The sequence below is a fragment of the Psychrobacter sp. SCQQ22 genome (assembly GCF_015864605.1).
Lineage (GTDB): Bacteria > Pseudomonadota > Gammaproteobacteria > Pseudomonadales > Moraxellaceae > Psychrobacter > Psychrobacter fozii.
Map to the genome: position 1 here is coordinate 57,672 of NZ_JADYWZ010000005.1, position 57,671 is coordinate 115,342.

Annotated in this window: 56 protein-coding genes and 1 pseudogene (2 of these 57 cut by a window edge); 27 read left to right on the forward strand and 30 right to left on the reverse strand. The window is 42.1% G+C overall.

The annotated features are described in order from the left end of the window. The 4 genes from I6E84_RS08145 to I6E84_RS08160 form a co-directional block, all read left to right on the forward strand. On the forward strand, positions 1 to 16 hold the 3' end of the coding sequence (locus tag I6E84_RS08145) for a site-specific recombinase (protein WP_197217389.1). Its footprint begins 2,438 nt before the window's first position; 16 of the gene's 2,454 nt are visible here — the last part of the coding sequence; its start codon lies beyond the left edge, outside the window; it ends in the stop codon at positions 14 to 16. Positions 17 to 264: 248 nt separating this feature from the next. Further along, the gene (locus tag I6E84_RS08150; protein ID WP_227681382.1) at positions 265 to 1,338 is read left to right on the forward strand and encodes a glycosyltransferase family 4 protein; all 1,074 of its coding nucleotides are present in this window, start codon (positions 265 to 267) and stop codon (positions 1,336 to 1,338) included. A gap of 424 nt (positions 1,339 to 1,762) precedes the next feature. After that, entirely contained in the window at positions 1,763 to 2,014 is a 252-nt protein-coding gene (locus I6E84_RS08155) for a PH domain-containing protein (RefSeq protein WP_265090857.1), read from the forward strand. A 44-nt stretch (positions 2,015 to 2,058) separates the two neighbouring features. Next, the gene (locus tag I6E84_RS08160; RefSeq protein WP_197217393.1) at positions 2,059 to 2,439 is read left to right on the forward strand and encodes a hypothetical protein; all 381 of its coding nucleotides are present in this window, start codon (positions 2,059 to 2,061) and stop codon (positions 2,437 to 2,439) included. A gap of 330 nt (positions 2,440 to 2,769) precedes the next feature. Here I6E84_RS08160 and I6E84_RS08165 read toward each other — a convergent pair whose 3' ends face one another. From I6E84_RS08165 to pdxA, 3 genes are all read right to left on the reverse strand, one after another. Beyond that, positions 2,770 to 3,606: a symmetrical bis(5'-nucleosyl)-tetraphosphatase gene (locus I6E84_RS08165; protein ID WP_197217395.1), complete on the reverse strand. Its 837-nt coding sequence runs from the start codon at positions 3,604 to 3,606 to the stop codon at positions 2,770 to 2,772. Between the two features lie 131 nt (positions 3,607 to 3,737). After that, entirely contained in the window at positions 3,738 to 4,601 is an 864-nt protein-coding gene (rsmA, locus tag I6E84_RS08170; RefSeq protein ID WP_110923808.1) for a 16S rRNA (adenine(1518)-N(6)/adenine(1519)-N(6))-dimethyltransferase RsmA, read from the reverse strand. A 1,552-nt stretch (positions 4,602 to 6,153) separates the two neighbouring features. After that, the gene (gene pdxA / locus I6E84_RS08175) at positions 6,154 to 7,239 is read right to left on the reverse strand and encodes a 4-hydroxythreonine-4-phosphate dehydrogenase PdxA (protein ID WP_197217568.1); all 1,086 of its coding nucleotides are present in this window, start codon (positions 7,237 to 7,239) and stop codon (positions 6,154 to 6,156) included. Between the two features lie 337 nt (positions 7,240 to 7,576). Between pdxA and dnaB the strand changes: the two genes are divergently transcribed. The 3 genes from dnaB to argF all read left to right on the forward strand — a co-directional run bounded on the left by dnaB (position 7,577) and on the right by argF (position 11,333). Further along, positions 7,577 to 8,980 (forward strand): replicative DNA helicase, encoded by a 1,404-nt coding sequence (dnaB, locus tag I6E84_RS08180; RefSeq protein ID WP_110923805.1) that lies wholly within the window; start codon positions 7,577 to 7,579, stop codon positions 8,978 to 8,980. 142 nt (positions 8,981 to 9,122) lie between these two features. Then, complete coding sequence (gene alr / locus I6E84_RS08185; protein WP_197217397.1) at positions 9,123 to 10,229, forward strand: alanine racemase; 1,107 nt, start codon at positions 9,123 to 9,125, stop codon at positions 10,227 to 10,229. 186 nt (positions 10,230 to 10,415) lie between these two features. Beyond that, on the forward strand, positions 10,416 to 11,333 hold the full coding sequence (gene argF / locus I6E84_RS08190; protein WP_110923803.1) for an ornithine carbamoyltransferase: 918 nt from the start codon (positions 10,416 to 10,418) through the stop codon (positions 11,331 to 11,333). A 144-nt stretch (positions 11,334 to 11,477) separates the two neighbouring features. Here argF and rpiA read toward each other — a convergent pair whose 3' ends face one another. The 5 genes from rpiA to I6E84_RS08215 form a co-directional block, all read right to left on the reverse strand. Next, a complete protein-coding gene (gene rpiA / locus I6E84_RS08195; protein WP_197217398.1) occupies positions 11,478 to 12,137 on the reverse strand; it encodes a ribose-5-phosphate isomerase RpiA in 660 nt (219 codons plus the stop codon). Positions 12,138 to 12,260: 123 nt separating this feature from the next. Next, positions 12,261 to 13,571, reverse strand: a complete 1,311-nt coding sequence (locus I6E84_RS08200) for an arsenic transporter (protein ID WP_197217399.1) — start codon at positions 13,569 to 13,571, stop codon at positions 12,261 to 12,263. A 67-nt stretch (positions 13,572 to 13,638) separates the two neighbouring features. Next, positions 13,639 to 14,397 (reverse strand): arsenical resistance protein ArsH, encoded by a 759-nt coding sequence (gene arsH / locus I6E84_RS08205; RefSeq protein ID WP_197217400.1) that lies wholly within the window; start codon positions 14,395 to 14,397, stop codon positions 13,639 to 13,641. Then, positions 14,384 to 14,791, reverse strand: a complete 408-nt coding sequence (gene arsC, locus I6E84_RS08210) for an arsenate reductase (glutaredoxin) (protein WP_197217401.1) — start codon at positions 14,789 to 14,791, stop codon at positions 14,384 to 14,386. Before arsC ends, arsH begins: the two co-directional genes overlap by 14 nt. Positions 14,792 to 14,956: 165 nt before the next feature. Beyond that, positions 14,957 to 15,319: an ArsR/SmtB family transcription factor gene (locus I6E84_RS08215; RefSeq protein WP_197217402.1), complete on the reverse strand. Its 363-nt coding sequence runs from the start codon at positions 15,317 to 15,319 to the stop codon at positions 14,957 to 14,959. A 194-nt stretch (positions 15,320 to 15,513) separates the two neighbouring features. Here I6E84_RS08215 and ilvA point away from each other — a divergent pair, with 194 nt between their 5' ends. From ilvA to I6E84_RS08255, 8 genes and pseudogenes are all read left to right on the forward strand, one after another. Continuing rightward, on the forward strand, positions 15,514 to 17,067 hold the full coding sequence (gene ilvA / locus I6E84_RS08220; protein ID WP_197101379.1) for a threonine ammonia-lyase, biosynthetic: 1,554 nt from the start codon (positions 15,514 to 15,516) through the stop codon (positions 17,065 to 17,067). Positions 17,068 to 17,422: 355 nt separating this feature from the next. Then, positions 17,423 to 17,569, forward strand: a pseudogene (locus tag I6E84_RS08225) (excalibur calcium-binding domain-containing protein); the annotation flags it as partial. 141 nt (positions 17,570 to 17,710) lie between these two features. After that, positions 17,711 to 18,133, forward strand: a complete 423-nt coding sequence (locus I6E84_RS08230) for an RNA-binding S4 domain-containing protein (RefSeq protein ID WP_110923797.1) — start codon at positions 17,711 to 17,713, stop codon at positions 18,131 to 18,133. Positions 18,134 to 18,337: 204 nt separating this feature from the next. After that, entirely contained in the window at positions 18,338 to 18,835 is a 498-nt protein-coding gene (locus I6E84_RS08235; RefSeq protein ID WP_413786946.1) for a low molecular weight protein-tyrosine-phosphatase, read from the forward strand. Positions 18,836 to 18,928: 93 nt separating this feature from the next. Beyond that, entirely contained in the window at positions 18,929 to 20,077 is a 1,149-nt protein-coding gene (gene murB, locus I6E84_RS08240; protein ID WP_197217403.1) for a UDP-N-acetylmuramate dehydrogenase, read from the forward strand. A gap of 67 nt (positions 20,078 to 20,144) precedes the next feature. Then, entirely contained in the window at positions 20,145 to 20,855 is a 711-nt protein-coding gene (locus I6E84_RS08245; RefSeq protein ID WP_227681383.1) for a YdcF family protein, read from the forward strand. A 139-nt stretch (positions 20,856 to 20,994) separates the two neighbouring features. After that, positions 20,995 to 21,288 carry a cbb3-type cytochrome oxidase assembly protein CcoS gene (gene ccoS / locus I6E84_RS08250; protein ID WP_197217405.1) on the forward strand — a complete coding sequence of 98 codons (294 nt, stop codon included), beginning with the start codon at positions 20,995 to 20,997 and terminating at the stop codon, positions 21,286 to 21,288. A gap of 206 nt (positions 21,289 to 21,494) precedes the next feature. Continuing rightward, on the forward strand, positions 21,495 to 22,397 hold the full coding sequence (locus I6E84_RS08255; RefSeq protein WP_197217406.1) for a sulfite exporter TauE/SafE family protein: 903 nt from the start codon (positions 21,495 to 21,497) through the stop codon (positions 22,395 to 22,397). A gap of 358 nt (positions 22,398 to 22,755) precedes the next feature. Here I6E84_RS08255 and I6E84_RS08260 read toward each other — a convergent pair whose 3' ends face one another. Then, on the reverse strand, positions 22,756 to 23,910 hold the full coding sequence (locus I6E84_RS08260) for a DEAD/DEAH box helicase (RefSeq protein ID WP_110923793.1): 1,155 nt from the start codon (positions 23,908 to 23,910) through the stop codon (positions 22,756 to 22,758). 280 nt (positions 23,911 to 24,190) lie between these two features. Beyond that, a complete protein-coding gene (locus I6E84_RS08265) occupies positions 24,191 to 24,406 on the reverse strand; it encodes a cold-shock protein (protein ID WP_110923792.1) in 216 nt (71 codons plus the stop codon). A gap of 464 nt (positions 24,407 to 24,870) precedes the next feature. Here I6E84_RS08265 and aroQ point away from each other — a divergent pair, with 464 nt between their 5' ends. Together aroQ and I6E84_RS08275 are read left to right on the forward strand one after the other, a co-directional pair. Further along, the gene (gene aroQ, locus I6E84_RS08270) at positions 24,871 to 25,407 is read left to right on the forward strand and encodes a type II 3-dehydroquinate dehydratase (protein ID WP_197217407.1); all 537 of its coding nucleotides are present in this window, start codon (positions 24,871 to 24,873) and stop codon (positions 25,405 to 25,407) included. A gap of 144 nt (positions 25,408 to 25,551) precedes the next feature. After that, positions 25,552 to 26,853 (forward strand): ABC1 kinase family protein, encoded by a 1,302-nt coding sequence (locus tag I6E84_RS08275; protein WP_110923790.1) that lies wholly within the window; start codon positions 25,552 to 25,554, stop codon positions 26,851 to 26,853. 43 nt (positions 26,854 to 26,896) lie between these two features. On the opposite strand, the gene I6E84_RS08280 is transcribed toward I6E84_RS08275, so the two are convergent. Beyond that, positions 26,897 to 27,727: an ion transporter gene (locus tag I6E84_RS08280; RefSeq protein ID WP_110923789.1), complete on the reverse strand. Its 831-nt coding sequence runs from the start codon at positions 27,725 to 27,727 to the stop codon at positions 26,897 to 26,899. A gap of 318 nt (positions 27,728 to 28,045) precedes the next feature. Between I6E84_RS08280 and I6E84_RS08285 the strand changes: the two genes are divergently transcribed. From I6E84_RS08285 to feoB, 3 genes are all read left to right on the forward strand, one after another. Continuing rightward, entirely contained in the window at positions 28,046 to 28,795 is a 750-nt protein-coding gene (locus I6E84_RS08285; RefSeq protein ID WP_197217408.1) for a YebC/PmpR family DNA-binding transcriptional regulator, read from the forward strand. Positions 28,796 to 29,026: 231 nt separating this feature from the next. After that, positions 29,027 to 29,365, forward strand: coding sequence for a FeoA family protein (locus I6E84_RS08290; RefSeq protein ID WP_197217409.1), 339 nt, complete (start codon positions 29,027 to 29,029; stop codon positions 29,363 to 29,365). Between the two features lie 200 nt (positions 29,366 to 29,565). Further along, positions 29,566 to 31,485 (forward strand): ferrous iron transport protein B, encoded by a 1,920-nt coding sequence (gene feoB, locus I6E84_RS08295; RefSeq protein WP_197217411.1) that lies wholly within the window; start codon positions 29,566 to 29,568, stop codon positions 31,483 to 31,485. Positions 31,486 to 31,683: 198 nt separating this feature from the next. Here feoB and I6E84_RS08300 read toward each other — a convergent pair whose 3' ends face one another. Continuing rightward, positions 31,684 to 32,256 carry a methylated-DNA--[protein]-cysteine S-methyltransferase gene (locus I6E84_RS08300; RefSeq protein ID WP_197217413.1) on the reverse strand — a complete coding sequence of 191 codons (573 nt, stop codon included), beginning with the start codon at positions 32,254 to 32,256 and terminating at the stop codon, positions 31,684 to 31,686. 92 nt (positions 32,257 to 32,348) lie between these two features. After that, entirely contained in the window at positions 32,349 to 33,260 is a 912-nt protein-coding gene (gene ftsY / locus I6E84_RS08305; protein ID WP_227680899.1) for a signal recognition particle-docking protein FtsY, read from the reverse strand. Between the two features lie 813 nt (positions 33,261 to 34,073). Between ftsY and I6E84_RS08310 the strand changes: the two genes are divergently transcribed. From I6E84_RS08310 to I6E84_RS08320, 3 genes are all read left to right on the forward strand, one after another. Continuing rightward, positions 34,074 to 34,238 (forward strand): hypothetical protein, encoded by a 165-nt coding sequence (locus I6E84_RS08310; RefSeq protein WP_197101362.1) that lies wholly within the window; start codon positions 34,074 to 34,076, stop codon positions 34,236 to 34,238. 205 nt (positions 34,239 to 34,443) lie between these two features. Continuing rightward, the gene (locus tag I6E84_RS08315) at positions 34,444 to 35,943 is read left to right on the forward strand and encodes a M16 family metallopeptidase (protein ID WP_413786947.1); all 1,500 of its coding nucleotides are present in this window, start codon (positions 34,444 to 34,446) and stop codon (positions 35,941 to 35,943) included. A gap of 54 nt (positions 35,944 to 35,997) precedes the next feature. Then, positions 35,998 to 37,566 carry a M16 family metallopeptidase gene (locus tag I6E84_RS08320; protein WP_197217416.1) on the forward strand — a complete coding sequence of 523 codons (1,569 nt, stop codon included), beginning with the start codon at positions 35,998 to 36,000 and terminating at the stop codon, positions 37,564 to 37,566. Between the two features lie 80 nt (positions 37,567 to 37,646). Here the strand turns inward: I6E84_RS08320 and I6E84_RS08325 are convergent, their stop codons facing one another. Together I6E84_RS08325 and I6E84_RS08330 are read right to left on the reverse strand one after the other, a co-directional pair. Then, a complete protein-coding gene (locus I6E84_RS08325) occupies positions 37,647 to 38,216 on the reverse strand; it encodes a hypothetical protein (protein WP_110923783.1) in 570 nt (189 codons plus the stop codon). Positions 38,217 to 38,448: 232 nt separating this feature from the next. Then, entirely contained in the window at positions 38,449 to 39,348 is a 900-nt protein-coding gene (locus tag I6E84_RS08330) for a D-Ala-D-Ala carboxypeptidase family metallohydrolase (RefSeq protein ID WP_227681388.1), read from the reverse strand. A gap of 483 nt (positions 39,349 to 39,831) precedes the next feature. Between I6E84_RS08330 and rodA the strand changes: the two genes are divergently transcribed. Both rodA and I6E84_RS08340 read left to right on the forward strand, forming a co-directional pair. Further along, positions 39,832 to 40,974 (forward strand): rod shape-determining protein RodA, encoded by a 1,143-nt coding sequence (gene rodA / locus I6E84_RS08335; RefSeq protein WP_197101499.1) that lies wholly within the window; start codon positions 39,832 to 39,834, stop codon positions 40,972 to 40,974. An 853-nt stretch (positions 40,975 to 41,827) separates the two neighbouring features. Beyond that, positions 41,828 to 42,442: a septal ring lytic transglycosylase RlpA family protein gene (locus tag I6E84_RS08340; protein WP_110923780.1), complete on the forward strand. Its 615-nt coding sequence runs from the start codon at positions 41,828 to 41,830 to the stop codon at positions 42,440 to 42,442. A gap of 151 nt (positions 42,443 to 42,593) precedes the next feature. Here I6E84_RS08340 and radA read toward each other — a convergent pair whose 3' ends face one another. From radA to I6E84_RS08395, 11 genes are all read right to left on the reverse strand, one after another. Next, positions 42,594 to 44,030 carry a DNA repair protein RadA gene (gene radA / locus I6E84_RS08345; RefSeq protein WP_197217417.1) on the reverse strand — a complete coding sequence of 479 codons (1,437 nt, stop codon included), beginning with the start codon at positions 44,028 to 44,030 and terminating at the stop codon, positions 42,594 to 42,596. 320 nt (positions 44,031 to 44,350) lie between these two features. Further along, on the reverse strand, positions 44,351 to 45,130 hold the full coding sequence (gene lptB / locus I6E84_RS08350) for an LPS export ABC transporter ATP-binding protein (protein ID WP_197217419.1): 780 nt from the start codon (positions 45,128 to 45,130) through the stop codon (positions 44,351 to 44,353). 77 nt (positions 45,131 to 45,207) lie between these two features. Then, positions 45,208 to 45,696 (reverse strand): lipopolysaccharide transport periplasmic protein LptA, encoded by a 489-nt coding sequence (lptA, locus tag I6E84_RS08355; protein ID WP_227681408.1) that lies wholly within the window; start codon positions 45,694 to 45,696, stop codon positions 45,208 to 45,210. 163 nt (positions 45,697 to 45,859) lie between these two features. Next, positions 45,860 to 46,444, reverse strand: a complete 585-nt coding sequence (gene lptC / locus I6E84_RS08360) for an LPS export ABC transporter periplasmic protein LptC (protein WP_197217423.1) — start codon at positions 46,442 to 46,444, stop codon at positions 45,860 to 45,862. Continuing rightward, positions 46,441 to 47,007: a KdsC family phosphatase gene (locus I6E84_RS08365; protein WP_197217572.1), complete on the reverse strand. Its 567-nt coding sequence runs from the start codon at positions 47,005 to 47,007 to the stop codon at positions 46,441 to 46,443. The genes lptC and I6E84_RS08365 overlap by 4 nt, the downstream gene beginning before the upstream one ends. Before the next feature lie 65 nt (positions 47,008 to 47,072). Then, entirely contained in the window at positions 47,073 to 48,065 is a 993-nt protein-coding gene (locus I6E84_RS08370; RefSeq protein ID WP_197217424.1) for a KpsF/GutQ family sugar-phosphate isomerase, read from the reverse strand. Between the two features lie 249 nt (positions 48,066 to 48,314). Beyond that, positions 48,315 to 48,848: an RNA chaperone Hfq gene (hfq, locus tag I6E84_RS08375; RefSeq protein ID WP_110923773.1), complete on the reverse strand. Its 534-nt coding sequence runs from the start codon at positions 48,846 to 48,848 to the stop codon at positions 48,315 to 48,317. 429 nt (positions 48,849 to 49,277) lie between these two features. Continuing rightward, positions 49,278 to 50,456, reverse strand: a complete 1,179-nt coding sequence (miaA, locus tag I6E84_RS08380) for a tRNA (adenosine(37)-N6)-dimethylallyltransferase MiaA (protein WP_197217425.1) — start codon at positions 50,454 to 50,456, stop codon at positions 49,278 to 49,280. 67 nt (positions 50,457 to 50,523) lie between these two features. Further along, positions 50,524 to 52,431 (reverse strand): DNA mismatch repair endonuclease MutL, encoded by a 1,908-nt coding sequence (mutL, locus tag I6E84_RS08385; protein WP_197217426.1) that lies wholly within the window; start codon positions 52,429 to 52,431, stop codon positions 50,524 to 50,526. Between the two features lie 44 nt (positions 52,432 to 52,475). Next, positions 52,476 to 53,006 (reverse strand): tRNA (adenosine(37)-N6)-threonylcarbamoyltransferase complex ATPase subunit type 1 TsaE, encoded by a 531-nt coding sequence (gene tsaE, locus I6E84_RS08390; protein ID WP_197217427.1) that lies wholly within the window; start codon positions 53,004 to 53,006, stop codon positions 52,476 to 52,478. Further along, positions 52,996 to 53,616, reverse strand: coding sequence for a 6-pyruvoyl trahydropterin synthase family protein (locus I6E84_RS08395; RefSeq protein ID WP_197217428.1), 621 nt, complete (start codon positions 53,614 to 53,616; stop codon positions 52,996 to 52,998). The genes tsaE and I6E84_RS08395 overlap by 11 nt, the downstream gene beginning before the upstream one ends. 347 nt (positions 53,617 to 53,963) lie before the next feature. Between I6E84_RS08395 and I6E84_RS14195 the strand changes: the two genes are divergently transcribed. Next, entirely contained in the window at positions 53,964 to 54,086 is a 123-nt protein-coding gene (locus I6E84_RS14195) for a hypothetical protein (RefSeq protein WP_265090119.1), read from the forward strand. 247 nt (positions 54,087 to 54,333) lie between these two features. On the opposite strand, the gene I6E84_RS08400 is transcribed toward I6E84_RS14195, so the two are convergent. From I6E84_RS08400 to I6E84_RS08410, 3 genes are read right to left on the reverse strand one after another with little or no spacing between them, the layout of a single operon-like run. Next, positions 54,334 to 54,666 carry a YnfA family protein gene (locus I6E84_RS08400; RefSeq protein WP_197217429.1) on the reverse strand — a complete coding sequence of 111 codons (333 nt, stop codon included), beginning with the start codon at positions 54,664 to 54,666 and terminating at the stop codon, positions 54,334 to 54,336. A gap of 20 nt (positions 54,667 to 54,686) precedes the next feature. Further along, a complete protein-coding gene (locus tag I6E84_RS08405; protein ID WP_197217431.1) occupies positions 54,687 to 55,508 on the reverse strand; it encodes a PhzF family phenazine biosynthesis protein in 822 nt (273 codons plus the stop codon). Positions 55,509 to 55,540: 32 nt separating this feature from the next. After that, the gene (locus I6E84_RS08410; protein WP_197217433.1) at positions 55,541 to 56,176 is read right to left on the reverse strand and encodes a hypothetical protein; all 636 of its coding nucleotides are present in this window, start codon (positions 56,174 to 56,176) and stop codon (positions 55,541 to 55,543) included. A 235-nt stretch (positions 56,177 to 56,411) separates the two neighbouring features. On the opposite strand from I6E84_RS08410, the gene htpX reads away from it, so the two are divergent. After that, positions 56,412 to 57,326, forward strand: a complete 915-nt coding sequence (gene htpX / locus I6E84_RS08415) for a protease HtpX (protein WP_197217435.1) — start codon at positions 56,412 to 56,414, stop codon at positions 57,324 to 57,326. A 43-nt stretch (positions 57,327 to 57,369) separates the two neighbouring features. Here the strand turns inward: htpX and I6E84_RS08420 are convergent, their stop codons facing one another. Beyond that, positions 57,370 to 57,671: the 3' end of a DUF3644 domain-containing protein gene (locus tag I6E84_RS08420; RefSeq protein WP_110923764.1), read on the reverse strand. The gene runs 691 nt beyond the window's last position; 302 of the gene's 993 nt are visible here — the last part of the coding sequence; its start codon lies off the right edge, out of view; the stop codon is at positions 57,370 to 57,372.

Genomic DNA, 57,671 nt, shown 5'->3' on the forward strand with positions numbered 1-57,671 from the left:
AAAACTGCCTAATTAATAGGATGGTTTAGGTGGCTTTATACTTGGTTAACTACTGATCTTATGGCTAATGAGATGGCTAACCATGTTTTTTGATACGTCATTGCTCTCACCACCTAAATCTTATCAAGTCACCAGAGTTAGCCACTTCGTATGAAATGATGGCATATCTCTGTCAGCTTTGACAACAGGAGTCAGCCGAACCAGAACCATCAGTAGCCCGAATATGTACATGTTCAACAGACCCTAACAAGCAAGGCAATCGATTTGAAAATTTTAATGGTGTTGTTTTATGGCCTTAATAAGGGCGCTGGTGTTGAACGCGTAGGTTCTATGATTGCTAACGGTCTATCTGAGGTGGGCCATGAAATAATATTAGCTAGTCTTGGACCTTGTGATACACCTTTCTTTCCTCTAAATGAAGATATTAAAATAATTTCACTATCGGGTTCTCCCCGCGTCAAGTTAGGTCATACGCCTAATGCTATTTATAGAATAAGAAAGCTGTTAAAAGCAGAGCGTGCTGACATAATAATGGCAGTAGACACAAAGTCTATTCCATATACTTTACCCGCGACTTTAGGCTTGAAAGTAAAGCATATAGGCTGGGAGCATTTTAACTTTGATCCTAATGAAGGTATCAGTAGAAGCTCTGTCGTCAGACATTTAGCGGCACGATATTGTGACTCAGTGGTTACTTTAACCGAAAGAGATAAGGAGTATTGGCTAAAAAATACTCGTCATAAATCACAAATAATCGCTATAGCCAATCCTTGTCCGTTTCCTATTCAAGAATATATTGAGGAAAATAAAAAAATAGTATTGGCGGTTGGTCGTCTACATAGAGAAAAAGGGTTTGACTTATTACTTGAAGCTTGGCTTCAGGTAACTGCAATGATGCCAGAGTGGACATTAAAAATAGTTGGTGAGGGTGAAGAAAGAGCAAAGCTAACTGAGTTTATTGAAGCAAACCAAATAACTGAGAGTGTGGAACTGGTCGGTGCGACTGATAATGTGGGTCACTATTATAGGGAGGCAGAGCTATTTTGCTTGAGCTCTCGCGCAGAAGGGTTTGGTATGGTTTTGACTGAGGCTTTAGCTTTTGGCCTACCTATTGTTAGTTTTGATTGTGGACCGGGGCCCGCAGAAGTTTTAAAAGGTACAGGCTCTATTTTAGTTCCTAAAAATGATATTGGCCAACTTGCTTTAGCGTTGATTGGTTTGATGAAGAATGATGAGCAGAGAAAAACTATCAGCTTAAGAGGTAAAGAGAAAGTCGAAATTTATCAACCCGATAATATAATAAGTGAGTGGTTAGATCTACTTAAAAGTTTTGAATAACTCAGAATATCACCTTAATCGGCTGTATGACTGGTTTATATCTATGGTGAACCAATCAGTTACCTTTACTGGTTCTGTCCGCTAATGAGGATTTGAACTTTTGGCTGTAGGCTACTGGTATCAGCGTTTTAACTCACTGAAACAGTCTAAGTGTACTTCGCAGTGTACATGAAATGAGCTATTCGAACATAAATATTAACTAAAGGCTTTCTGCTAACAAATTATGATAAGTACTATATTTACATCAAAGATTGATTTTTGGTTGGCGTTTTTAATATTGGGTTCTAGCTTACTACTCGTTTTGGTGCCTGTATGGGAATGGATGTATAACAATAGTTCTATTAAAAGAATAATATTTATTAGCCTTTTTACCATACCAACTGCGTTACTGTTATTGGTACTGTTTTTTAATATAAAGTACACTTTGACAGCTGACACATTGTCAGTGAAAAATGGTTTTTCTACTCAGAGCATCTCATTGAAAGACATTACCAATATCACTCCTACCAGCAGTACTTTATCTGCTCCAGCACTGTCTTTAGATAGGATTGAGATAAGATATGAAGGTGGTAGCATAGTGATATCACCAAAAGACAAAGATAGGTTCTATCATGCAATACAAGAACGTGTACCAGCATTAAAAACTGATGATAATAATGGGCTGATAAAGAGTTAGCCGATAGTTCTAAATATGAACTTAATGACTAAAAAATTGAAAGCATGGCTCAATTCAACACATGGGTAGAATTTAAAATCATGATTAGAGCACTGAGTAAGAATGATAGTGACTTCATATACATATATAGTGTTTATGAAAGTAAAAATTATAGTGAGAATAAAGTTGAAACTTATTATTTAGCAAGCTGTAGTAATTACCAAGGCTTAATGGCGTATAGGGAAAGTGAGGTCTATAACATAGAGATTTTAGCAGACAATTACGTAAGCTTAACAACGGTTGATTTATCAGCAGGTCTAAATGATAGGATGCATCCTATACTTTATGATTTTCTAAAAAATGATTGGGATGCTTATGAAGGTATCGTCGAAGGACAGCTTAAACCTTGGCTTGAATTTCAAAAAGAATTGGGTCATAGACCCTGATTAAGTTAGTTTGCAATAAATAAGACTAAATACTATTTATTTTAAATATAAATTAGCACGTAGGTTAGGCTGAGCTTTCGATACTCAAAAATCAAATGGATCCAACTAAAAAGCTACGATGCTCAATCTATCGTAGCTTTTTTTATTTATCATGGGTAATAATGGCAATATCAAAATGTAATAATCAAATTACTTAGTAAAATTAATCAGAATTTTTAATTAGGGTATCCCCCAATCAAACCAGTTATTTCACCCTTTAAACCTATTAACAGACTACTTAAAACAGACCGCTTATCTAGCCTCTTATATCAAGCTCAGCTATAGCCCTCGTTATAAACTCGGGCACTGCTCGCTTGACGTTATTACATGACCGTCACTGAGACGATAAGCCAATAGACAATTGCCCCACACGCAGCCGCCGTCGAGTGCACGTGCATGTGGCAAATCAACCTCACCTTTTAGTGCAGCCCAATGTCCAAATAGTATCTTACGCGAGCGTGGTACTTGCCATTCAAACCATGGCAAGAAGCCCTCAGGCATCAACTCATCTAAACCTGATGAAAAACCAAACTCAAGCGTGCCATCCTGTTTACATAGACGCATACGCGTAAAATAGTTAGTGATAGCACGCATTTTAGTAAAGCCATTGATATCTGGCTGCCAATCATCAGCTGACTTGCTATACAAATTCGGTAATAAGCGATCGAGCTGCCATAAGCTGCTTTGTAATTGCGCTTCTACTTGTTGTGCATAGCCTGCTGCTTCATCGATACTCCAATGCGGTGGAATACCAGCATGCACCAGTACGGTCTGTTCATCAGGGTAAGCCAATAGCGGCTGATGACGTAACCACTCAAGCAACTCATCACAATCATCAGCGGCAAAAATCGGCGCTGTTTTGTCTTTCTTTTTGAGCTTCGCTGCGCCGCGCCAGACAGCAATCAAATTGATATCATGATTACCAAGGACTGTTGCTGCCGCTCCTTGCTCACATAGCGCCTTGATATGACGCAACGTACTCAATGAGTCTTCACCACGTGCTACCAAGTCACCGGCAAACCATAGCTTGTCTTGGGCTGGATCAAAATTCAAGGTTTCAAGTAATTTAAGATAAGCAGCATAGCAACCCTGCAGGTCTCCAATGACATACTGGTGGCGAAAACTCATAGTACCTCTATGCTTTTTAGATATAAATTTATATAAGAGCACTCTTAAGTGAGTACTCTTATATAAATAGTTTTAGGTGAATAATTATATGTGAATATTTTGAGAGGTGTTCAATATTAAGTTGGATTAAACTAACCTTCTACTTTGCGTGCCTGATTGCTCAAATTGACAAAATCTTTCACACTTAAGACTTCAGGACGCGCTTGTGGGTCGATGGCGCAAGCCGCGAAATCTTCTTCGCTCAACGTTGGCAATAGCGTAGATTTCTTAAAAATCGCACGTAGTGTCTTACGACGATGGTTAAAGGTTTCGCGTACGACAATCGCAAAATATTCTTCATCTTCTGCCACGACTGGTTTAGTGATATGCGGCGTCAAACGAAATACAGCACTGGTTACTTTCGGCGGTGGATTAAAAGCACCGCGTGGTACGGTCAATAGATAATCTGTACCGCAGTGATATTGCATAATAACGGATAAGCGACCATAAGTTTTGCTACCAACATCAGCAGTGATACGCTCAACCACTTCCTTTTGCAACATAAAGTGCATGTCTTGAATCACGTCGGCATAACTGAGTAAATGAAAAAGTATCGGGGTAGAGATGTTATATGGCAGGTTACCTACCACACGTAGCTTGCCGCGCTCAGGACTATACAGCTCGCGATAGTCCACATGCATCGCGTTATCTTTGATAATCTCAAAATTCGGATGACTGTTGGCACCAATACGGATACGCAAACTGTCTGCCAAATCACGATCCAACTCTACTACGGTCATCGCATCGACTTCTGCCAATAGTGGCTCAGTCAACGCACCCATTCCCGGCCCAATCTCGATTAGATTGTCATCGCGCTCGAGACGAATGCTTTCAACGATTTCGCGAATGACGCTGCCATCATGCAAGAAGTTTTGACCAAAGCGCTTACGCGGTTGGTGTTTAACAGCACGTAGGCTGTTGGAAATAGATTGAGCATCAAACGGAGTTTTGGACATAGAAGAGTCTTAATGTGTAAAAGATAAATGGGCGATAATGGCAGCAATATGCCAATTATATAATGATGAATTATACCACAGCTCAGAATTAGGCTGTATTGTTGAAACATGATTATCGATAAGCTACCCATACTTTATCGCAATAGATACCGTGACGTCTTCTACCCAACATCATTTGTCATAACGTCTCTTATGGGAACAATGACAGCCTGTATCAGGCTAACAACGCTACATTTTGTAGGAACAGGGATGATAAAAAATAATATAAATACCGTCATAACCCCTGAGGAAATTAATTAGTTATGAAAATAATGAGAGTAATTTCGTCTGTTCTAGCTTTAATTATAGTTATATCTACTGCTATCTATTACTTGTATCCAATACAAATATTAGATGACTTAAAACTAAAAAGAACTATAGGTGGTGAGCATCGTCTAATTTTTGACAATCAGAAGCTAGGCTATATTAGTGGCTTAGATTCATGGTACGTCGAAGGATCACAAATCTACGGTTCAATGAGCTCCAACAGAAATCGAACAAATACATCACTATTTTATTTTTATGTCGATGTCTGTACTGGTGAGAATCTTCTGATAAGTAGCTATTCTAAATTTGAAGATTTTTTAGATGATAAAGATATATCAAAAGAGAGACGCAACTATATGAGTGGCAATAATCTTATAAATATGAAAAAGTTTGATTATTCATCATCTGTAGATTGCTCATAATATTTTGAATAGACTTCTGGCAAAAGTACCAGTTCATTGACTTCCACTGACGGAGTCACAAGGGCTAGCAATGACTTATGCAAGAGGTCTATTAAACTGTCTAATGCAAAATATCCCAAGTTTGCTTGTACGGATTTAATAGCAGAGGTTGGTATTTAGAATACTACCCTTTAATAAAAAGCTAAAAGTATTGGAGCACGCAGTAAAATGATAATTAACAAAGCATTAAAAGACTATGTTTATCTATTATGTTTGTACTGGCCTCATATTGAGCAGTTAATATGTACGGATTCCATAGGCTCCTTTAAAGATGATTGGCTACAAGCAAATTGGGAGATAATTGTAGAAAGACAGTTAATGAGTGCTGATATGTATTTAGAAGCATATGGAGACGGTGTAGACTGTAACGGTGAAAGCTCCCGAGTTCTATTCCCTGAGAAAACAGCTACTCACAGTATAATTCTGAACTCTAATAGTTAACACAAAATTTATGATATTTTGGGAGAACGTTATATTGAGAATAAAGATGATGACATTATTTTTCAAAAGTTCGTAACTATAAAAAAAGATGGTTGGTACTATGAAGAACCTCCTTTCAATAAAATAGAAGCCTTATATAGAGATGAAACTCTAATAGTAGACTTTAGTATTGTCGAGGCTAAATTGAAAGCCATTTAAGGTATACCTCAGCGTAACCAGCTACTTCACCCTTAAAACCTATTAATAGACCACTTAAAATAGGTCCTATTTAATGGTTCATAAATAGGACCTATTGACGGTAACCTTATCCAATACTGCGTAAAAAATTTTGTTAAGGCACCGACTTATGCAAGAGGTTTTTCAATAAGTGATTTATCCGCCATCTCATTGGCCATATTTAACGCTTGATATAAGCTAGTCGCACTCGCACCACCACGGCCTGCCAAGTCAAGTGCTGTACCGTGATCAACCGATGTGCGAATATAAGGCAATCCTAAGGTTAGATTAACCGTATCACCAAATCCGTGTGATTTGAGGACTGGTAAGCCTTGGTCATGATACATAGCAATCACCGCATCACAGTTTGCTAAATGCCTTGGGGTAAATAACGTATCCGCTGGCATCGCCTCTGATATATCGACCCCTGCTTCGATAAACTCATGCAACACCGGATTGATAACCTCAATCTCTTCCATACCTAGATGGCCGCCCTCGCCTGCATGTGGATTAAGCCCACAAACTAAGATACGGGGCTGCGTTAAGCCAAATTTCTCTCGCATATCATCAATGACAATCTGTACCGTTTGGCGCACATTCTCTGCCGTAATAGCTGCCGGTATGTCTTTTAATGCTAAATGAGTCGTAACAAGCGCCACTTTCATGGCTTGATTGGCGAGCATCATCACGACTTTTTCACAGCCACTTTGCTGCATAAAAAACTCAGTGTGGCCGCTAAACATATTGCCATCTAATAACTTAATGTCTGCGTCAATGAGTGCGGACTTTTGCAATGGGCCGGTAACGATGGCGGCGACTGTTTTATTGAATGCTAGCTTATGCGCAATGTCCAATTGTTTGGCCACCATTGCTGAATTGCTAGTATTGATTTGCCCAGAGATGACTGGTGCTGCACAAGATGTATGAAGCAGGATAAAAGCATCGTCACTACGATTCATATTCGTTGACATCTGCTCTAAGAAATCATCTGCCTCTATATTTGCGTCTACCGTCTGCCATGATGGGCAAAATTTTAAGACACCAGCAGTGGTAAGCTCTTTGGCACGCTCTGTCATTGCGTCTGCATCCGCAGTTACCCAAATTGGCCGCGAAAAGTCTTGCAACTTATTTTCTGACGCTAGTAGCAGTACGACGTCCATACCAATGCCAGCAGGTTCGCCTGTCGTGATTAACAACGGTAATTTATTTTGCATCATAAAAATAGCCCCATATCTTAATTAAACATCTGATTTTATTGTTTTTATGGTTAAATATAATGGTTTTTATATCTAAAAACCGCAATCCATCTCTTCACTGATCAACCCTAATAGCTTCAGATTTAGTTACTGTATGCGTCTAAAAAAAGCCCATAATGTGTTAAACTTTCGCATCTGATTGTAGCATTTACTGGCAAGCGTGAGACTGCATTTTGTGTTGTATCGTAGCAGTACACCGCATTTGCTTTGCTGTATTATTGCCAATCATCAAACACTTATATTAAATATCTATTTACACCCTCTTTCATACCGACTCTTGATACATTAGGCACTCATGGCAGATACCGAAAAAAACGACGACTTGCTCAATCAAACACCGCCGCACAATATCGATATTGAAAAGGCGTTGCTTGCCTCTTTGATGAGCATCGAAGAAGCGTATGACAAGATTGCCGATATCGTTACCAAAGACGATTTTTATGCTGGGCGACATCAATACATCTTTGATGCGATTGCCCATTTGGCAGCGGTCAATGAGCCTTATGACACGGTCATGGTGCATGACTGGTTGGAAGCACAGAAACTACTCAAAGGTGCGGGCGGTGACAGTTACTTGGCAGATATTTTGAGCCAAAGCCCTGCCACCTTATTTAACCTCACGGCCTACGCCCAGCGCGTACGTGAACTATCAACACTACGTCAGCTGATTACCACTGGCAATGACATGTTGACACTGGCTTATAACCCGAAAGACCAAAGCGTTAGTGACATCTTAGACAGTGTCGAAGGCAAGATATTTAGTATTAATGAGCAGCATAATAAACGCGCTGAACAGCGTGGCCCTGTCGGCATTACCTCGGTGTTGACCAATGTCATTGATAAAATCCAAGAGCTAAAATCCAATCCAGATGGCATGATTGGTTTGCAAACGCCATTCGCTGAGCTGAATAATAAAACACAAGGTTTGCAGGCAGGCGATTTAATTATCGTCGCCGCGCGTCCGTCGATGGGTAAAACAACCTTTGCGATGAACTTGGCAGAAGGCATCTTATTTAACGAAGACTTACCAGTCGTGGTGTTTTCGATGGAGATGCCTGCGGAGTCTATCGTGATGCGCTTGCTATCATCATGGGGCGCGATTAATCAGACGCATCTGCGTTCTGGGCAAATGAATGAAGATGAATGGGCAAAAATGATGAATGCCATTCAGCATTTGCAATCTAAGCACCTGTATATCGATGATAGTACTGCCCTGCCACCATCTGAGATGCGTTCACGCTGTCGCCGTATCGCCAAAAATCATGATGGCAAGCTTGGGGCTATCGTAGTCGATTATCTCCAGTTGATGAAAGTGCCAAACCTAGATGGCAACCGTGTTGGGGAAATCTCTGAGATTTCTCGTAGTCTAAAAGCCTTAGCACGGGAACTTGAGTGTCCAGTAATTGCGCTATCGCAGCTTAACCGTAGTCTAGAGAACCGTCCTAACAAGCGTCCAATTATGTCAGATTTGCGTGAATCAGGTGCGATTGAGCAGGATGCCGATTTGATTATGTTCATCTACCGTGATGAGGTTTATAATGAGAACTCAGATCACAAAGGCGTGGCTGAAATTATCATTGGTAAACAGCGTAATGGCCCTATCGGTACCATACGTTTGGGCTTTGAAGGACAATTTACTCGCTTTATCAATCTGACGCCAGAATACTATCAAAATGTCAGTTTCGAGAATGATGAATAGTCATAGTTTTACCGATTATGCTTGCTTAACCTTAAACACTTAATACAAACAGCTCTCAGTAACCATAGCCAGTGCCACATCAATCCAATTGATGCAGCATTGGCTTTATCACTTCATAACTTTGCTAATAAAGAAGCCAATTATGCGTACTATCACTATCAAACCAAAAGCCATTACTCATAACCTCACCCAAGTTAAAAAAATGGCGCCACACTCTAAAGTTCTGGCCATGGTGAAATCCAACGCTTACGGACACGGGATAGCGGCAGTTTTGCCAGCATTACAGCAAGCAGACGGTATTGGAGTCGCCACCTTAACTGAAGCACTAGAAGCACGACAATTAGGTTGGAATAAAACGATTGGTTTGATCGAAGGTGCGTTTACCGCTGATGAGTGGCAGCAAGCCATTGATAGTGATATTAGCTGCGTCATTCATCATGAGCCACAGTTGCAATGGGCATTGGAAAATATCCCACCAGCTAGTAGTGCTACTAGAGTGGTGTGGATTAAATACAATACAGGTATGAATCGCCTAGGTTTCGATGCCGAGGGTGTGATTGCTGCCGCTAAACAGCTTCATGCTGCTGGATACCAACTGATTCTCACCACGCATTTTGCCAATGCAGACAACAGCACTCATCCATTAAATGCGATGCAAATACAGCGTTTTTCAGACGTTTTAAACATTTTACAAGAGACTGTTAGCGCTGAGATTAAGGGTTCATTGTGTAATTCAGCTGGTATCGTCAATTTTTCAGAGCATCATTATGATTGGATACGTCCAGGTATTATTTTATATGGTAGCTCACCTGTCGTTGATCAAAGCGCACAGGAATTAGATTTACAGCCAGCGATGGATTTTAGCGCGCAAATTATCGCTCTACAGACAGTCAATGCAGACCATGCTATTGGTTATGGCAGTCGTTGGATCGCACAAAAAGACACCAGAACAGCTCTAGTCAGTATCGGCTACGGAGATGGCTACCCTCGTGTCGTCAACGATGACGCTTATGTCTCTGTCATTGACACGAGCAATAATCAAAGCTATCGATGCGCGGTCATTGGACGCGTGGCAATGGATATGATTGTCATTGATGTCAGTACTGCGCCAGAAGACATTGCTTTAGACAGTAAGGTAATGTTATGGGGCGATGCACCGCACGTTGATGAGGTCGCTGCACATGCAGGTACCATTAGCTATGAACTGCTATGCCGCCTGAGCATACGTCCAAAGCGTGTGCAAGCCTAATAATCATAATACGACGGTGAAGTTGCCGAGTACTGGAGTGACTGAGCAATCAGACTAAATTGGGCGTTTACATTAGAAGTAATTGCGCTATACTAAAAGTTTGTTGTCACCCCAGTATGCGCACTGATGCGATGCTATTGAAGACTGATAACGTTTCACTGACTGCGATCGACTGCTAGGATTACTATGAGTTTGCGCCATTTTTTGACCCTATCTGATTTAACCAAACAAGAACTAGAAACCCTTATCAAACGCGCAAGCGAATTACGTAAGATGCAACATGCTGGCGAGATATATCAGCCTTTTGTTGGTCGTACGCTGGGTATGATTTTTGAAAAATCCTCAACCCGCACGCGTATTTCTTTTGAAACAGGTATGGGCCAGTTTGGTGGTAGTGCTATCTTCTTGTCGCCAAATGACACACAGCTTGGACGTGGTGAGCCGCTAGAGGACTCTGCTCGTGTAATCTCTAGTATGGTTGATATCATCATGATTCGTACCTTTGGTCACGAAAATGTCGAGACATTTGCTGAATACTCAAGTGTACCGATTATCAATGCACTTACTGATGAGTACCACCCTTGCCAGTTGCTTGCTGATATGCAGACCTATTATGAGCATCGCGGCAGTATCGAAAACAAAATCGTGACGTGGGTCGGTGATGGCAATAATATGTGTTCATCATTTATGCAAGCGGCCAATCAGTTTGGTTTTGAGCTACGTGTGGCAGCGCCTTATGGCTTTGAGCCAGACCCTAAATTGATGGAACGCTTCTCTCATTGCGTCAGCCTCGTCGAAAATGTACAAGATGCGGCAAAAGACTCAAACCTAATCGTCACCGATGTATGGGCAAGCATGGGACAAGAGTCAGAGCAAAACACCCGCGCCCGTCGTTTTGCGCCTTATCAGGTAACACCATCACTGCTAGACAAAGCTGATCCTGAAGTCGTGTTTATGCATTGCTTGCCTGCGCATCGTGGTGAGGAAATCTCTCATGATATGCTAGATGATCCACGTTCAGTGGTGTGGGATGAAGCAGAGAACCGCTTGCATGCACAAAAAGCATTAATGGAATTTTTGTTAAAAGACAAAATCAAAATCTAAAAAATATAGCTATAAGTTATTTATCAAAGAATAAACATAAAAAAGGCAGACCACATTGATTGCGGTCTGCCTTTTTATTGCTACTACATAACAAGCTACTATAGCGTTTTTAACGGATGAGTGTCTTGTAACGAGTAAAAAATTTTAACGAGTTAGTGTTGTCACCCCATTACTACCAGCTTTTAACAATACATCGGCTTGATTGGCAGCAAATATACCATTGCATACCACACCTACGATATTATTTAGCGTTTGCTCAAGCTCTATTGGATTGCTCACATCCAGATCATAGGTGTCTAAAATCACGTTTCCATAATCGGTCACGAAATCTTCACGGTAAACTGGCTCACCGCCTAGACTCACCAATTGGCGTGCAACATAAGAGCGTGCTTGTGGTAATACTTCAATCGGTACTGGAAACTCACGTCCAAGCATCTCGACACTTTTACTCTCATCAACCATGCATATAAATTTATTAGAAGCCGCTGCCACGATTTTCTCACGAGTAAGCGCGCCGCCACCGCCCTTAATGAGCTGCAAATGCTCATTTACTTCGTCCGCACCATCGATATAAATATCAAGCGTACCAGCAAAGTTTAAATCAACGATCTCAATACCAAGGGCACGAAGTTTGTCTTCAGTGACCTGTGAGCTAGCAACTGCGCCAGCAAGCTTTACTGTCGGCAATAATTCAATCAAGCAATTAACTGTACTACCTGTGCCTACGCCCAGTATCATGCCATCTTCGACATAGTTTAGAGCAGCTTTGGCTGCGGCTTGCTTTTGTGCTTGCTGATCACTCATCATAAATCCTTGGAAAATAAACGTATCATTATAAAAGAGGTAAAATGCGCCGCTATTATACCCGATGAGTTTGATCGATGTCAGCGTAATAACCACGCTAATCACAAGAGATTTACTCAACCTTTAAAATGTAGACAGATAAGGCAACCACAAGACTAAGGCCAATAGCGTGACCAATAATACGGGCGGCGTAATAATCAGCCCAATTTTCATGTACTGTCCCCAACTGATTTTATAGTCTTTTTCTGCCAATACATGGAGCCACAATAATGTCGCAAGGCTACCGATAGGCGTAAATTTCGGCCCCAAGTCATTACCAATCACGTTGGCATAAATCATGAGCTCACGAGTGGCGTCTGGTACTTGCGCACTATCGATAGCCAGTGCACCAACTAAGGTAGACGGCATATTATTCATGATAGATGCCACAATAGCAGAGAGGAATCCCGTTCCTAATGTTGCGATGACCGTACCCTGCTGCCCTAGCCAATTTAAAATTTGAGCACCATAGGCCGTCAAGCCTGCATTACCCAAACCATAAACCACCAAATACATACCGATTGAAAACAAGACAATTTGCCAAGGAGCCTTTCGCAAAACATCAGATACTGAAACCACTGCACCGCGTCCACCTTGCCACCACCGTCCTGCGATTGCCATTAGCACCAGCGCAGCGACGCCTGTCACAAACGAAATAGCAATGCCCAATGATTCAGTCGTAAAGTACGCGACGAGTAGTAAGGCTAAAAGCGGAAAAGCCGCCTTAAAAACGAGCGGATCTTCAATCGCGGACTCTGGCGCACGCAGTTCAGCAACAGAGTAGTGTTTTGGAATATGCCGCGCATAGACGACCCATAACACGGCGAGTGTCGCTAACACAGAGACGATGTTGACTGGCACCATGACTGCCGCATAACGTCCAAAGCCAATATCAAAGTAATTGGCACTGACGATATTAACTAGATTGGATGTCACTAACGGTAGGCTCGCGGTATCAGCAATAAAGCCTGTCGCGATGATAAAAGCCAAAGCAGATGGCGGTGAGAACTTAAGACGCAGCAAGATAGCGATGACAATCGGGGTCAATAGCAATGCTGCTCCATCGTTGGCGAAGAAGGCTGAAATGAATGCGCCTAAAATCACAATCATAGGAAATAGTAATCTTCCTTGCCCATTGCCCAATCGAGCCACATGCAAAGCTGCCCAACCAAAAAATCCAGCTCTATCTAAGATAAGAGAGATAATAATCAGAGCGACAAAGGTAAAAGTCGCATCCCAAACAATATCCCACACAACTCCAATATCGGAGAACTGTACCACGCCAAATACTAAGGCGATCGATGCACCACCCATTGCGCTCCAGCCGATACCCAGTCCTTTAGGTTGCCAAATCACTAAAATTAACGTGACGATAAATATAGTCAATGCGATCATCGAGTAACCTTTCTAAGCTCAATTATTATAAGAAGCCGTATTAAAAAATACATGATGAGAGAGTGAATTAGAGTGATTTTTGATTGACGCGCTTGGATAGTTCTTCAGTGCTTTCTACCCGTTCAGAGTAGCGATCGGTCAGATAGGCTGAGCGCCCACGAGTCAGCCAAGTAAATTTCACCAACTCCTCACAGACATCAACAAGACGCAGATATAAAGGTGACTTATCCATGCGATCGTCATCGTTAAATTCCAAAAATGCCTTGGGGATAGACGATTGATTCGGGATAGTAATCATGCGCATCCAACGACCAAGGATACGTAGCTGATTAACGGTATTGAAGCTTTGACTACCGCCACTGACTTGCATCACTGCCAATGTTTTACCTTGGGTCGGACGCACGCCTCCCAATGATAGTGGAATCCAATCGATTTGTGCTTTCATGATACTGGTCATGCTGCCATGCCGTTCTGGACTTACCCAGAGCATACCCTCTGACCACTGTGCCAGCTCTCGCAGCTCTTGCACTTTGGGATGATCTGCATCGGCAGCATCAGGCAGTGGCAAGCCCGTCGGATCAAATGTCCGAACGTCACAACCATACCAACGCAATAATCGACTTGCCTCCTCGCTTGCCAGCCTAGAAAATGAGCGGGCACGCAAAGAGCCATATAGCACCAATATTTTGGGTGGATGGCGCGAATCATTTGGAGCAATCAACGCTTCAATATCAATCGCTTGAATTTCACTTGCAGCAATATTAGGTAATTCATCTAAATTCGGTACATTGTCTAAGCCAGACTGTTCTGTGTTAGCGTTTGCCATGATGAATGACTTCCCCATCTTCTTTAGTAAAACGACTCACTGGATGCTCTAGCAACTCAAACACTCGCTCTGATGGACGGCATAACGCGGCGCCTTTATTTGTGAGCACTATAGGTCGGTTGATTAAAATAGGATGGGCAATCATCGCATCGATGATCTGATCATCAGATAATTCAGGATTGTCTAATCCTAATTCATCGTTAATGGACTCTTTGCTTCGTAATAGCTCTCTTGGCGCGATATTCATTTTTGCCAATAGTTCTACCAAGTATTCACGGGCTGGTGGGGTTTTCAAGTATTCCACTACTTCAGGATGCTCACCTGAAGCATGCATAATGGCTAAGGTATTACGAGAGGTTCCGCATTTGGGATTATGAAAAATTAATGATGTCATAGTGATTTCACTTATTGTCTGAATATGTTGTTTGAATTCTGAATATATTATTTGAATATAATCAATAAAATTGATTTTGACGTTATGTTTGTCTTACAGATTCGCTCAATAATGGCATTAGATACTGTCTTAAGCTTTATCTCAAATATAGTCTTAAGAGTTATCTTACTTGCTGTTTGAGTCATTAGTATTAACGACCCCACATCCACTTAGACTGTCCATAAGGGACGCACACAATTCTGGATGGCCCGCGCAGCAGTCCTGCAATAGAAACTGAACGACAGCTTCCATGTGCGATAGCGAAGCACGATAGATAATCTGTCGGCTGTGGCGTTGTGAAACCACCCACCCTGCTCGTGCCAGCACTGATAGATGCGCTGACATGGTGTTATGTGGTACGGATAATTGACGGGCAATTTCACCCGCAGGCAGTCCTTCAGGCTCTTGACTAACAAGCAACCTAAAGGCTTTTAAACGAGTATCTTGAGAGAGCGCAGCAAAGCTTGCGATAGCATTATTTATTTCCATATGTCCAATAATATAGACATATTAAAATTATTCAATATTTTTTAATAAAATATTTGTACAAAACTGACCTTATCTATCATCAAAACTTGAAATCATTGCAAAAACTGCAATAGGGTCTTGCAAGATAATCAAAATCGGCATAGGCTAATCTATTTCGTTTTTATATTCATATACAACCTGTATTAGGGATCATTATGCTGTCAAACTGGGTACGAGCCATCTTACAAGCCACCGTCTATGACGTTGCGATTCAAACACCACTTGAAGCGGCACCCAAGCTGACCCAACGTTTTGCTAATGACATTCGTTTTAAACGCGAAGATTTACAACCCGTCAAGTCCTTTAAATTGCGCGGTGCCTACAACCGTATTAGCCAATTGAACGATGAGCAAAAAGCGCGCGGTGTCATTTGCGCATCGGCGGGCAATCACGCACAAGGCGTGGCCTATTCTGCTCGCAAACTTGATCTTAACAACATCATTGTTATGCCGACCACCACGCCTGACATCAAAGTAGATGCCGTGAGAGCACTGGGTGGCAATGTTGATTTGCATGGCGACAGCTTCGATGAAGCCAACCGTTATGCAATCAATCGTGCTGAGACCGAAGGCTTAACCTTTATCCCGCCTTACGATGATGAATTGGTTATTGCTGGACAAGGCACTATTGGTCTGGAGCTGACCCAGCAGTGGCGCAACATGGACTACGTTTTCGTTGCGGTTGGCGGCGGTGGTCTCATCTCTGGTGTCGCGGCCTTTTTAGGCGCAGTGGCTCCACATGTCAAAGTTATCGCTGTAGAGGCTGAACAATCTGCTTGTTTAAAGGCAGCACTGGAAACAGGTGAGCGCGTTAAGTTAGAACAAGTTGGCTTATTCGTCGATGGTGTGGCGGTTGCTCAAATTGGCGAGCTGCCTTTTGAAGTCGTCCGTACACAAAAAAGTGATAATTCAGGCCCTATCGTCGAATCTGATGTGATTACCTGCACCAATGATGAAGTCTGCGCCGCCGTCAAAGATATCTTTGAAGAAAACCGTAGCATCGTCGAGCCTGCTGGCGCCTTGTCTGTTGCAGGCATGAAAAAATATATCGCAGCCAATAACCTGCAAGGCAAAAACTGTGTCGGTATTATCTGCGGTGCCAATATGAATTTTGACCGTCTGCGTTATATCGCTGAGCGTACCGAAATCGGTGAGAAAAAAGAAGCCATCTTTGGCGTGACTATCCCTGAGCAAACGGGCGCTTTCTTAAACTTCTGTCGTAGCCTGCATGGACGTAATATCACTGAATTTAACTACCGTGCTGATAGCAAAAAATCACCAGACTCTATGGAGCCTGCCTCGATATTCGTCGGTATCGCCTTAAAAGAAGGGGATAAAGAGCGTCAAACTATCAGCAATCAATTGGCTGCTGATGGCTACACTGCCCATGATTTAACCGATGATGACATTGCTAAATCTCATATCCGTCACTTGATCGGTGGTCATGCGCACGTCGAAAACGAGCAGTTATTAAGTGTGGTGTTCCCAGAACGTCCAGGCGCATTGCTTACTTTCTTAGAGAAGCTTGGTGACGATTTTAATATTACCTTGTTTCATTATCGCAATCACGGTGCCGCTGAAGGTCGCGTACTGGTAGGCCTACAAGCCTCAGAGAGCAACTCTCGCCAGCTACAAGACGCGCTGCTTGATATTGGTTACGACTGTACGATGCTCAATGACAATATCGGCTATCAATTGTTTTTGAAATAATAAAGCAGGTATCAATCACTCTCTACTCTGTCAGTTTTTTAATCCATTAAAAGGCTGACAATAGCGAGCGGATGGTAGCAACAGTTAGTTTTTAACAGTTATTAATGAGTGTGAAGCAATGATGAAAAATATATTAATGATCCTAATACTACTGGTTTTGGTAGTTGTGGGTTATAAACTTTTTCAACCTGAGAGAGCACCGAGTAGCTCTATCACGGATTCATCCAACACACCTCCAGTAGGTGCTGCGCTAACCTCTGCTGATTCAGATGAAATACAACCTACTTATATAGATACAGGTTCAGAAGCAGAGTCATCCACAAATTAAAAGCCGACAATAAATTCACAACCAACAACGTCAAGCTTTTCATGTGATGGTAGACAACACTGCTCTCAGATGACTTCGTGCGAGGAGGCAACTTACTTTACACAACACTGTCCTAATACAAAAATGGACGGCAATCATGATGGCATACCTTGTGAACAACAATGGTGTAACTGATTTCTATAAACTATAAATATAATATATTCCCTATCCAGCACATCAATCACAAAAACTTATTTGCAAATATAAAGTATGCCCTAATCTCATTAAGATTAGCTTATTTTAAATAAATACAGACATCCATATAGAGTAGCTGTTATGCAGAATAATACAAATAGCAAAACCCAAGGCTTAGCCAAAATTCGCCTTGATAAGTGGCTTTGGGCAGCACGTTTTTATCGAACACGCACACTTGCCAAACAAGCCATCGAAGGTGGACGAGTTCACTACGCTGGTAGCCGTGTAAAAACCAGCAAAGAGATTGCGGTCGGAGATGAATTAACCATCCGCCAAGGCTCAGCCACTGCCATGACTGAAAAAACAGTCATCGTGGAAGCGCTAACCACTCAACGCGGTAATGCGAGCGCAGCTGAAGTATTGTATTCAGAAACTGACGAGAGCGAAAATCGCCGCGCCTATCATGCAGAGCAACGCAAGCTTGCCAATCTTGCTCGCCCTGATAACAAACCCAACAAAAAAGAGCGTCGTGACATTCAGCGCTTTAAAAGCAAGCAAGACTAAAATACCGCCATTATTACACTGAATCATAGACCATATCGCCATCAATATTGTGTCATATGACCATATTGTTCAGCCTACACTCTTGCCATTTACAGCATTAACCGTTACGCTGACAGCCGATTCAATCAATTGCATGCTGATAAAAGCCGCACTAATAATGCTGGTCTCTTATGGCATGTTTTTTTTGTTATACAAGGTCATATTATGCTGATGAAAACCTGTACGCCATCGTCTGTATTATTGGTTTGTTTAGGAAATATTTGCCGTTCACCAACTGCTGAAGAAGTGTTTCGTCAGCAAGCAGCGATTGCTGGATTATCAATAAAAGTGGACTCTGCAGGCACAGGGGATTGGCATATCGGTCATAAACCCGATGAACGAGCACAGCGTCATGCCAAAGCACATGGTTATAAAATCAATAAACTCATCGCACGCCAAATAAATAACGATGACTTCCGCAATTTTGATTTGATTTTGGCAATGGATGCGCAGAACTTAGCCGACTTGCAAGCGCTCAAAAACAATCTAGCAGATACTGAAAACAGTATGGCCAAGCTGGCATTATTCAGTGAAGAAGACCCAACGTATGGCGGTGATGATGTGCCTGACCCTTATAAGGGTGGGGCCGATGACTTTGAAGAAGTCATTGAACGTATAGAATCAAGCGCACAAGCTTGGATTGAAAGCTGGAAAGCTTGCTAGCGATAAAAGCTAGATTTACACGCATTTTGTGTCTCGCATCCTTTATAATGATTACTATGTAATTTTTTATCTATTTGCCATATGAGCTACGTTATGACCTCAGCTTCATGCCTTAATTCTAGTGCTCAACTTGCCACGACAACGGTTTCAGCAGCAAAATTATTGCCTAGCGAGTCCGTTGATCTGTCACACAGCAATACTATGGCACTGACCTGTATCGCTGACTATTTTGTGACGTTGACAGATGAGGCTCAACTTGACACCTTTATGGCAGACTATGCAAAAAACACAGAGCAACAAAAGCCATTGTTTGTGCTGTCTGGTGGTAGCAACGTATTACTGCCAACACAACTAAATGCAATCGTGTTACAGCCGAAAATGCGCGGCATAAGCTTGACCGCCCAGACGGATCGTTACGTCGATATTGAAGTGATGGCAGGCGAAAACTGGCATGATTTGGTTGTCCATACGGTCAGTCAAGGTTGGTACGGGTTAGAAAATCTTGCGCTAATACCTGGCCTCACTGGCGCTGCACCGATACAAAATATTGGCGCTTACGGTGTCCAGCTAGAAGACCACTTACAGTATGTCCGTGCTTACCACATCCCCACGCAGACGTGGCATCAGCTATCAATCGCAGACTGTGAGTTCGGCTATCGCGACAGTATCTTTAAACGGACTCCCAATACATGGCTAATCAGCCGTGTGGGGTTCAGATTACACACAGATATAAGCAAAGTGTTAGCCAGTTACGGTGATGTACAGACAGTCGCACAACGCTATGCTGAACAGCAAGACCGAAACAAGGCTACTCCTGCTGATGTGATGCACGCTATTATAGATATTCGCCAACAGAAACTTCCGGATCCCAAACATCTGGCTAACTGTGGCAGTTTTTTTCAGAATCCGATTATTCCCCAAGAGCAGTTCATTGTGTTACAAGCCTCTTATCCAGCTATCGTTGGTTATCCAATGCCTGATGATAAAATAAAAGTTGCAGCCGGTTGGCTCATTGAACAGGCAGGGTTAAAAGGTGGTGGTATTGCACCCATTGTCACCCATCAGCAGCAAGCACTGGTACTCACCAACCATGCCCCTTATCAGGCAACCCAAGAAGATGTCGCGATAGCACAGCGTTATATCACTGATGCGATCTATGAGAAATTTGCGATTCAGTTATCACGTGAGCCGGTTTGGGTAAATACTGACAGCTCGATTGGGCATGATGAGCATGTGGCCTAAAAAGTCACGGTCTAAGCGGCTGTTATCTAAGCGATTATGGCATTATTACTTGCGTTCAGCTGAACGTATGATAACGCTTTTTCGTATTATCAATATTACCTTTTTGCTTGGCTCCACAACTGTTATTTTAGTCCTCATTAGTTTATTCACCCCCTTATTCTCGCAATCGATTGTTTATCTATTTACGCTACTTCCCTTGCCAAAGATACCTTCTGGAGCGGTGAGCTCTCCACCGACGGCCTATGTAGTATTAGGCGGAGGACTGACCAACGACCAGAACAATCAAATTATTTTAAACAGCTATAGTCTCAATCGTGCTCGTACTGCTGCGGGCGCTTATCACGACCTGCCCTTACCTATTGTGCTCAGTGGTGCTGAAGCGCCTTGGCTCGGTCAATGGCTCATCGAGCATGATATTGATGGACTGATAAGCGAAAACGCCAGTATGAATACTTGCGAAAATGCACGCTTTACCGCAAAGCGTATACCACTACGTCACGTCTACCTCATCACTGATAGCTACCATATGGCACGCGCCCGTAGACAGTTTGCGCTAAATGGTATCAATACCACACCTCTCAGCGCTCCTCTGCCAGTTGGTCGAGACTGGGAAAAACCTGCACAGAATCTAACTCATTCACGGCGCGCCGTTTATGAAGTTGCCGCTTATTTGCGTGATGTAATACGTCCGCAGATGGATTGTCGTCATGCTAAAGACGTAACTTCACAGCAGCTATTAACGCCTAGAGGCAATGCGGCAAAGTCACCTACAGAATAGAACTGAATTAGCATTTGAACTGGATTTTATTTAATGATGAGCATAGCTAGCAGCTATTTCACTTTTATGTTCACAGGCAATCACCACATTAATAATAGGTGTATAATGCCACCAGAAATTGCTATCTAAGAGACTCTCCATGCTCAGTATATTTTTATTAATTCCGTTAAGTCTCATGTTATTTGTGGTTGCCATTTGGGCAGTACGTTATGCGGTAAAATCAAACCAATTTGAAGACTTAGACAATGCATCACAGCGCATTATATTAGATGATCGTCAAGAGCGCAGACAAACCATGCAAGCTCATGAGAATGCTACATCTACTAAGCAAGCAAATGGTAGTGCTGCAACTGATACAGCTGGTGATAAAAAAAACGCTACTGACACAGATTCCGTCAACCCTTCTAATATTGATAGCAATCCAAAAATATAGCTTCGAGAGATAGTCGGTTCGAGATCATTTAGAGGCAAATAAGACAAATTCAAGTGTTACATATAATAGACTGAACAAGCCTAGCACCTTGTCTAATCAATATAGAATTGACCATATCTTGACTATACGTGACTCACGATTATGTTTCGTCAATACCATCTATTTAAGTAGATTCAATCTTTCACTGTTTTTAGGAGAATCACCCCATGACCACAGCTTTGCTCGTTGCGGCATTACTAATGGGATTTTTTGGTTCACCACATTGTTTGGGTATGTGTGGTGGTCTTGTGACAGCGTTTGGCCTATCGATGAAAGATGCCAGTCCTGCTAAACGCCGCGCGCTTGTCGCCACATATCATCTAGGCCGTTTGAGCAGTTATGCATTATTGGGCTTAATCGCAGGATTGATTGGAACCACTGTACTAGCGCCATTAATGATGGGCAATAGTATGCCACGTATTTTATTAGGCTTAGTACTGGTGTTTGTTGGTATCACCATGCTTGGCGCACCATTTTTGAACAAACTTGAACGTTTTGGTATGCGTTTTTGGCAGTATCTAAGCCCGCTGCGTCAAAAAGTATTCCCGCTCAACACGTTTCCACGTGCACTAACTGCTGGCTTGCTTTGGGGTTTCTTGCCTTGTGGGTTGGTTTATGGTGCCTTACTTATTGCCGTAGTTGCTCATAATCCATTGAATGGTGCGGCACTCATGTTTGTCTTTGGCTTAGGGACAATACCGATGTTGGTCGCCACACACGAAACAGTTGGCTGGTTACGTGACAAAATTGGACGCTTTCGCCTAAGACAGCTAAATGGCGCTATCATGGTCATATCAGGTTTGGCCGTCGCGGTCGTGCCGATGGTCATGTCAAGTATGCATGGTGGGCATGATATGTCTAATATGCATGGCGATCATATGCAAATGAGTGACTCAGAAATGATGGACATGCCTATGGACGCAGACATGGGTCACAGCAATCACCATATGATGCCAGCGGATGACAGCACATCTCACCAAGGCATGGATCATAGTATGCATGATATGAGTGATGCGTCAATGGACATGAATCATAATGAGCACTCTGAAACGATGGAACATGCTCAATAGAGTCATCGACCACAGATATAGTCAGTGAATTACTAAACCGCTACGGCGTTATCCTCCTTAGATGTACTACTTGTACATCTAAGGAGGCTGCCTTGTACCCATTTTAGAGTTCTTTGACTATATTATTAAAATGTAACATTGCGTGCTATCAAAGCTTGACGTATAAAAAAGCCCTTAACATCAGTATGAATGTTAAGGGCTTTTATCATTTTATTCGCTGCACACTATAGTTAATTCAGTTTAAAAGAAAGTCAAGGCAACCGAGTGCAGATGTATATGTAATACTTCCAGCAAGGTTAACGCTGTCACTCTTTTATAGAGGATTGACTACATAGAAAAACTAGCAGCTTTAAAAGTACTACTCTTGCCATTGCTCAAGCGAAAACTTAGTATCCAAATGCTTTTCTAAGGCGGGTACATTAAACGCGTCATCTTCACTCACGAAGCTAATGCTGATACCGGTTTGCCCAGCACGTCCTGTACGACCGATACGATGCACGTAATCGTCTGGCTGATCAGGCAAGGTATAGTTAACCACATGACTGATATCGTCGACATGGATACCACGTCCTGCGACATCTGTTGCGACCAAGATAGAAGCATGGCCATCTTTAAAGCGCTGTAGATATTTTTCACGTTTTTGCTGAATAACATCACCTGACAGCATCACGATTTTGTGGTCTGCACGCAGCTTATGATATAAACGCTTAACTTGGTCTTTACGGTTGGCAAATACAATGACTTTGTCCACTGCAGGATCACTAATAATACGCTGCAAGGCTTCTAGTTTCTGATCTTCTGTCAATAAGTAAAAGTGCTGATCGACCAACTCACTGGTTTTGTGCTCAGGCTCAATTTCAACAAACTGCGGCTCATGCAACCAGCGATAAGCCAAATTCATGACATCTTGGTTAAAGGTGGCAGAGAATAGTAAGCTCTGACGGTCTGTATTGGCTGGCATCCGGCCTACCAGACGCTTAATATCAGGAATAAATCCCATATCCAACATGCGATCTGCTTCATCCAACACCAGTACTTCAACGCGATCTAAATAGACCATGCCTTTATTCGCAAGGTCAATCAAACGTCCAGGCGTCGCGACCAAAATATCGACATATTGACGCTCAAGCTCATGCTGCTGGGTTTCATAATTAGTACCACCCATGATACACACGCTATGTAGCGCCGTATATTTGGTCAAAGCGATACAATCATCAAATATTTGCTGGGCAAGCTCACGGGTGGGTGCCATTACAACTGCACGCGGCTCACCTAAATAGCGCTCTTCATCATTGGTAAAAGGACGCTTAAGCAATGCCTCCATGATCGTTAATAGGAAAGTTGCCGTCTTACCAGTACCTGTTTGAGCCTGTCCAATAGCGTCTTGATTTGCCAACGTATGTGGTAGTATTTGTGCTTGGATAGGCGTCAATGCAGTAAACCCTAAATCACTGACAGCACGTAATGTCGGTGCTGAAAGCGGCAAATCAGTAAATGTCGTAAAATTACTCAAAAAAATATCCTTTTTGTATTAATCACTTGTATGTTGTTCATCGTAAGCAAACGCATTATCAAACGTTATAATACTATATAGCGTCACCAATAATCATTGCCATATCAAATCTATAGATAGCGGATAGTCATGCAGACATAAAAAAGCCAAGCCCGATACTTACTCTGACCTAATATGCGGAGATTCACTCAACATAGGTAAGATAAGACGGGCTTGACTCAGTAGTATATCAGTAGTTTGTACAGACATTATAGCTAAACCGCTCTAATGACCGGATAGATTACTCGTCTACTTTTCTGACTTCTTCAGCTTGAAGGCCTTTTTCGCCTTCTACTACACTGAATTCAACCTTTGCGCCATCTGTTAAAGAGCGATAGCCATCACCTTGAATCGCGCGGAAATGGACAAAAATATCTTCTCCGCTATCACGTTGAATGAAACCAAAACCTTTTGAGTCATTAAACCACTTAACAGTACCTTGCTCACGAGCTGACATAATATTACTTCCTAAAAAAGTCCGCTTAGCCCCAAATTCCTTTGCAACATTGCATACAAACGGGATCTAAGATTATGAAATCAAAAAACTTAAGAGTCCTACACTAACCACTATTACTAAAATATAGCTTTTATGATAGACAATTATCTCTACAAACATTCTTTACGCTTATAGAGACAATAAGGGACTTTCATATTAGCCTTACTTTAGCTATAGCAACAAACTTGCAATAATTATTGCATAAAAAATATCATAGCACGGGTTTTTAGCAACATAAAGACTTTTAGCATGCTTTTTTACTTTCAGGTTGATTTTTCATGTAATTTTTTTATAACCACTACTAGCAAGCTGCTATCATAAACAAATAAGCACCATTGGGTGACATAATTCTCTTTTTCTACGACCCTTATGCCTTACAATAAAGAATAAACCACTCCCTTTACCTAATCGCTATAGAGACCAGTATGACGACCTCTTCACAATCTACCGCAGCATCAAAGCCTTCTAGTCAGAGCAACAGCAATACACTCACTCATAAGCTGCTGTTGGTTAACGGGGTCAATCTAAATTTATTGGGTAAGCGTGAACCTGATATTTATGGTCATGCGACGCTTGCTGATATCGAAAAACGTTTGATTGCGCGTGCTGCTCAGTATGATATCGAATTGATTTGCATACAATCAAACCATGAAGGTCAGTTAGTAGATGACATCCAACATCATGGATTGTTAGCAGATGCAACAGTGCAAGTAGATGCTATTATCATCAACCCTGCTGCATTTACGCATACTTCAGTTGCTCTACGTGATGCCCTATTGGCCACACAAAAGCCATTTATAGAAGTACACTTATCTAACGTTCATGCACGTGAGCCTTTTCGCCATCATTCTTATTTGAGCGATGTCGCAGTCGGTGTGATTTGTGGTTTGGGACAGATAGGATATCAAATGGCACTAGATTATTGGCTCAACAACCTCTACTCTATCAATCTTAGCGACTAACATTTATCGGTTTTTTGAAGTGGTGGTTTTAAGTGCTAATAATAATTGCTTATATGTACTAAAGATGGCTCAGTTAAACGGTAACATTTTGATTAAAATAATAGCATTATGGCTGAATAAACAACCCAATATACGGTGATATGAATGGCAAAATCGTCTGGAAAGCGCTTTATGAAACTCGCCGGCATGACTGCAAGTATTGCCGGAAAAGCAGCTAAAAACTCATTTAAGCACCTATCAAGCGATGAAGAGAAACGTCTGCAAGCACGCTCGGAGCTCATGCAAGATGTGGGCATTCAAATAGCCGAGACGCTTGGTGAAATGAAAGGCGCCGTCATGAAAGTGGGGCAAATCGCGTCACAATATAAAGACGTGTTCCCACCTGAGGTTGCCACAGCTCTAGAAAAGCTGCAAAAAGATGCGCCGCCTATGCCATACGCACAGATACAAGCTCAAATAGAACGTGAGCTCAAAGCGCCTGTGGGAGAATTATTCAACGAATTCGAAGAGACACCATTTGCCGCTGCCTCTATTGGACAAGTGCACAAGGCAGTATTGCCCTCTGGTCAAAGAGTCGTCGTCAAAGTTCAATATCCCGATGTGGATGAAAACTGTGATAGTGATCTTAAACAAGTACGCATGGCTTTGAAAATCGCTGGTGTGCTCAATATGAGTAAGCAACTACAAGAACAGTTGTTTCATGAGATTCGCCAAAGTTTGCATGATGAGTTGGACTATATCAAAGAAGCGCATAACTTACGCGTATTTGGTGCGTTTCATGCAGAGGACGAAGGTCTTATTATTCCGAAAGTTATTAGTAGCCACTCATCTAAACGGATTTTGACACTGACTGAAGAGATGGGAGAAACGCTAACCGTCGCAGCGAGTTGGGATAATGATATCAAACAAGAAATAGCCAAGCGCCTATTTCATTTTACTGCAGGCCAGCTGTTTGGATTGTACCGTATGCACTGTGATCCACATCCTGGCAACTTTGCCTTTCGCAAAGACGGCAGCGTTGTGGCTTATGATTTCGGCGGTATTCGCAGTTATAGTGACAACGAGGTTCAACTGTTTCGACGTTTCGCCAAACATGCGATCAAAAGTGATGTGACTGCCCTTGAGCAAGATTTGGTGGCATTAGATATTCGCCGTGATGATGATAAAAACATCCCTGGTGAATTCTATGAAAAATGGCTATCCATTGGCCTAAAGCCCTTCTCTATTGAACCTTATCAAACAGGTACTTTCGATTTTGGTAGTAGTCAAATACATCACGAAGCCATTGCACAAATGCGAACATCTTTGAAGTATTTCGGTCAGTTTCAGCCTTCTGCGACGACCATGATGCTCGACCGAACCGTATCAGGGCAATATTGGAATTTGGTCAATCTGGGCGTAGATATTGACTTATCACCGCTTATCAGTGAGTACATCGATATATAGCATGATACGAAGTGAAAACTCATATCAAAGCTGCTAGGCCATACTAAACGTGCAGCGCATGTCCACAGCGATCACAAAACTCTGCTGCGATGGCATGACCGAACTTACCACAGTTGGGACAAGTAACAGGATTGAGTTGAGGACGCATATTACGTGCTAGCTCAGAGGTGAAAATACCTGTGGGTACGGCAATGATCGAATAACCCGTAATCATGACCATACTCGCAATCGCTTGACCAAGCGGAGTCTTGGGTGACATATCACCATAGCCGACCGTCGTCATCGTAACGACCGCCCAGTAGATAGACAGTGGAATACTGGTAAAACCGTTCTCTGGCCCTTCTACCACGTAGATAATCGAGCCAAAAATCGTGACTAGTAATACGAGAGACAAGAAGAAAACCGTGATTTTTTGCTGACTGGTCTTGAGTGCCGAGGCCAAAAAACCCGCTTGTTGCATATAAGCTTTGAGCTTGAGTACGCGAAAGATACGTAAAATGCGCAAAACACGTATGACGAGTAGATACTGCACACCTACGAACATTAGGCTTAAGTAACTTGGTAATACGGACAACAAATCCACAACCCCAAAGAAACTAAAAACGTAACGTAAGCGATTGGGGGCTGAAAATAACCTTAAGGCATATTCCATCGTAAATAAAATGGTAAAAAACCATTCTGCGTAAAAGAATATGGTGCCATACTGCAGGCGCATATATAGCACGCTATCAAGCATCACCACAGCCACACTGGCCAAGATTGCAATCAATAATACAATATCAAAAAGCTTGCCTAAACGAGTGTCCGTGCCTTCAATAATGACATGGATACGGTTACGCAAGTGTGTAATGGCTTCGGCAGTGAGTTGCTTCATAGAGTCAGTAACTTCATAAAATCAATGGCTTGATAGCATCCAATGACTTAAAATGTGATGGATAAGGCCAAGTTAGTCAAAATACACAAAACTGGTTTATAATATTGCTCACTTATCACAGTGAATACAATCTATAAGTTGCCACAGTGTAGCAAAAAAGCACTCTCAACAACATACAAATCGTTAACGTGTCAGTAGCTCTATTACGTAAAAGAGATAGACTATCTATCTGATAAGACACGTGACTTGGTATGAAAGATGATTATTAAACACTTTTTTTAAGCACAATAAATAGTACGCAGAACTTAAGGATGTTATATGGCAGGCCATTCAAAGTGGGCAAATATCAAACACCGCAAAGCTCGTCAGGATGCGGTAAAAGGTAAAGTATTTACCAAGATTATCCGTGAAATTGTTTCTGCTGCCAAGCAAGGTGACCCCGACCCTGATAAAAACCCGCGCTTACGTGCCGTGATCGAAAAAGCACTATCAGTCAACATGACCCGCGACACGATTAACCGTGCGGTCGATCGTGGTACAGGCGGCGGCGATAATGAAAACATGGAAGATGTCAGCTATGAAGGCTACGGCGTGGGCGGTGTGGCCGTACTGGTCGAGACCATGACTGACAACCTAAATCGTACGGTCAGCGAAGTACGTCATGCTTTTACGAAGAACGATGGTAATCTTGGCACTACAGGTTCAGTGGCTTATCTGTTTACCAAACGCGGCGAAATCACCTTTAACGATGTAAGCTTAGAGGATGAAGTCATGCTGGCAGCACTAGATGCTGGCGCACTCGATATCGAAAATGATGGTGAAAGCTTACTTGTCATCACTGAATGGGAAAGCTTCGGTCAGGTTCAAGACGCGCTTAATGCAGCGGGTCTTGTTTCTGACAATGCGGAAGTAACCATGTCACCATCAACCATTGCCGAAATAAACAATGTTGAAGATGCCGAAAAAGTCATGAAGATGATTGATATGCTAGAAGATATCGATGATGTGCAAGAGGTTTATAGCAATGTGAACTTCTCTGCTGACGTAATGGCACAGCTTGAAGGATGATTAATATAGTCTCAAATGTGGCCTATGTTGCTGAACTTTGAGACCTAAATATTAGAAATAACCTTTAGTATTAATCATTTAAACTTTAGAGCCAGACAGTTTCTTACTGTCTGGTTTTTTGTTGTCACAAGCTGCCTTATGGATATTGTTTTTGTGAAAGTTGAGGAATATAATCGCACAAAAACAGTAATAGTTATTATTTGCAATAATGCGAATAATTAAGGACTCTCTATGAGTATTACGATCCTCCCTTCTCAACGCCCCACTACCGATACGTCTACTTTTTCTGATAACAAAACCACATCATCTCCTGTCTGTTCATTGCTGAATTTCGATAAGCGTCAACCTGCCATCATTGATGAGATTGTCGCCAATAGTCGGTTTGGTGAGATCGATGGTGCTATCAGTCAACGACTAAAAGATTTAGGGTTTTTACCTAATACTTTGATTCACATTGTAGCCAAAGGATTGTTTGGTAAGCCACCTTATGCAGTACAACTCAGCACAGGCGCGCAATTTAGCTTACGTGCCGATGAACTGATAAAAATACAATGCCGCGCTGTCACATAAAGGCAAATGATAAAAGGCACTAATTGTTGGATGCCCACGTGCTCTATCCAAACGCTTTTTTCATATAGTCGATTCCATTTAAAAGTAGTGCAAGGCAACCGAGTGTAGATGTATATTAAATACGTCAAGCGAGGTGAACGCAGTAACGCTTTTTTAGTGGAATGACGATACCAGCCCTTTTAACAGCGATTCCTAAGCTTATGTCCTCTTCAGCAACCCTTTCAGTACCAGCCAATCAAATAAAAACCAGCACTGCTCCTATCACACTGGCTTTGGTCGGCGCACCCAATTGCGGCAAAACAGCTACTTTCAATGTGCTTACAGGCTCTAAAGCTAAAGTGGCAAACTACTCTGGCGTCACAGTTGATAAACGCAGTGCTAGCCTACTTGGGCACTCTAATGTCAATATTTTAGATCTACCGGGCACTTATAGTTTAAAAACAGCCAGTCTCGATGAAGAAGTCACTCGTAAAGTACTGTTTGGGCAGATGCCTGGCGAATCTGTCCCTGATGGGATTATATTTGTGGCTGATGCAACCAATCTACGTATGTCATTACGTATGTTGCTAGAGCTAAAAAACTTAGGCTTACCCATCATCGTGGCGCTCAACCTAAGTGATGTGGCGCAGAGCCGTGGTTTGGTCGTCGATGAGTCGATACTATCAGATGAGCTAGGTGTTCCTTTCGTACAAACAGTCGCCATTAAACGTAAAGGTTGTGCGAAATTACTCACTTTAGCCGATGAACTGATTGATTATATTGGTGATAGCGAGCAGCCCATACATTTTTTTGAAACTGATACTGACACCCATACGATGTACCAACAGGCTGACGATATTCTCAGCCGAGCCGTGACGGCCGTACAGCGTTTGCCCAAATGGCATGAACGCTTAGACCAATTGACACTTCACCCCGTGATAGGTGTCGTCATCTTATTGATGATTTTGTTTGTTATATTTCAAGCAGTATATGCATGGGCCACACCGCTGATGGACAGCATTGAGTGGCTAGTAGGTAGCGTGGGAACTCTGTTATCACAGTGGTTACCAGATGGAATATTACAAAGCCTAATTGTCGATGGCATCGTGGCTGGTGTGGGCAGCGTCGTGGTATTTGTGCCACAAATTGCATTACTGTTTCTATTTTTATTAATACTTGAAGATTCAGGGTATCTGCCCCGAGCCGCTTTTTTGTTAGACAACCTATTGGCTAAGATAGGACTGTCTGGACGCTCGTTTATTCCCCTACTATCAGGTTTTGCTTGCGCCGTACCAGCAGTCATGTCGACCCGTACTATTCCTAGTCATACAGAACGATTGGTAGCGATTGCTGTTTTACCCATGCTAACCTGTTCGGCTCGCTTACCTATCTATGCGCTCATTATTGCCGCTGTGATACCCAATCATGCGGTGCTTGGCATATTTAATTTGCAGGGTATTACGTTATTTATACTATATGTGGCTGGCACGTTTTCAGCGGCGCTAATCTCTTGGCTGTTCAAACATTTTCATAACACAAAGTCAGAGTCTTCGGCTTTTCCTTTATTAATGGAGCTACCCACGTATCGTATGCCCAATGTTAGGCATATAGCGGGTGAGCTTTGGGACAAAGTAAGTGCGTTCCTAATGAAAGCCGGTACCGTTATTTTCACCTTATCTGTTGTACTATGGGTGTTGGTTACCTTTCCAGAAGCCCCTACTGGCACCGCTGGACCCGCTATTGATTACAGCTTTGCTGGTATGCTTGGCCATTTGATTGAGCCTATTTTTGCGCCTATTGGCTTTACCTGGCAGATGTGTATTTCTTTAATTCCAGGACTTGCAGCAAGAGAGGTCGTGGTGGCAGCTTTGGGTACAGTCTATGCCGTGGGCAGTGTCGGTGATGAAGCTATCAATCAAACGCTTATTCCAATCATTCATGCCCAGTGGAGACTTGCGACTGCATTTTCGTTTTTAGCATTTTACGTATATGCGCCTATGTGTTTGGCCACGCTGACGGTTATCCGCCGTGAGACAAAATCGCTAAAGCAGACGTTGGCCATCACTGGCTATTTGTTTGTATTGGCTTATGTCATGGCTTGGGTAGTCTATCGAATAACGGGCCAAATTTTTGGATTCTAAGGAGTTAATAATGAGTATATGGTTAGAATATTTTATCGTCTTTATAATCGTTGCCATCTCTATTTACTATGTATGGACAAAGGTCATATTTAAGAAGTCACAAGGCTGCTCTGGCTGTAATAAATGCGCCAAATAAAAAAGCACCAAACCTCATGACAGGTTTGGTGCTCAATCAATTCGTAAAAAGTAGATTTACGCTTATGGTTTACATTTGACTCCTTCAAGCGCTAATAGATATTCTTTTTTATCTAGCCCGCCTGTATAACCGCCAAGCTTACCATCACTAGCAATCACTCGATGACAAGGCACGATAATACTAAAAGGGTTTTTGCTATTGGCATTAGCAACGGCACGAAACCCTTTAGGACTATCAACACGCTTTGCCAATGTAGCATAGCTGATCGTTTCACCATGATTGATATCTTGTAGTGCATGCCATACTTGCTGCTGGAATTTAGTGCCCAAGCTCATATCTATCGGCAAATCAAAAGCCTGAAGCTCACCTTTAAAATACGCCGTTAATTGCGCGATGGCCTTTATCAATAACGCTTGAGAAGGTTCATCACTGCTTAGGCTATTATTATCTATAAAGGTAAAGTCTTGCTCTGTAAGTTTATAATGCTTTTTGAGTTTGGGAATAGATTTTGAGTGCTGCCAAGAGTTACCTGCCAGCAACCAATTGGCCTCAACGAGCATAGGGTGACCATGCTCATTGACACGGGCGATTAGCGTTAATCGATGTGATCCAAAGGCTGCTGTGGTAACTATCATGGCTTCTACTTCCCAATTGTCTTAAAAATAATTTGCTAGGGCATGTCTTCAATTCAATCGATAGTCATCTAAATGGGTTAAAAATGGCTATTTTATTCTTTATCATCAGTCTCAAATAATGCGGCAACAAACTGTTTTGGACTAAAGGCACGTAAATCATCAATCGACTCACCCACCCCAATATAGCGAATAGGCACGTCCGTTGTCTCAGCAATATTAAAGACTACGCCACCTTTTGCCGTACCATCTAATTTGGTAATGGTAATACCAGTCAATGGTACGATTTTATTGAATAGCTCTACTTGGTTAATCGCATTTTGCCCTGTACCAGCATCAAGTACAATCATGCCTTCATGCGGTGCACTTGGATCGGCTTTACGCATGACACGTACGACTTTCTCTAGTTCGGCCATCAAGTGAGTTTTGTTTTGCAGACGACCAGCAGTATCCGCGATTAACACATCGATGTTTTTTGCTTTGGCAGACTGCATGGCATCAAAGATGACAGACGCACTATCAGAACCATGACCTTGCGCCACTACTGGTATGTTATTACGCTCACCCCATATCTGTAACTGCTCTGTCGCAGCAGCACGGAACGTATCACCCGCTGCCAACATCACTGACTTGCCTTCACCTTGTAAGCGCTTAGCAAGCTTACCAATCGTTGTCGTTTTACCCACACCATTGACACCCACAACTAAGATGACAAATGGCTTTTTGGTGCTATCAATCACTAGAGGCGCAACTTTCGGGGTTAAAATATCGACCAGTTCACTTTGCAATGCTTTATATAATGAATGTGCATAAATCAAATCACCACGGGCAGTCTGCTCAGTCAGACTTTTGATAATACGATTGGTTGCATTTACCCCGATATCGGCAACGAGCAGTTGATCTTCAACTTCTTCTAATAGCTCATCATCAATCTCTTTGCCACCGATCAAGATACTGACCATACCTTCGGCTAGGTTTTTACGTGACTTACTCAGCCCCGTTTTCATACGATTAAACCAACTGCCTTTTTTATTACTTTCTTGAGTCTCTACTGACTCTGATGCTGTCTGAATCAGCGCTTGCGTATTATTATTTGCACTGTTAGTTGTATTGCTACTGACATTATTAGTTACGGCGCTAACAGCTGGTGTATCCCCTAATTGATCTTGTAATGGCATGATTGGCGCAGTAGATGTATTACCAGATGTCGCAGCTTCATCTTTATTAGCTTTGTCTGTATTAGCAGTATTACTATCAATTGGTGAGCCCAAAGCAATATTATCTGCTGCATTGGCAACGGCATTGATACTTGGCACTTCTTTATTTATCGTGCTGTCTTTTTGTGATACTGCAACATCGACAGTCTCATCGATAATGGGTACGGATTGTGCCGATAGACTGGGTAAAGTAATATCGTCGTCATCCAAGTCATCAAGATCTCCATCGAGGTTAATGACCACACGGCTATTATTATTTGGGTTATTCATAAGCTTGCCCTAAAAGTTATCACAATCAGTTATTTGTTTATTTTAAATGGATTTATCGGTCGTGATGTTTTGACCATCGACATGACAAATAATTTTGCCCTAGTTTAGCATAATTCAGGTTATGCTCAGCCCTTACCATCATAGACTATCGTCAAAATTTATAAGTTTAAGAGATCATATAACCGACCGAGAAAGTTTTGCTTAAGGTTTGGACACAAAAATCTGACTTTACACATGTTAAACTTCACCTACTCTACCAGTCTTACTTCCTTGTTCTAGCGTTTCATTCTATACCTAGAAACCACTTTGGTTATCACCTTTTAGGAGTTACCTATGTCATCACTATCTAACACTTATAAAAAACATGCACAGAAAATAATTAGTATCAGTACCGTAATGCTGATAGCGACCGCCACACTAGCAACAACAGGCTGTAACACCACACATGATATCAAGCCAACCGCTACTGTTATGGTTGGTGCACATACTTCTCTATAGCACTTTATCACGACAACTAAGGCCTATTAGACATTCACAAATTGTCAGTGCTTTTCTAACGTTAAATCGTCTGAAAAGTTCAATCGTCTAAACAATAGCCATTGTCTGTCTATACCATAGCTGAATAGTGAACCTGTCCTAATATATTGTTTGATTTATCAATCATCAGTTTACAAGCTATCATTTTATATGAGTAGAACACATCATGACATTGTCTTTACCACTACCTAAAACCGCTTTACGCATTGCTTGTTCCATCGCAATGATGACGACCCTTGCCGCTTGTCAAACCAATGCTATCGATCCGAAGCCATTGTCTACCGCTCAAACTCCAGTAACTCCGAGCATATTGAACCAAGATAGAGCAGGTCAAAACCAAACGACCAATGACAATCAGTCATCATCATTAAACATGGACATGTCCGGTCGACATGAGTATCAGTTAGAGAACGGTCTGAAAATAGTGATAAAAGAAGACCATCGTGCACCAGTGGTCATGTCTCAGATTTGGTATCGAGTAGGTTCAACTGATGAGCCAATCAATAAGGGTGGTATCTCTCACTTACTTGAGCATATGATGTTTAAAGGCACTACTGACGTGTCAAGTGATGATTATGAGCGCTTAATTGCGAAGTTTGGCGGCGTCAATAATGCCTTTACGAGCTACGACTATACGGGTTATTACGAGCTGTTCCCTGCCAACCGATTCCCCCTAGCGCTTGAGCTAGAAGCAGATCGCATGAAAAATCTACTGTTCAATGAAAAAGAGTTTGTCAAAGAGCACCAAGTTGTCATGGAAGAGCGCCGTCAACGTACCGATGACAATCCACTGGCAAAAGCATACGAGTCATTTCGTTTACTCGCACTGCCTGATAGTCCAAAAGGTGAGTCCGTCATCGGCCCCATGAGCGAGCTTGAATCAATAACGCTTCCAGAGTTAAAAGACTGGTATCAAAAATGGTACGCGCCAAACAATGCAACCTTAGTCATCGTCGGTGATGTCGACCCTCAAGACGTGTTGGCTCAGGCCAAACGATACTTCGGTGAGCTAACGCCGAGCACTTTACCGAAACGCCCTACTGTCAGCCAAAAAGGCTTCCGTGGCTATCAGAAAGTCGACTCCGAGCAAGCCGTACAAGTACCGGTTTTATTAATGGGCTATAACGTACCTAGCCTCGTCACAGCAGGTGAAAATAATGAAAAACAAGCGTATGCGCTCTCACTGGCTCAAGATGTATTAGATGGTGGCTTGTCTGCTCGCCTTGAGAGTCGACTGATACGTGAGCAAGGACTACTGACCACAGTAGGAACGTCTTATGATTTGCTCGATCGCGGCGATGGTCTGTTCCTAATTCAAGCAACTCCACGTGAAGGCGTGAGCTTAGAACAAGCACAGCAAGCCATTATGACTGAGATAGAGAAGCTAAAAACCGATCCAATTGCTGCCGACGAAATCAGTCGTGCCAAAACCAACACAGTGACAGGGCTTGTCTACGCACAAGACAGCATGGAAGGTCAGGCACGTATGATTGGCTCATTACAGTCCATTGGACTGGATGACAGACTGCTTGCCGAGCTACCAGCCAAACTTGATGGCATCTCGATCGCTGATATACAAACCGCCAGTAAAAAATATTTAGTAAAAGACAATTTAACGGTCATGCATGTCATCCCGCCTAAAGACCAAGCCAATACAAAGAAATAATGGTGTGGTGACTGTGCCAATCATAAAGACGTTACTATTAATAAGAAGAAAACCATGACTCAAAATAATGATTTGTTGCAGACAAGAAGAAAAACTCTAATTCATGCACGAATGCCAATACAACGATCAAACACCGCCTCTAAAAAGCTCTCTCAACTGAGCATGGGCATATTATTCGGTATGACGATATTAACGATACCTGCACAAGCGGACTCAGCGGCTACTGAAGAATACCGCGGCTCAGCGGCTGCCGTCGATACGAGCGCACCCATTGCAGCACTATCAAAACTGACCAGCCTAAAGGATGCCAAATCTTTAACCGTCAACGTACCGACGATTCAGCAGTTCAAAACCAAATCGGGTGTACCTGTACGCTTTGTACAAACAACAACATTACCAATTGTCGATGTCGATTTACGCTTTAATGCGGGTAGCGCACGTGATGGCAGTATCCAAAAAGACGGCTTTGGTATTGCTAATATGACAGCTACCATGCTGACTCAAGGCTCTAAAAGCTTGGATGAAAACAAATTCACACAAGCAGTTGAAACATTGGGTATCAATCTAGACAGCAGTGCCTATAAAGACATGTTTATCGTCTCATTGCGGAGCTTATCTGATGATAAACATCTACTGCCTGCCATCGATTTAATGACTCAGATGCTCAGCGAACCTGCTTTTGACGATGATATTTTAGCGCGCAACAAAGCACGATTATTGGTCGGTTTGCAGCAACAAAAACAAGATCCCAATAGCCTTGCCAGCATTGCTTTTGATCAGGCGCTATACGGGGAGCACCCCTATGCTCATCCATCCGCTGGTACGCTTGAAAGCGTCCCTAATATCGGCAAACAACAGCTGATAGATTTTAAAAACCGTTATTTAGTCGCGGCTAATGCTTCGCTTGCTATGACAGGAAATCTAACCCTAGCACAAGCAAAAAAACTGGCTGAAGATATCACTACCAAGCTACCAATAGGTCAAATGGCAACGGAGTTACCTGAGCCGAAATCACTAAGCCAAGCAAAGCACATTCATATTCCATTTCCGAGCACCCAAACTACCGTACTGATGGGCCAGTTAGGCAGCAAACGCGCTACCAATACAAAAGATCAGCAGCAGCAAACAAACTTTGCTGTCGGTAACGAAGTGATGGCTGGGGGAGATTTTAATGCACGGCTGATGACTGAAATTAGACAAAATCTTGGTTACACCTACGGCATATCAGGATCTATGAACCCAATGCTCGCAAAAGGCCCATATCAGATTGGGTTTTCAACCCGTAATGATAAAGCTCGTGCTGCCATTGATGCCAGTTTAGAGGTTATCAATGATACTTTAGATGAGGGTATTACCAGTAGCGAGATGCAGCTGACAACAGATGGCCTTAAGAATAGTTTTCCAATGGGATTTGCGAGTAATGCGGGGATTAATGGTTTACTTGGTATGATGAATTTCTATCAGTTACAAGACAATTATCTGACCAATTACGTCAATCGTATTGACCAAGTAAAGCTGTCGGAGGTCAATCAAACAATGCGTGACACGCTAAAGCCTGATGATTTTTTAATTGTTACTGTCGGTCAGGATGACCCTTGGAAAGATAAGAAGTCTAAAAAGTAATTGCTTAGCTCAAGAGCGATGCCAGAAATAGCATCGCTCTTCACGTTTATCTTTAGTGATAAAGACAGTTAAGGGCATATTTAATTGGCAATCGTTACGGCAACGTCATAAATAAAATTTTCAGGCTTATAGTCTGCCCCATTATAAGCCAGTCGAATCACGTGCTTGTCGTAAGAGCTTACTTGATAATCACCATTGGCAAAGTTGTGTAATGTAGGGACTATTAATAATGCTTCGATTTGACGGTTGTTAACTTTAACAGAAATATTTTGACCTTCTTGTGGATATAGAAAATAATCACAATAATCATTTACCATAACTTCTGCAGTACGCTCAACAACCTGACTACCCACATTCTCTTGTATCAGTTTTGGACAAACATCTGAACGTTGTGAAGCCAATCGAGCATAAGAGTTTCGAATATTGTCTTCAATCTCTTGCGCCTCTTGTAAGGTTTTATCAGCATTGTTAGCAGTCACCTCTGTCATTGGCATACTGTCTTCAAAAATAGAATCTGGACTGCAAGCACTGATAAATAAAATTGAGAAAATGGCTGAACCAAATAAAACAATGCGCTTGTTATTTAACTTCAAAAATTTTTTGGCGGGCTTACAGGTATTATTATTTTTTGCTGAGTACTGCTTTTTCATAAATTCTACTTATAATAAATTTCTTGCAAAAGTATGGAATTACCAAGATTGACAGGCAAGCTTTACAAGCTATCTAGCGACTCAATCAAGAGATCAAATAAGTGTTACTTTTAGTTATGCGAATATATTTTATCAACATATTCATTAATACCAAAGAAATTTATGACTCATGCGTTTATTTTTTACTTTTGAACTATCTCACAGCTGATATTCTACTCATTGATAAGTAATCCTAATAGCGACAAGGCGAGCCACTACTCGCATGGTTGAACCCCCACTTACGATAGCCATCAGTATCTAAATGAATAGCGCCTGTCGCATATAACCCTAAACCAAAATTATGCCCGCTTCCCTGATATTGCCAAAATTGACACAATCCATCCTGCATTGTACTACGCTGCCATGGGTTATATTCATATTCTGGCACCCAGATGTCCATAGCACTAGCATTCATGTGCTTGCTGCTGTCAGCACCGCCTGCACAATCATTGAGGCCGGGACTACGATATACCGAACGTATTTCACTACTTGCAGGCAAGATGCCCTGCTGCTTGAGCTCACTATACAGACGTAACGTCGGTACAATGTTTGCCCATAATTCTTGCGGAGGCAACTGATAAGGCTCATAGCCACATTTACTCCAGCTACGAGCAGTAGTCAATAACTGTGATAGTGGTGGTACGTTTTTTGCGCCCACTTGCGAGCTGAGATAGCGTTGATACTCTGCCACTTGTTTGGCACGGTAACTGTTATTATTCAGCCAGACATTAAAGTCAACACTGACAGCGTCATTGTCATCATTGTTTCCTGTCTCATGGCCATCATGATTGTGTTCTGTGCCATAAGTAGGCGGACGCCGGTTGATATTGACACGTTTGTTTTCTTCGATAGATAGACGGGCATCCAAATTAAAATCACGCTGTTTTTGAGCAATCAATCCCTGCATGCTATCGCCATTGGTAGCATTGTCGCCACTCAGCATCGTAACACCAGGGCTGTGAATTGAGTTATTTGTGGAAGGTTCAATGTAGACATTACTACCTTGACGTACTTGTATTCGACGTTCACTATTATCACTGGTAAGCGCAGCATGGGCAGAAATACTGCTGGCACACACAAGTAATGCAATCATAGGCTGCTGAATATGCCTATAGTTTCGGGCTGTTATATTGATCATCGCAAGAGACTACCGCTAAAAACGTTTTATCGATACTATCAAATTTTCAGCAAGCAGGCTAAACTATCGCTTCTAATCAGAGGTGTGATATTCGTAATTAACACTTATCCTCATAATTTTTATAATTATGTGACTTTATTGCTTAGGTGTTACTTTTTACGCAACATTGCACTAGGGCATGTCTTCATTTCAAAAATGGTGATAAAAATGAGATAAATTGCCGTCAAACAAGAAAAATAGCGCAGATGATATCGAGATATTAACCAGCTATTTGACGATGTTTGGCAAGATTTAGCCATTTTTAGCCATTTTTAGCCCATTTAGATGACTATCGGGTGAATTGAAGACACGCCCTAGTAAATAACACCCTGTTCTCTCTGAATCTATATCATTAGATAAAACTTTTCTTTTACACCAATTGCCAGACTCACTTTGCCTATGTCTTCTAATCCGCAATATCGTTTTTCACGTCAGAGCCATCACTTCGGCCAAGGTCATGCACCAACGCTATGGCAGCGTATTCATATCGACCCATGGCTAACCCTGCTTTTATTAACGGTTTGCTGCATTGGTTTGACGATTTTATACAGTGCTGCAGCCCAAGACGTTAATATGGTCATACGCCAGATGATCAGCTATGGTGTGGCGTTTACGGTTATGGTTATTATGGCGCAGATACCTCCTAGTATTTATCGTACCTTTACGCCCATATTTTATGTGCTTGGGCTCATACTGTTGGTGCTAGTTGATATCATCGGTGAAGTACGTATGGGTGCTCAGCGCTGGATTAACCTACCTGGGTTTGGTAGTGTTCAGCCATCAGAATTTATGAGGCTGGGCATGCCGATGATGTGTGCTTGGTTTCTGTCCAAACGTGAGCTGCCACCGTCCGCTTCTAGTATCGCTATCACGTTGGGATTAATCATAGTACCTGTGTTATTGATTGCCAAAGAGCCTGACCTTGGCACCTCGATATTGGTAGCAGCCAGCGGTATTTTTGTGTTGTTCTTAGCAGGGCTATCTTGGCGACTGATTTCAGCAGCAGCCATTCTAGCAGTACCTCTTATCGCCTTCGCTTGGAACTTTCTATTACACGACTATCAGCGAACACGCGTCATGACATTGCTAAATCCTGAAGCCGATGTTCAAGGGGCTGGTTGGAATATCATTCAATCCAAAACCGCTATTGGGTCTGGTGGCCTTACAGGAAAAGGCTACTTAGAAGGTACGCAGTCGCACCTGCACTTCTTACCAGAGGGTCATACGGATTTTATTATTGCCGCTTTTTCTGAAGAGTTTGGCTTGCTAGGTGTGTTGCTATTGATGTTTATTTACTCTTGTATCCTCATGCGCGCCTTGTACATTGCCTTTACCCACCCTGATGCCTATAGCAGATTGTTAGCAGGTGCTATTGCCATGTCCTTCTTTGTTTATGTATTCGTCAATGTCGGTATGGTTGGTGGTATTTTACCTGTGGTTGGTGTCCCTCTACCTTTTATCAGCTATGGTGGTACTGCTATCGTAACGCTAATGGCAGGCTTTGGGCTGCTAATGTCTATTCACACCCATAAATCAGGTTAACGCTGATTTGTCAAAAAACACTTAAAGATAACTGGGAGGAGTAAAATAGAATAGCACTCCTCCTATCAAATCTTTTAATCATTAAATTAACGGATTAAAGTAGTGGATTTAGACAGCAGTGAATTTAAAAACAACTGAGCATGAATATTAAACAATCAAATATTAAACCTAACTAATGATTTTTAGTATCTGACTATTTCAATAAAAAATATAATGGCCGTCAAAAAATCACTCATACACGCTATAAAAAACACTTATAAATAGTTGATATATATCACATAAACACCAATTTTATCTTTAATTCCTTTCTCGAGAAATATACCTCCATAAATAGTACTGATAGATTTTAATCCTTGTTTTTTACAAATAATTGCGTTAACCTCGTTCAAATGTACTTTGATACATAACCCGTACAGAGCTACTAAAAAAGTTTTCATTCAATTATATTCTAGTTGTAGCCTAGCCGTATAGTAAGCAGCTCGTAGATTTTGAGCTTTCAAATACACTACTTAATTAACGGTTTAGCCACAAAGTTATACGTAAAGTCATTTATTAGGTAATAGGTTTAGTACTTAACTTTCCTATTTAAGTAATGTGCTTTATGAATATCGTTGACTATCATTTGAGCGTGTCATAAGTACTTTCAGTTAAGTGACTGTAACCGACTTATGATGATGAAAAATTACCCTATATTAAAATCTATAAAAGTCCTATCTGGTATCAATCATTATATAAAAACTAGATTGATAATGCGGCTTCAGAGTGTATGACACAGTTAATTCGAACGGATACTGTGACACTTTATCTAACATGATTAGAGTTAGGTTTTAATGTACATGTTATAGAGGTATCTATGAATAAGCGTTTATCTGGTTTACTTACCGTATCAGCAGTATTGTTTGCTGGCTCTGCAGCCGTTACTAATGCCAATGCTGTAGACTCCAAAACCTCCCTTGCGATGATTTCACAAGATAACGCCTCCCATATCGATCGTGTGCTTGGTGAGCTTAGCCGTCAACATGATGGTGCATCAAGTTTGGTTAAGTCAGCACGTCAACCTACTTCTTTAGCACTTAGCAGTTCACTGTTGGCTAATGACTCAACCCAAGTAAGCAACGATGAAGATGTACTAGAGCGTCTGACAGCCGTTGCCTCTAATTCAGTCAGCAAATTTAAGCAGACTGGCCTAGCGTCTTGGTATGGTCGTAAGTTCCATGGCCGTAAAACAGCCAGTGGCGAAACCTTTGACATGAACGCATTGACGGCGGCACATCGCTCATTGCCATTGAACTGTTATGTTAAAGTTACCAATAAGACAAACGGTAAAAGCGTCGTGGTAAAAGTGAATGACCGTGGTCCATTCCATGGTAACCGTGTATTAGATCTATCTTATGGCGCTGCTAAACGCCTAGGTATTACGAACAAAGGGGTTGGTAACGTTTCTATTGAGCGTGTTTCAGGACCATAGTTCTGCCGCAATAGTTTTATCACAATCGTCCTGCCGCAACCTTTATCTATCTAATAGCTATATCAAACAATAAAAAGCGCCTAACCATGATGAGTTAGGCGCTTTTTTATTTAGCTTAAATTGACTATATCAGAATCAAAGACATAAGACCTTACAATTCAAATGCGCTCTCAATCGCATCATCAAGCCGCTCTACAGCAATGACATTAATACCTTTAAACTGAGGTGCATTCTTAGCAGGCGCATTGGCCTTTGGAATGATGGCATGCTTGAATCCATGCTTCATCGCTTCTTTGAGACGCTCTTGCCCATTAGGTACAGGGCGAATTTCACCAGAGAGTCCTACTTCACCAAAGACCGCTAATGACGATGGCAATGCCCGTTCCTTAATGCTTGAGGCACAGGCCAATAACACTGCTAAATCAGATCCTGTCTCTATGACTTTGACACCACCGACCACATTGACATAGACATCTTGCCCACTGGTATGAATACCACCATGACGGTGCATGACAGCTAACAACATAGACAGACGCTGAAAGTCCAACCCCAATGCCATCCGTCTAGGTGAACCTTGTGAATCATCAACTAAGGCCTGTACTTCTACCAATAGAGGTCTTGTGCCTTCGCGACTGACCATGACAACAGAACCAGCCACAGGTTTATCATAACGACTCAAAAATATCGCTGATGGATTGGCGACTTCTTTGAGACCCATGTCAGTCATACCAAAAATACCCAACTCATTCACTGCACCAAAACGGTTTTTAACGGCACGAATCATGCGAAACTTGGAGTCTGACTGACCTTCGAAGTACAACACTGTATCTACCATATGCTCGAGTACACGAGGTCCTGCTAGCGTGCCCTCTTTCGTCACATGACCCACTAAGAATAGTGCGGTGCCCGTTTGCTTAGCATAGCGGGTCAAAATCGCCGCAGACTCTCGAATCTGACTGACACCGCCCGGTGCAGAGTTGATCGCATCTGTATAAATCGTCTGAATAGAGTCAATAATAGCAATCGCAGGCTGCTCTTGTGTCAAAGCCGCACAAATTGTCTCCACATTGGTTTCAGCGAGTACGCGCAGCCTATCTGCAGGCAAATCCAAACGTTTGGCACGCATGGCTACTTGTGCAAGTGACTCTTCACCTGTCACATACAGTGCACTACCTGCCAGTGAATCAGCACGTGCCATATTAGTCGCCGTTTGCAACAGAATAGTCGACTTACCAATACCAGGGTCACCGCCTATCAGTACTACAGAACCAGCGACCAATCCACCACCTAGCACTCGATCAAACTCACCAATGCCCGTTGGTAGGCGCGTGTCTAACGTTACACTGACTGCATTAAGCGGCATAACCGCGCTATGGGTACCTGAATAATTACCCGCAGGTGCACCAGTACTACGAGAGACGGCACGACTGGCATTAGGTTTGGCTGTGTTTTTATTATGATGTGGCATGCTGACATTAGGCGCTTCGACCAAGCTATTCCATTCGCCACAATCGGTACACTGACCTGCCCACTTACCAAAATGCGCACCGCAATGCTGACAGACATAACTGCTCTTATTTTTTGCCATAATTTATGAGCCTTATTCAGGTGTTCAATCAAAAATAACTGGGAAAATATCGTGACACTTGTATGAGTGCTAGTCTAGTTTACATATAAGTATTAGTTTAAGAATGACTTAGAGACCAATCAGCTGTAATCATGACGGACTATGCGCGATAGAGGTGATGGCATCAAATATAGTCAAATCCATATAAATTCAACTATAGAATGATGTTCTAGAAATAAGAAAATTAGCGATAGCAGTAGCTGGCTGAAAAAAGTAATCAAACCTTTTGATTCTAGCAGCCAGCCTAAATATTAGCGTGATATATGCGAAAAGACGTTGGTTTATACCTGAAAGTCTTTACCTAAGTAGACGGATTTTACCAGCTCATTGTCTAAGACTTCAGCCGAAGTACCTTCCGCAATGATAGCACCTTCTGAAACGATATAAGCCTTTTCACAAATAGCCAATGTATCGCGTACATTATGATCCGTAATTAAAACGCCAATACCACGATTTTTTAGGGACAGAATGACGTCTTTAATATCACCTACAGAGATAGGATCAACGCCTGCAAAAGGCTCATCTAATAATATGAATTTTGGGTCAGCTGCTAATGCACGTGCAATCTCACAGCGACGACGCTCACCACCTGACACACTCATCCCCAAAGATTTTCGTACATGCTCTAGATGGAATTCACCGATTAATTTTTCAAGCTCTTGCTTTTGCTCACTTTTGCTTAACTCTTTGCGAGTTTGCAAAATAGCTAGGATATTATCTTCGATAGACAATTTACGGAAAATAGAAGCTTCTTGCGGTAAATAGCCAATACCTGCGCGAGCACGCTCATGCATTGCATATTTAGATAGGTCCATTTTTCCTAACGTCACACGGCCTTTATCCATGTTAACCAGACCCACCACCATATAAAAACTGGTCGTCTTACCTGCGCCGTTGGGTCCTAACAACCCAACGACTTGTCCTTGTTCAACAGAGAACGAGACATCTTTTACGACCCAACGTTTACCATAGCGCTTACCTAGATTTTGCATCGATAATCGCTCAGCAGGTACTGTATTATTACCCGTGGCTGAAGAGTCTATATTTTTACTATCACTCATAACTTACTCATACTGTTGAAAAATCTAAGCACTGGTGCAGACTGGTTTGTATATTGATACATAGACGATTTAACGTCTTAGCGTACGCCACTTTGGCTGCTGCCATTACTGGGTGGGAACACCAACTCTACTCGTTGATTACCACCAGCAGTTGCCTCAACATCACCTGCTTTTAGGCTATAGCGAATGACATTACCAGCAAAACTTGCACCATTTTGAACCAACTTGGCATTACCTGTTAGAGTAATGATGCCAGTGACTGCATTATAATCGATCTTGCTGGCTTGGCCTTTTGCTAAGCCTTTTTCTTGAGTCACTACCTGCTGCATAGTCGCTGGACGTCCGGTCGCTACGGCTGAGTTAATACTACGCTGCTGCGATAAATTGACAGTGATATTGTCCGCTGTCATCTTAAATGTACCTTGAGTGATACTGACATTGCCTGAGTAACTGGTCACGCCTGTACGCTCACTATACGTCGCTTTATCAGCCAACAGTTTTATTTCTTGATTGGAATCTGATGGTAGCGCATGGCTATAAAGTGGCAATGCTAGCAGCATGACCATTGGTAACTTGCGCAGTTGACGCAAGCTATGTGCTTTTGAATTTGAGCGCAAAGTAGGCAAAAATTTAGATTTCATAAAATCACTCGTTTTATAATGGGTAGTAGAATTTGCAAACTTTATGCTAGCTGCTGTCTTTTTATATAAGCAATAAGCACCGTTATCATTAGAACAATGCTTTATCTTGGCGTTCAGAAGGGGTAAAAGCAACAGCGACGTGGCCAAACTCATACTCACCTGTTTCAAGATTGGCAGTCATACTAGAGGCTTCAAACCGGTTCATCCCTTGCTCGACCTGAACAGGCTCGTCACTATATACTTTGCCTGACTTAGTATTACCTTTAAGGATACTACCTGTCACTTTTATTGGCTCAACCTCAGACGCGTCTTTATTGCCTTCGCTAACAAGTGAAAAGCCACCTGACAGACTAAGCTCACCTGTCTCTTGACTGATAGCAGCCGTACCCGCTTCAATACGATAGCGCTGTTCAGCGGACGGCTCCCAATTCATAGTAATACCTGACATTTCGTCCAGATTGGTCTCTGGATTATGCGTCAAGGACTCAGCCGTCAGCTCATACTCAGTCTCACCTTCATCGTTAGTCTGTACCGCCTTAATTTCTGTTGCCTCATAATCGACATCAGTGGGCGCCATACTAACTGGTGGCGCAACATCACCCTGCTGCTGAAAAAACCAGCCTGCAATACCAGCAATAATTAATGCAATAATTACTAAAACACGAGTATTCACGACAAATCATCCTGAGTTTTTACTTCATCAAGTGTATAGTGCGCAATGAAGTCTTGATAGTGTCCATGACCTTTTAAGATGAGATCACATATTTCACGTACAGCGCCAGTGCCACCTGCACGAGTCGTGACCATATCGCTTCGATTGATTACTTCCGCATGTGCATTAGGGACTGTTGCAGAAAACCCGACTGTTTGCATCGCTTTAATATCTGGTAAATCATCACCCATATAAGCACAATCAGCGGCAGTAATATTAAGTGTTGGATCAAGGGTTGATAGCAGCTCATTTAGCGCAATGAGCTTATCATCACGTCCTTGTACCACATAGCCAACACCCATCTCGAGGGCACGTTTATCAACCATAGCACTGCTACGACCAGTAATAATAGCCGTTAAGATACCATAACGCGCTAAAGACTTAACACCAACGCCATCATGAACTGAAAATGCTTTGGTCTCGATACCATTGGCATCATAGATGATTTGACCATTTGATAAGATGCCGTCAACATCCATTACCAGTAATTTTACTTGTCCAGCTTTTTTGATTAAGTCCTGCATCATGTACCTCTTGCTTAAAGCCGTTTGTTAGATTTTATTATGATAAGCCGATATCACCAGTCTACTTACTTTACACCAGCTTGCAACAAGTCATGTACCGTAATAATCGCTTCCAAACGATCTTCGTCATCAATAATTAACAACTGACTGATACTGTTTTCATTCATCACGCTAAGTGCATCTGAGGCACGCATAGATTTACTAATACGGCGTGGATTACTGACCATCAATTCACCCATTGGCGTTTGTAGATCAATGCCTTTTTCTAGGCCACGGCGCAGATCGCCATCTGTAAACACACCAATGACTTTATCACTCTCATCAGTCACCACTGTCATACCCAAGCGCCCAGCAGACATCGTAAATAAAGCTTCTTGCAGTGGGGCTTGCTGATGAATAAGTGGCAAACTTTCAGACTGAGTATGCATCAAATCTTCAACTCGCGTTAGCAGCTGACGACCTAATGCACCGGCTGGATGCGACAATGCAAAATCTTCTGAGGTAAAATTGCGAGCATGTACCAAAGCAACTGCCAGTGCATCGCCAAGGGCCAACGTGGCCGTGGTGCTCGAGGTAGGTGCCAGATTAAGAGGACAAGCTTCCTGAAACTGACCAAGTGTTAAGACAATATCAGCGGCACGAGGTAGCATGCCACGCTTGTCACGGCTAATGCTAATCAATGGAATATTTAGACGCTTAACAACAGGCAGTAGCATCTTGATTTCATCAGACTCACCCGAGTTGGAGATAGCAAGTAGCACATCACCTTTTACCAACATACCCAAGTCACCATGCCCGGCTTCACCAGGATGCATAAAGAATGATGGTGTACCAGTAGAGGCAAATGTTGCCGCGATTTTACGGCCAATCAGTCCTGACTTACCCATACCGGTCACTACCACTCGACCCTGACAGGCCAAGATAGTATCGCAAGCTTGTGCGAATCTATCATCTATCTGTTCTGTCAACAATGTTAGCGCAGATATTTCGGTATTAATCGCCTCGATAGCTCTATTGATAAACTGCTTATGGGTCAAATTGGCTTGGGTGTTATCCATGAAAACGCTCTATTTTTATAATGAATCAATCAGGTATTTTACTATACTATGACTAATATTAATAACATTAGGCTACTAATAGCATTAGGTAGTTGATAACATCAGGCAAAACCTATCGATAGCCATCATGATCTACCTATTGAATCATTATTGTGTGTTTATTTATACAAAAAAAACCCACTATAGCAGCAGGTCTTAATCGAATAAGTCATATCTTAACGATGCATCGTCGAAGACGCATTCAAAGATTTAACCGTTGTTATCATTAGATCCATCATTTGGCTTATCTTCAAAGCCTGCATTGTCTGCTGGATTCTCAAAACCACGATCTTGACCAAATCCACCACGCTCAAATCCGCGTTCTTGACCTTGACCAAAGCTACCGCGTTCAAATCCGCGTTCTTGGCCCTGGCTAAATCCGCCACGATTAAAACCACTACGGTTAGAAGCAAAACCACGCTCTTCAAAACCACCCGTGCTAGCAGGGTTACTGCCACGCTCGAAACCGCCACCTTGATAGGCCGTTGGCGCTGCGCTTTGAGGTTGTTGGGTGCTAGTGCCAGTCGTCGTGCTACTACGAGGATTTCGAGCTGGCACTACGGTTGAGATGGCATGTTTGTATACCATTTGACTCACAGTATTCTTAAGCAAAACAACATATTGATCAAATGACTCAATTTGGCCTTGCAGTTTGATGCCGTTGACCAAAAAAATAGAAACAGGAATGCGATCTTTGCGCAGCGAATTCAAGAACGGATCTTGTAAAGTTTGTCCTTTTGACATGAAATCTCTCCTAAATATTATATAGTTATGTTTTGAGCGCCAATTATTTTAAGTGTTGATTTAATTATAATGGCTGAAGGTAGATACAATAATAAGCTATCTTTATAAAACGTATCTAAATAAACCCTAATTGTTGTCAAGTGATTCCACTTTATCGTGAATACATTATTATTGTAAATAATTAAGTAACTACTTGTATCATTGATGATTATTTTCAACAAGCATCAGTAACTAGCAATTAGGAAAGTAGTGTTAAAGCCGTTACTTTCATAGATTTAAATTATAGCAGTTATCTACGTTATAATTTGAAACTAATTGTCACTACTTTCTGATGGCTGTGTAGCGTCTGTTTCTATACCAAATTTTCAGTACATTACGCTTTACGCGCAACTTACCTTTGAGCTGATAATCTACTCATACGAGTAATTTTTAGTATAGATACTCTCTTGCCTGCACCATCGTTGTAAATGACTTTATAATCATACCCGTGTTTATAGAGGTATTCTCATCGTTAGATAAATCAGGCATCTTTACCACCTCTGTCGTAGCATGAGGCAATTGCATGACTTTACGCAACCAAGTGTACTGCCGTTTTGCCAGTTGTCTTGTAGCATATAATGCCTTATTTTGCATTTGTTGACAAGCAAGTGACTCGGTCTCTGCACTGGATATCAATGATTGCGCTGACAGCTCAGCGGTATTATTTGATGCTGCTTGTCCATCTACTGTTTCTGAATATCCTCCAAAAGCATCATAAAACTGCGCTTTGTCCAAGTGCGGTAACTCAAATATTGGATGATTAATATGTACCAAATACTCTAATACCTGTCGATAGCCAACACAGCGCATAGCAGGCAAATTAGGTGTTAATGTATATTGCTCAAGTAAACCAATCACTTCAGCTACCAGCCCTTCATCCCACATAATATCTAGACGCTGAGCAATACGCGCATGCAACCATGGACGATCCGGCATAATTGTCAATGCATGCCACTGCTGATTGGGATTATGTGCCAGTGCTTGTTTAGGCTGACGTTGCCAGTCACTAATTGGGATGTTTGTTTGCAGATAAACTTCAATCGCTCGGGTAATGCGCTGAGTATCAGTTGCATTAAGGCGCTCATGGCTAATTGGGTCAACTTGACCAAGGTAATCATATAACGCTTCAATACCTTCCTCTTGCCGCCATTGCTCTACGCGCGCGCGGACGCTATCATCACTATCAGGCACAGGTGACAATCCATCAAGTAGCGCCATGTAATACATCATGGTACCGCCCACTAATAATGGTATTATGCCATTCTTATGACAGTTATCAATCAAACTGGCGACATCTGCAACAAATTCCGCAACACTATAGCTCTGTGTCGGATCAATGATATCCACCAGATGATGCGGATAACGTGCCAGCTCACTAGCCGATGGCTTTGCTGTACCGATAGTCATATCACGGTATATCAGTGCTGAGTCCACTGAAATCAGCTCGTAGCGCCCTGTATCATATAGCTCATATGCCAATGCAGTTTTGCCACTCGCGGTTGGCGCCATCAAGCACACCACGCTATTATCTGCCAGCTTATGAGATAAACCATCAGACGAATGTCTCATAAAATTGCCTTTAATTATTATTTATAGGTAAGTAGTATTTATGTGTCAGTAAGGTGTACTGTCGAACCTAGCTTAGTATTTTTTCAGTGGTAGATAAAAGCATCAATGTTACTAGGTGACTGCTACTAATCGTCTTGATAGAGTTTTTAATTAACAACGCTTCAATATCTGTTATGAATAGCATCAAGTCTTGCGTAGACATCTGCTGGCTCATGGTAATAAGCTGCTGATTTATTTCTCTCGCACTAATGATAGGTTTATCGTGCTGCAATACCTTACTGCGCAGTATCTGTGATTCAAACAGTTGGTTCAACTTTGATTGCCAATCCGTTTCAGCAATCAGAAAGCACTGTCCTTGGTGGAAAAATAACAACCAAGGTAAGGTCTTATCATCAACACCTTTAGCAATATCATTGCCAAGTGCTAATTTATCTAAACCACTAATAACTTCTAAGCAAATTGGTAAAGTTCTCGTTCCTACCAGCACACCATTAGAGATATCAGTACGCTGACTGGTAAACTTATTACTACCTAATTCTGATTCTGCTGAATATTGAGATTGAGACATCGTCTGGATTGTCTGACTGGCTGGCAGCTCATATGATTGCTTAGCAGTATTTACCTGCCTACTGCGATTCTGAGATACAGCACTTTCGTAAGACTGATCGGTAGCGACTATATCTACCCTTTCATCACTTATCAGCGTGTTATCTTCTATTAATGGTTTGTCATACTTGGCAGGCTGTTCGTTGACTTCGATATTTTTCAGTTGGGACTGTACCGCATGGTTTAAATGCGCCATGATATTATTTAGCGGGCTAATCTTAATGCGCTGCTTCGATGGATGCACATTGATATTGAGCCACTGGGTTGGTAGGTCAAAATAAAGTGCGTAACCCATACCATTTAATTGCGCACTCTGAGCCAATTGACGCAGCTGATTATTAATTAAGGCTTCTTTGACCAGTCGACCATTCACATAGATTAGCTTTGGCAATGCCGATGCTACTTTGGTCTGCTGCTCATAATGTATAGGCCATAACCAACCACTGATACTTGCTTGACTGTCAAAGCTATTATTATTGGCGTAATCCATGGTCTGTTGCATCAGACTAGACAGATCAATCGTGATCTTTATGGCATTATCTATTAATGAAATACCCGTAGCTTGCTCAAGACGTGATAACGGCAGACGGCTGGCATTTTCGTTGCCATTCCTATTAACCTCTATCGTGCTATCATCTATATGCACACTATTTGAAGGCATTGAACCCACAGATAGTGACGTTGAAGACAATGTATTTGAAGACAGTGTATTTGAAGACAGTGTATTTGAAGACAGTGTATTTGAAGATAGAGACATGCGTTTTTTATTGTCATGAAACAGCGTCAGTGACACATCTGCTCGTGCCAAGGCAACTTCTCGCACGATAGTCTCAATATGCCCAAACTCGGTGGCAATAGATTTCAAGTTACCGCGACGGGCTGGCACATTGAAATACAAATCTTTGACAGTAATGGTCGTTCCGCGATTGTGTACGACAGGTACTAATTTTGGCGTATCAGCCAAGACACCAGCGACCTGTAACTGACGACCAACACCACTATCATCATGACTACTCGTTAGAGTCAAACGGGACACTGCAGCCGTTGCCGCTAGTGCCTCACCGCGAAACCCCAATGTCGTAATACCATGCAAATTAGCAACGTCAGCGACTTTACTGGTCGCATGGCGGGTAATGGCCATGACTATATCATCGGGATGGATACCAACGCCATTATCGACCACTTCAATCAAGCCCATACCGCCTTGAGTGATGCGAACCTCAATATTGGTCGCGCCTGCATCGATGGCATTTTCCAGCAGCTCTTTGACCACAGCTGCCGGACGCGTCACTACCTCACCCGCTGCTAATTGATTGATTAACAATGGCGACAGTTTTTTGATACGTGTATTAGCGTAATTATCAGACATGAATAAGCATCATATATTTTGGGCTACAGGCATTTTGTATAACATTAAATTTTGAGCATTGATAAATCTAAATCTAGTGCTTGTCCTGCTTTCGATAGTCCCAGCTCAACCAAACGAGACTCTTTACTATGATTATCACCATCACCTTGGGTCATATCAATAAACAAAGTCGGCGGTGGTAAATAGCCATCCGCACGGCTTGCCCATTCGATAATGACCAGAGCATTTGGCTCATCCAGATACTCATCAAACCCAATGAAAGACAGCTCTTCTGGATCTTGCAAACGATACAAATCTGCATGATAAACCGGCTTAATCGAGCCATCACTTTGCTGAATACTATAAGGCTCTACCAAGGTATACGTCGGGCTTTTTACTGCGCCTGTATGACCAAGCGCTTGCAGCCAATAACGAGTCAACGTGGTTTTACCTGCACCCAAGTCACCTGCCAGCCACACACTGCCTGTCAATGGCAAATCAGCTAACTGCTGCGCCAATGATTGAGTATCTTGCTCAGAGTTCAGTATCAATGTTTGAGAGTATGTGTCGTCTTTTATAGATTCATCAGTGTGCATCAGTCTGTACCTGCTCTGTCTGTACTTGCATGGTCACGGATGGATTGATAAAACTCTCACCGCGAATCAGTTTGGCATACAGTTCAGGGTCATGCCATTCTTTAGAAACTTGATCGCTGAATGCAAATTCTTCCAAAACCAGTTTACCCATTTGATCATTGGCCACATCATCAGCGAAACACTGTGCATAACCCGTTGCTGTTTCGTGCGCAATGACTGAGTAAACATTGACATCTGACTCGCCATTTTGCATTTGAGTCTGGCGCAAAATCTCTTGTGCCCAAAAGAAGATAACGCGTGAGAATTGCTCTGCTGACGGTGATACTGGCAAGCTTATCCAGCGCGCGCTGAACTTTTTGCAGGCATCAATATATTCAGGATCGTCTTTATTCCAAAAACAAATAGCATGATCGAAGCTGTCGATAATATCTTTGATCGAAGACTTTAACAGACCAAAATCATAGACCATCTGACCGTGATCTAAGCGCTTGGCTTCTAGAATCAGCTCAATCTGATAGCTGTGACCATGGATAGAATGCTTGCAACGTTCAGAACTACAATTACGAACGATATGAGCATTTTCAAATTTAAAAAGTTTACGAATACGCATAATAATTTGACCAAAACAGTAAGCACGATGGTGCTAAATGTTAATAAATAAGAGTTTGCCGCGTCTATTCATCGGCTTGTCGCTCATTATAGCAAATCGCCATGTATCCGTAAGTAAGCACTTATGAATACTCATATTTATTATACGAATTGACATGACGCAATTTTAGTTAATAGGAGCAATCCATTTAATCGTAGACGAATTGTGCGAATACTATCTATTACTAGTGCTTAAGCCTATACTCAACCCAGTAAACGGCTATGTTGGCCGTCATTATAACGGCACTGCCTCAAACCAGCTCACTTTGGCTTAGAGAATGGCATGTGTTATCTAAAAAGGAAACTACCATGAGCAAAGGTCAAGACAGTAAAAAGAATGTAAAAAAGAAACCACTTTTGACGGCAAAAGAAAAGAAAGCGGCAAAACAAGCTAAAAAAGAAGACAGTGGCAGTATCTTAGGTAAGCATTAATAGTAAGTGTCTCAATATGCCAATCAAACTTAACGGTTTGATTGGTATTTTTTTGAGTTAGCTACTAATTTTTAATTAGGGCGTGTCCTCATTTTAAAAATGGTGATAAAAATGAGATAAATCGCAGTCAAACAAGGAAAATAGCGCAGATAATATCGAGATATTAGTCAGCTATTTGACGCCATTTGACAAGATTTAGCCACTTTTAACCCATTTAGATAACTATCGATTGAATTGAGGACACGCCCTAGCCACTGCGCGGTGCGAACATAATAATCGCCATCCCCAATAGCGCGACAATAGAACCTACAACATCCCAAGTGGTTGGTCGTATACCATTCACTGTCCACAACCATAAAATCGCCATGACCACATATACCCCACCGTAAGCGGCATAGACTCTGCCTACAGCAGTCGGATGCAATGTCAGCAACCATACAAAAGCTGTCAAACTCAGTACAGCAGGTATCAGAAGCCAGATTGACTTACCTTCTCGCAGCCACAGATAAGGTAGGTAACAACCGATAATTTCTGCTAATGCGGTAAGTGCAAACAGCCCAATGGTTTTTAATTCTGTCAAAACTTACTACTCCTCACCCACTAGTCTTCAATCGTGATAAATCCAGTCAAATACTGTACGGCATTACCAGAAACCAGCACCCTATCCTCTACAATCACGCAATCGATTACCCCACCGCGACTGGAGGCTTGATAAGCGACCAATTCATTTTTTTCTAAACGCTCAGCCCACAATGGCGCTAAACCTGTATGCGCCGATCCTGTCACAGGGTCTTCATCGCCACCATTGGCAGGCCAAAAATATCTCGAAATAAAATCGTATTTTTTATAGTCGTCTGATTCAGATTGACATGTCACCACCACATCTAAAGGTGCTAGCTGCTTTAATTTTTCATTATCACGTTCTACATTTAGTACATCAGCTTCAGAATTATAAATCACAAAATACGCTTGCTCATTACGATAAACGTCAGCTGGAGCAACTGAAAGACCTGCCAACAACTCCTGAGGAATGTCGGTAATCTTTTCAGGCTTTCCGTTTGGGAAGTCCATTTGTATTTTACCAGTGTCTGTTTGCACAACGGTCAAAATACCAACGGCTTTGGCTGAGAGTTTAACGGATTTTACAGTAGGATTTTTCTTAAGTAACACAAAGGCAGATGCCAAGGTTGCATGCCCGCAAAAAGCAATCTCAGTAAATGGGGAGAACCAACGAATATGGTAGATATCTGCATCGTCCGTTTTATCTAAAACTAGAAATGCCGTTTCGGATAAGTTGTTTTCCATCGCGATAGATTGCATCAGCTCATCGGACAACCAATTTTCTGTAATAATAACTGCTGCGGAATTACCCTTAAAAACGCTATCAGTGAAAGCATCGATGACATTTATTTCTAGCTGCATTTTATATTCTCAATTTTATAATTGTTTAAAGATTAATCTTGATCCTCATCCTCTCCAGAGAAGTCAAAATACAGAATATTTGACCAAAGTCCAAGGCCGAGATCGTAGATAGCTTGTTCTGGGTTATTCGCGGACAATGCTTTTGGCAGTGTTGAGCGATGACCGAACAGTTTTGCCCAGAATCCAATGGGTTTAGGCTGCTCGCTCACTACTGGCGCAGGCGACAACAGTGACTGATACGCTGCTTCTATCTCAGGCTGCAGGTTCTGCACTTGATTGAGAAGTGCCAGATTTTGCGCTTCTACTGGCGTCTCACTCATCTCAAAAATCTCGCCACACTCCAAAATAAAATACTGATTTTGGTTCTCTGGCATTTTTAAAAACTCAAGCGCTTCTATGATTGGGGCCTGAGCAGCAGGTAATGTAATACCTGTTAGGAATGCTTCAAGATTTTGCACACCACTAGCATAATCCCCAATGAGAGCAATCTTTTCAGGATTATCCCAAATCACTGATAAACATGCTTGCGGATTGCCAGAGAGTAGAACTTTAAAAACAATTGGAATATCATAATTATATTCTGAGATGCCAGTTAGCACACGGCTGCTCTCATTTTGATTTGGTTCGGGGATAATGTTAGTCGAATACAGATAACTACGGTTCGCCATAATAATCACTCTAATTTATAATAATAAAATTAATCACCATACGTTATTTTGTTTACAATAGTATTTAACACAGTCGATTCAATAGCCAATGTTAGCGCCATTGTTGAATATACAACGTATCTTTATTCAAATGACATGGCAGTCAGAATCACCGTAAAATCTATCATAACAAACAAACCTCTTAGAGAGTGCTCTATCGAGGTAATACCGATACTTTACATAGGAAGTTAGCGTCATGATGCGCATTGGATTATTTTTATTGACCAACTTAGCAGTGATTGTGGTATTTAGCATTGTGTTTGGTATATTGTCGAGGTTTTTTGGGCTTGGCGGTGTGCACGGTGCAGGCGGGCTTAATTATGTTAGCCTTGCCATTATGTGTGGTATCTACGGTATGGTTGGCTCGATGGTATCGCTGTTTATATCAAAGTGGATGGCCAAAAGATCAACGGGTACGGTCGTCATAGAATCCCCGCGCAACGCTACTGAGCAATGGCTGGTCGATACGGTCGCCAAACAAGCCAAAGCAGTAAAAATCGGTATGCCTGAGGTCGGTATTTTTAATAATTCGCAACCAAATGCTTTTGCGACTGGCTGGAATAAAAACAAGGCACTGGTGGCAGTTTCATCTGGTCTGCTACAGAATATGAATAAAGATGAAGTCGAAGCCGTATTAGCGCATGAGATTGGTCATGTGGCCAATGGCGATATGATCACGCTTGCCCTCATCCAAGGTGTAGTGAATGCTTTTGTGATGTTCTTCGCACGTATTATCGGCAGTTTCGTTGACCGCACTGTGTTCAAAAACACCAGTAGTCGCCCAGGTATTGGTTATTTCATTACCAGTATCGTGATGGATATTCTGCTTGGGTTTTTAGCGTCTGCCATCGTAATGTGGTTTTCACGCTTACGTGAATTTCGTGCGGATCAAATGGGGGCAAAACTTGCCAGCCGTGAAAAAATGATCAGTGCGCTTGATGCGTTGCGCCCTTCTGCACAGCGTCCCGACCAAATGCCAGAGAGTATGAAAGCGTTTGCAATCTCGTCTGGGCAAACTCAAGGTTTTAGTATTGCAAATCTATTCCGCTCACACCCAACGTTGGATGATCGTATTGCAGCGTTGAGAGAATATAATCCTAGTGAAAGCTAATTATTAGACTTTTTCTGTGAACGATTAAAGGCATAGTTCTAGATTATGCCTTAATCTTAGTGTAATGCTTATCAAATTCTTTCTGAATATTGGGATTGAAAAGCTTCTTTATTCCACCTTCTGGATTTAAAGGATTTAAAACCCTCAAATACGCATACCGTTTATCCTCTTCTAATTCTCTACGAACTCTATGGTACTTAGCATTCATTTTGAAATCAGAATATCTTTTCGTTAATCGTGTACTTAAAGTATCATAATCCCAAGGATATTTATCAGCCATATCCTCTTCAGATAACATTATTGTCGTAGCAGTTGGATCATTGGTAAGCTGAACAGGTAATCCAG

Bases quoted from the DNA above. Each gene is read 5' to 3' on its own strand.
- I6E84_RS08160 (WP_197217393.1), top strand. From the start codon at position 2,059: ATGGCTCAATTCAACACATGGGTAGAATTTAAAATCATGATTAGAGCA.
- I6E84_RS08165 (WP_197217395.1), bottom strand. From the start codon at position 3,606: ATGAGTTTTCGCCACCAGTATGTCATTGGAGACCTGCAGGGTTGCTAT.
- rsmA (WP_110923808.1), bottom strand. From the start codon at position 4,601: ATGTCCAAAACTCCGTTTGATGCTCAATCTATTTCCAACAGCCTACGT.
- pdxA (WP_197217568.1), bottom strand. From the start codon at position 7,239: ATGCAAAATAAATTACCGTTGTTAATCACGACAGGCGAACCTGCTGGC.
- dnaB (WP_110923805.1), top strand. From the start codon at position 7,577: ATGGCAGATACCGAAAAAAACGACGACTTGCTCAATCAAACACCGCCG.
- alr (WP_197217397.1), top strand. From the start codon at position 9,123: ATGCGTACTATCACTATCAAACCAAAAGCCATTACTCATAACCTCACC.
- argF (WP_110923803.1), top strand. From the start codon at position 10,416: ATGAGTTTGCGCCATTTTTTGACCCTATCTGATTTAACCAAACAAGAA.
- rpiA (WP_197217398.1), bottom strand. From the start codon at position 12,137: ATGAGTGATCAGCAAGCACAAAAGCAAGCCGCAGCCAAAGCTGCTCTA.
- I6E84_RS08200 (WP_197217399.1), bottom strand. From the start codon at position 13,571: ATGATCGCATTGACTATATTTATCGTCACGTTAATTTTAGTGATTTGG.
- arsH (WP_197217400.1), bottom strand. From the start codon at position 14,397: ATGGCAAACGCTAACACAGAACAGTCTGGCTTAGACAATGTACCGAAT.
- arsC (WP_197217401.1), bottom strand. From the start codon at position 14,791: ATGACATCATTAATTTTTCATAATCCCAAATGCGGAACCTCTCGTAAT.
- I6E84_RS08215 (WP_197217402.1), bottom strand. From the start codon at position 15,319: ATGGAAATAAATAATGCTATCGCAAGCTTTGCTGCGCTCTCTCAAGAT.
- ilvA (WP_197101379.1), top strand. From the start codon at position 15,514: ATGCTGTCAAACTGGGTACGAGCCATCTTACAAGCCACCGTCTATGAC.
- I6E84_RS08230 (WP_110923797.1), top strand. From the start codon at position 17,711: ATGCAGAATAATACAAATAGCAAAACCCAAGGCTTAGCCAAAATTCGC.
- I6E84_RS08235 (WP_413786946.1), top strand. From the start codon at position 18,338: ATGCTGATGAAAACCTGTACGCCATCGTCTGTATTATTGGTTTGTTTA.
- murB (WP_197217403.1), top strand. From the start codon at position 18,929: ATGACCTCAGCTTCATGCCTTAATTCTAGTGCTCAACTTGCCACGACA.
- I6E84_RS08245 (WP_227681383.1), top strand. From the start codon at position 20,145: ATGATAACGCTTTTTCGTATTATCAATATTACCTTTTTGCTTGGCTCC.
- ccoS (WP_197217405.1), top strand. From the start codon at position 20,995: ATGCTCAGTATATTTTTATTAATTCCGTTAAGTCTCATGTTATTTGTG.
- I6E84_RS08255 (WP_197217406.1), top strand. From the start codon at position 21,495: ATGACCACAGCTTTGCTCGTTGCGGCATTACTAATGGGATTTTTTGGT.
- I6E84_RS08265 (WP_110923792.1), bottom strand. From the start codon at position 24,406: ATGTCAGCTCGTGAGCAAGGTACTGTTAAGTGGTTTAATGACTCAAAA.
- aroQ (WP_197217407.1), top strand. From the start codon at position 24,871: ATGACGACCTCTTCACAATCTACCGCAGCATCAAAGCCTTCTAGTCAG.
- I6E84_RS08275 (WP_110923790.1), top strand. From the start codon at position 25,552: ATGGCAAAATCGTCTGGAAAGCGCTTTATGAAACTCGCCGGCATGACT.
- I6E84_RS08280 (WP_110923789.1), bottom strand. From the start codon at position 27,727: ATGAAGCAACTCACTGCCGAAGCCATTACACACTTGCGTAACCGTATC.
- I6E84_RS08285 (WP_197217408.1), top strand. From the start codon at position 28,046: ATGGCAGGCCATTCAAAGTGGGCAAATATCAAACACCGCAAAGCTCGT.
- I6E84_RS08290 (WP_197217409.1), top strand. From the start codon at position 29,027: ATGAGTATTACGATCCTCCCTTCTCAACGCCCCACTACCGATACGTCT.
- feoB (WP_197217411.1), top strand. From the start codon at position 29,566: ATGTCCTCTTCAGCAACCCTTTCAGTACCAGCCAATCAAATAAAAACC.
- I6E84_RS08300 (WP_197217413.1), bottom strand. From the start codon at position 32,256: ATGATAGTTACCACAGCAGCCTTTGGATCACATCGATTAACGCTAATC.
- ftsY (WP_227680899.1), bottom strand. From the start codon at position 33,260: ATGAAAACGGGGCTGAGTAAGTCACGTAAAAACCTAGCCGAAGGTATG.
- I6E84_RS08310 (WP_197101362.1), top strand. From the start codon at position 34,074: ATGTCATCACTATCTAACACTTATAAAAAACATGCACAGAAAATAATT.
- I6E84_RS08315 (WP_413786947.1), top strand. From the start codon at position 34,444: ATGACATTGTCTTTACCACTACCTAAAACCGCTTTACGCATTGCTTGT.
- I6E84_RS08320 (WP_197217416.1), top strand. From the start codon at position 35,998: ATGACTCAAAATAATGATTTGTTGCAGACAAGAAGAAAAACTCTAATT.
- I6E84_RS08325 (WP_110923783.1), bottom strand. From the start codon at position 38,216: ATGAAAAAGCAGTACTCAGCAAAAAATAATAATACCTGTAAGCCCGCC.
- I6E84_RS08330 (WP_227681388.1), bottom strand. From the start codon at position 39,348: ATGATTGCATTACTTGTGTGTGCCAGCAGTATTTCTGCCCATGCTGCG.
- rodA (WP_197101499.1), top strand. From the start codon at position 39,832: ATGTCTTCTAATCCGCAATATCGTTTTTCACGTCAGAGCCATCACTTC.
- I6E84_RS08340 (WP_110923780.1), top strand. From the start codon at position 41,828: ATGAATAAGCGTTTATCTGGTTTACTTACCGTATCAGCAGTATTGTTT.
- radA (WP_197217417.1), bottom strand. From the start codon at position 44,030: ATGGCAAAAAATAAGAGCAGTTATGTCTGTCAGCATTGCGGTGCGCAT.
- lptB (WP_197217419.1), bottom strand. From the start codon at position 45,130: ATGAGTGATAGTAAAAATATAGACTCTTCAGCCACGGGTAATAATACA.
- lptA (WP_227681408.1), bottom strand. From the start codon at position 45,696: ATGGTCATGCTGCTAGCATTGCCACTTTATAGCCATGCGCTACCATCA.
- I6E84_RS08365 (WP_197217572.1), bottom strand. From the start codon at position 47,007: ATGCAGGACTTAATCAAAAAAGCTGGACAAGTAAAATTACTGGTAATG.
- I6E84_RS08370 (WP_197217424.1), bottom strand. From the start codon at position 48,065: ATGGATAACACCCAAGCCAATTTGACCCATAAGCAGTTTATCAATAGA.
- hfq (WP_110923773.1), bottom strand. From the start codon at position 48,848: ATGTCAAAAGGACAAACTTTACAAGATCCGTTCTTGAATTCGCTGCGC.
- miaA (WP_197217425.1), bottom strand. From the start codon at position 50,456: ATGAGACATTCGTCTGATGGTTTATCTCATAAGCTGGCAGATAATAGC.
- mutL (WP_197217426.1), bottom strand. From the start codon at position 52,431: ATGTCTGATAATTACGCTAATACACGTATCAAAAAACTGTCGCCATTG.
- tsaE (WP_197217427.1), bottom strand. From the start codon at position 53,006: ATGCACACTGATGAATCTATAAAAGACGACACATACTCTCAAACATTG.
- I6E84_RS08395 (WP_197217428.1), bottom strand. From the start codon at position 53,616: ATGCGTATTCGTAAACTTTTTAAATTTGAAAATGCTCATATCGTTCGT.
- I6E84_RS14195 (WP_265090119.1), top strand. From the start codon at position 53,964: ATGAGCAAAGGTCAAGACAGTAAAAAGAATGTAAAAAAGAAACCACTT.
- I6E84_RS08405 (WP_197217431.1), bottom strand. From the start codon at position 55,508: ATGCAGCTAGAAATAAATGTCATCGATGCTTTCACTGATAGCGTTTTT.
- I6E84_RS08410 (WP_197217433.1), bottom strand. From the start codon at position 56,176: ATGGCGAACCGTAGTTATCTGTATTCGACTAACATTATCCCCGAACCA.
- htpX (WP_197217435.1), top strand. From the start codon at position 56,412: ATGATGCGCATTGGATTATTTTTATTGACCAACTTAGCAGTGATTGTG.